The sequence below is a fragment of the bacterium genome (assembly GCA_030690305.1).
GTDB lineage: Bacteria > Patescibacteriota > Minisyncoccia > Phycocordibacterales > JAGLPS01 > JBBUCK01.
On record JAUYHB010000006.1, the window covers coordinates 1 to 57,671 of the forward strand.

Consider the following 57,671-nt stretch of genomic DNA (forward strand, 5'->3'; position numbering starts at 1 on the left):
TTCTCTTGAAGTCGGCCAACCAAGATGGCGGCTGTACCTGGTGTTCCAACGAAGACATCACCTTTACCAACAACATCGTGCGCAATGTGGAGCAGGGACTGACTATAAACGGCGCCGAAGGCCAACTTCCCTTGCCGAGGCAGTCCACCCGCATCAAGATCAAGAATAACCTTTTTGAGAACGTGAGCGCGCGACTTTTCCAAGTCTATAACGGCGCTACTCATATCCAGTTCGAGAACAATACCGGTTACTCCAAATACAGCATCCTCTTCGGTAATCCCGGCCCCAATGCGAATCTCGTATTCAGAAATAACATAGTCGAGCGCAGTACTTACGGCATCGGCACCGGCGCCGACGAAGGTAAAATTTATCTGGATAAATGGTTCAGTCCTTATGTCTTCGAAAACAACGTGGTGTTAAACGTCTCTCAAGGCACAAGCCAACAAGTAAGCGATGAGACTCTGTTGAAGAGATATCCGGCGGGCACCGAGGTCGTAACGGGCAGAAACCTGACCGGTATAGACAAAGGCATTGGCGCCGATATGGATGCGATTAATGAGGCGACCAGATGGGTGGCGACCGGCGCCGGCACCATTGCAAATTCCGCGCCGGTGCAAACAATTGTTACTCCACCAACTCCGGTCGTCTCAAATCCAATTCCGGCTCCTGTTACTGTCACACTTCCTGAACAGGCTGCCCCGCAAGCATCTTCTGGGTCATCTAATTCATCAGGACGAGGAGGAGGTGGAGGTGGTTCTAGCTCTTCTATATCAAATAGATCAAACGCACCAGCGGCAAACTCCGCAATCATTATGGCCATCCAAGTCCAACTGATCACTCTCATTCAGCAATTGATAGTGATGTTAAATCAGCAAATCCAGGCCATGCATGCAGGCAACAATTATTGAAGAAGAAATAGAAATCATAATTCTGAGAGGATAGAGGCGGCACTCCATGCCTGTTTCAGGCAAGCCTTCTGACCGGCAGAAGATAAATATTCGGAGAACTGGCCTTCTTTGAATACGAATAGTTCAATCGGTGTTTTGAAATGTCCCCATGATTGGGTCAAAGCTTTTCTCACCATCTCGGCCTCATTAAAGTAGCCGAAATTATTCAAACCTTCCGCAATAATGGCGCTATCGTGTGGCCAGATCGAGCCATTGTGGTAACTCATCGGATCGTAGTGGCTGGAGAGCTTTGAGAGTGTTCTCACCCCAGCATTAGGCTCGAAGAGGTCAGGAGAAAGCAGTAATCCGACAAGCTTCGGAATATAAACGCTATCAAGAATAGAATCTTTATTTAAAGATGCCCATAAAATGTGCCCGATACTCGAGCGCAGAGATTTCATAGGAAAGCCTTTTCCGTCGAGGGCGAAAGCGATAATGAACTCTCCCTCATTGATCACAAAGTACTTATTGAATCTCTCTTTCAATTTGTCTGCCTCATGATCGAGCCCCCACAGCCTCAGAGCACAATAAGCATAAGCTTGCACTTCCGCAGGAGCAATTGGATATGGAGTAAGAGTCCCATCTTCGTGGAAAATAGATTCGTATGAGTCCATCCAACTTTGGGTGACTAAACCACCGAACTTCCTGTCAGGGTGGAACTGGTAGCTTACGAATCCTCTCTCATCGGCCTCAAGGCATGAGCAGAGCCATTCGAGAGATAGTTCTACATATGGCTCGATCTCGCTTGCGAATTCTTTGTCAGCACTTATGTTAACATATTTTGATACGGCGATAAGAAACAAAGAAGTACTGTCCACACTGTCGTAATTTCTCATCGTATCATCCGAGTACAGATACCACGGTTTATCTGCACGGCCAGTTAAGTGCTCGTGATTATTTTCTCGGTATTCATGAATGATCTTGCCCAACTCTTCCCCTGATTCAATATTAGAAACTTGCCCTTGGAGCTTCGCGAGGTTGATTAAAATCTTCTTTACCAGAGATAAGAAATAAGTGTCCCCCGTCTTTTCATAGGTCTTAAGAAGCTTCAGTGAAGTGATGAGCGAATCTCTACCGAAGATACAGCCGTATATCTCCTCTTCCCCTGATGCTAGAATCCCCCTCTCGGTCTCGAGTTCTCTTATGGTATCAAGCCCTAATGTCCAAAGTTCTTCCTTCGTCATGTTAGCTATCATAGCAAAAAACTATAGGGCGGTATCAACTGTCACGAGCTTTAAGACGTTGTCAGATAAAAACTTGCGGGGCCGCTAGGGATTTTCTTATTTTGTTTGTACAATTGTAAGCGGACTTACTGATCTTCGTTTCAAAAAGGAAAAGAGGGATAAATGCTGTATTCGTTGATAATGTCTCTTTTGGCTGCCGCCGTTCTCATCCAGATCGCGGTGTTTAGCACCACGATCTTCCTCCATCGCACCGCGACACACCGGGCAATCGTCTTGCATCCGGCAGTGGCATGGGTGTTCAGGTTGATGCTCTGGGTGACGACCGGTATCTCCACGCGTCAGTGGGTGGCGGTGCACCGCAAGCACCACGCCTTCACCGACATTGAGGGCGACCCGCACAGCCCACTCATCGAAGGATTCTGGTCGGTGCAGTTGGGAAACGTCTTCCACTATGTTCGCGAAGCTCGCAATCCGGAGGTTATCGAGCGCTACGCGCGCCACATCAGGGAAGATACGTGGGATCGGACACTCTTCCGCTACGGTTGGATGGGTCCGGTCACCGGGACCGTCGGACTGTGCCTTGTCATGGGCCTGGGCTGGGGACTGTTGGCAGCGAGTGTTCACGCCTTCACCTACGTCTTCATGCTCTCCTCGTCCATCAACGGCCTGTGCCACCACAAGGGGTACAGGAACTTCGATAACACTGCGACGAACATTCGTCTGTTGGCGCTCATCACCGGTGGTGAAGGGTTGCACAACAACCACCACGAGTATCCGCGCAGTCCGAAGTTTAGCCTGAGATTGAGCGAGTTCGATCCGGCATGGATTGTCATTCGCATCTTGACGATCCTGCACCTCGCGAGACCGTACAAGACCATGGAAGATGTTGCATACGCGTGACGACTTCCCTCTTTTCTGTTTTCGGCCCCTCCCCCACATGCGCGCATGTGAGGGAGGGGCCTTTCGTTATGCACACCTCATCAACAGGATATCCCCGAAGTTATTCGAAAAATCAATTTGACATTTCCAAATGTTCAGAAGAAAATTATATCAGGTCAGCTTTAACCCCGCCTGAGCAAGACGGGGCAAGAGAGGAGCTTCCCTAACCAACATTAAAGGGATCTCAACCAATTGAGAGTTATGAGCCTCAAACAGAGATAACCCAAAAATAAGTTATGAGTGGAATTCTCCTCCGCACGGAGCAGACCGCGAAACAAAAATCCCCGATTCGGGGATTTTTGTTTTCTGTAGTAAAATTGGGTTATGAAAAAATTCTTTATCACTGTCGTTGTTCTAATCATCGGAGCTGCTGCTCTCTACTACGCTCTTTGGTTCTACGTCGTGCGTATCAATTTTCCAACAGACGATAACCGAACTTCGATAACGAACGAGGATGGTGACTTGCGCCCTGACCCATCAAATGCCACCTTCATTTTCGATGATGGCGTAATTACTCTTTCGCAAGGACGCAATGAAAGAGTAATTACGCCCGGCAGTGACTTTACAGAAGAAACGGCCCTCCTTGATAAATTAGCTTACGGAGACATAAACAATGATAAAAAAGAGGACGTTGCCGTTCTCCTGACACGTTACGGCGGCGGTTCCGGCACATTCATTTACCTGGCAGTCTTCGTCTCCGGACCAGTCACTTATCGGGGCTCGAATGCAATTTTCCTCGGAGACCGGATCTCTCCTCAATCTATTTCAATCAGTAATAGAGTAATCACTCTTGAATATTTAGACCGCAAATCCGACGAGCCTTTTGCTGCCGAGCCGACTGTTCTTGTTTCTAAACAATTTGTCTATTTGAACGGTGAACTCCGAGAGAGGTAATCTTGTGTTGGGTTAATTTTTATGCTTTAATTGGTTATCACCGCCGGGAGGCGGTTTCATTATGGAAATTCGTAATATCGCCATTATCGCTCACGTTGACCACGGCAAGACTACTCTGACCGATGCCCTTTTGCGTCAGAACGGCATGTTTGCCGAAGGTGAGAGCATGGACTCCAACGCTCTCGAGAAAGAGCGCGGCATTACCATTTACTCCAAGAATACTTCCCTCTTCTACCCTTCGAAGTCTTCAGGGCAAGTCCCCACGAAAATTAACATTGTAGATACCCCGGGTCACTCCGACTTCGGCTCCGAAGTAGAGCGCGTACTCAGATCTATCGACACTGTGCTTCTCATTGTTGATGCCCAGGAAGGCCCGATGCCTCAGACAAGATTTGTGCTCAAGAAATCACTCGAGCTCGGTCTGAAGCCTATCGTAGTTATCAATAAAATAGACAAGCCTGCCGCCCGACCCGAATGGGTTCATGAAGCCGTACTCGAACTCTTTCTCGAACTTGGCGCCAACAACGAGCAGATCGACTTCCCTACTGTTTACGCTATCGGACGTGAGGGCGTGGCCATGCGCAACTTGAATGATGAAAGGAAAGATCTCTCGCCCCTGCTCGACACGATTCTGGAACATGTCCCTCCCGCAAACAGTCCCGCGGAAAAAGGTTTTGCGGGAAAAGGTCTGACCTTGGGAAGCGAGACCTTGAGGGCCCAGCCATTTAACTTAGCTTACGACAACTTTCTCGGACGTCTCGCGATCGCCCGCATTTATGAAGGAGTGCTTAAAAGCGGCTCAGAAGTCTGGGTCAAAAAGTCTTTCGACTCCGCTCAAGATAAACCGGGAGAAGTTTACAAAGGTAAGATCACCAAGCTCTTCACTTTCGAAGGTATTAAGAGAAAGGAGTCCGAGGAAGCGGTCGCGGGTGACATAGTCATGCTAGCCGGTCTCCCTGAAATATTTATCGGTGACACTATTGCAGGGAGCGAAGGTGCTGAGGCATTACCTGCCATCAACATCGATGAGCCGACTATTTCTCTAAACTTCCTCGTCAACAATTCACCTTTCGCCGGACGTGAGGGTAAATTCGTCACCGGTCGCCAAATCCGCGAACGTCTCGAACGGGAACTCGAAGTCAACGTGGGCCTCAAAGTGGACTTCGGCACTAGCGACTACTATACCGTCTATGGTCGTGGCGAACTTCACATTGCCATCCTCTGCGAAAACATGCGGCGTGAAGGATTCGAACTCCAAGTTTCTCAGCCGAAAGTTATTATCAAAGAAAATAATGGCGAGAAAACTGAACCTTTCGAGGAAGTGCTCGTGGACGTGCCGGAAGAAATGAGCGGCACTGTCATCTCGGCTCTTACCTCGCGTAAAGCTCAACTAATGGATATGAAAACCGACCCCTCGACCGTGCTCGGGGTAAAGAAACAGACCCGCTTGATCTTCGAAGCGCCGACTCGTGGACTCTTGGGCTACCGCGGTGAGTTCGTAGTCGCAACCAAGGGATTAGGCATCCTCTCTTCCCGCTTCACCGCCTTCAAGAAATATGCAGGCGAAATAGATCATCACGATGTGGGCGCCATGATCTCCATGGAAGCCGGTAAGTGCCTGGCCTTCTCTCTCGACAATCTCCAACAGCGCGGGGTGTTATATGTCGAGCCGGGAGATGAGGTTTACGCCGGACAAGTGATCGGTAACTCTTCCAAGGGTGAAGATATGTATGTGAATCCCACTAAAGGCAAACAGCTTACCAACATGCGGGCTTCCGGCTCGGACGAAGGCATTTTCCTAGTACCTGCTTTCAAGCTCGACATCGAACGGGCTATGGAAATTATGAACGATGATGAATACATTGAGATTACACCTACCGCTGTCCGTCTGCGAAAAATTTTCCTCACCCAGCAAGCACGTTCAAAAGCTCAGAAAAAAGCTGTATAATGGCCCTATGTCAAAACTTGGAACCGACCCGTACAAGGGCGTGCAGGACTTCTATCCAGAAGATATGGCCGTTCAGAACTATATCTTTAACACATGGCGTAAAACTGTAGAAAGTAAAGGATACCTTGAATACAGTGCCTCTATTCTCGAGCCGGCTGAACTTTATAAAAGCAAAACCAGCGAGGAAATAGTAAACGAGCAGACTTTCACTTTCGTCGACCGAGGAGGCCGAGAAGTGGTCTTGCGCCCGGAGATGACTCCGACACTAGCTCGTATGGTCGCGGCACGTCGTAAGTCTCTTAAATTTCCCCTCCGTTGGTATTCCATACCGAATGTTTTCCGTTATGAACGCCCTCAGCGCGGGCGCAGGCGCGAACACTGGCAACTGAATTGTGACCTTATGGGAATTGCGGGAGTGGAGGCAGAGGTAGAAATCATTCTCTTGGCACACACGATAATGAAAGCATTCGGAGCGAAGGATGAGGACTTCGACATACGAATAAATAGCAGAAAGGCATTGCCGGAGGGCGCCAGTATGGAAACAGTGAGAAAAATCGATAAGGGAGAAGAAACAAACATAGAAATAAAAGAAACAGATGAAATACGTGTTCTCCTTGAAAAATTAGAAGAAGCCGGCATCAAGAATGCAAAGTTCGACCCTAAGATCGTGCGCGGATTTGATTACTACACCGGGATGGTATTCGAGGTCTTTGACACACACCAGGATAACAACCGCTCCCTTTTCGGAGGCGGGCGATATGATAACCTGCTTGAGGTATTCGGTGTCGATCCTGTTCCGACTGTCGGCTTTGGCATGGGAGACATTACTCTTCGAGACTTCTTGGAAACGCACGGCCTGCCTACACATGCGTAAAATAGTTTTCGATATAGAAACTAAGAACTTTTTCCAAGATGTCGGCAAGAACGATCCGGCGCTCTTGGATATTGCCTTGGTTGCCATTTATGACTCCGAGACTGATTCATATTCATCATACTTGGAAGACGAGTTGGTCAAACTCTGGCCGATCATCGAGCGCACCGACATGCTTATCGGCTTTACTTCAGACCACTTTGATATTCCACTCTTAAATAAATACTACCCCGGAGACCTGACGAAAATAAAAAGCCTTGATATTTTAAGAGAAATAAAAAATGTTTACGGCCGCCGAATGCGCCTTGACCAGCTGGCGGAAGGTACGTTGGGGAAAAATAAGTCGGGCCACGGCTCGAAAGTGATGGACTGGTGGAAAGCTGGCGAAATAGAGAAGATCAGGAGTTACTGCATCGATGACGTCAGATTGACCAAAGAGCTCTACGACTATGCCCGGACCCACAATAAGCTTATTTTCAAAGAAGGCAAGGCTCTCAATGAGATCAGACTGGACACCTCAGACTGGGAGACGCCAAATAACAATAAACTCACTTTCTCTCTGCCATTTTGAATGCTACAATAATTACCTAATCGTATGGAACAAAGTCCGTTAAACAAACATCTCATCCCGCTTGCGATCATTGTAGCCGGCGGGCTCGTGGCCGGCGCCATCTACTTCGGCGGAGGCTCACCGAGCAATCTGGCCCTTAACAACAGAAACCCATTGGACAGAAACGATGAGGTCGAAATTACTCCGGTAAAAGACACGGACCACATTCTCGGCTCAAGGAATGCCGCTCTGGTGATAGTCGAGTATTCGGATACCGAGTGCCCTTTCTGCAAAACTTTCCACAATACTATGAAAGAGGTGGTGAACTCTTACAGCGGACAAGTTGCCTGGGTTTACAGACATTTCCCTATCGCCCAACTGCATACCAAAGCAATTAAAGAAGCGGAAGCGACCGAATGCGCGGCAGAGCTCGGCGGCAACCAAGCTTTCTGGAGCTACCTCGACAAAATCTTCGAGACCACCAACTCCAATGATTCGCTTGATCTGGCTCAGTTGCCGAGACTCGCCACGGCAATCGGACTCAATGAAACCGACTTCAACGAATGCCTTTCAAGCGGCCGACACAACGCCGCCGTACTCCAAAGCGTGGAAGAAGCGGTTAAGGCTGGCGCCCGAGGCACACCTTACTCTGTCATCATTGCTAAGAATGGAGAGAAGGTGGTAATCAACGGCGCCGAACCACTTGTAAACATCAAAACGAAAATCGACGCGTTACTCAAATAAATTCTAGAAGGCGTTTATAAACGGCATACATGGCGTAGGTGTCGAGGGTGCAGTACTTGCGAAGATTGCCCATGATTTCATTTTTGGTTTCTGAATTTCTGCTTTTCAAAACAGTTTCCATCCAAACTCTTTGAGCCATGCCGCCGTGCGAGACTTCGAGTTCTTTATAACTTAATTCCGGAGCAAGGACGGGCAGAACGGCTTTAAGAGATGCCGAGCCGAAGAAATCTTTGTCGACAAACCAGCCCTTTGAGAAAGGAACCATCAGGTCAGCCATCCTGTCGTTTATGTCGTTGAGAAATGGAGCGAACTCCGGATGCATTAGGGCCATTTCTTCATTCCTCTTCATTTCAAATCTCTTGCTCCAGGAGATTACGGAACCGCGGCTCCCAAAGTCCTCTCGCATCTGTTTCAAAAGCGGCAAGACGGGGTTGGAATTCTCGGTATGCAAATATTCTTTGTGAGTAAGGCTTCCTCCGGGCTCGTTCTGGATATGAAGAGAGTACTGGAACGGCACTTGCTGATACGGCCGTGTACCATCAAAGACCGGTATCACTCCGGTCATTGATTCGTAATCGAAGAAATATAGCGGAAATTCGAAACTAGACAGGAATTCCCTGACCTCTTCCTTATCTATCTCTTGTTCTCCGGATCTCGTCGCCATGACTTGTCTCTCCTGACTTTCCGACAACTCAAAATCAAGGGGAATGTCGCTTATAAGTTCGATACCCATATCCTCGAGCATGCCAATCTTCTGCGGTGTAATTCTCGAGAGTTTGTAAATGCTATACCTGGGCAGATCTCCTTTGACCATGTTCAATATCTCAAGCCACTCTTCGAGGCTTCCCTGTTTCAAGTATCTCGGTGAGATATCGGGCATCTCTTTCTTCGAGAGAACGGCAAAAGCTTTTTCTATATTATCGAGCGTTTCAGGTATAGAAGCCCGTACATCACCGGTCACTTCGGTTTTCTTGGCAATTTTGGCCGGATCAATGTCTCCGTCTTTGACATATTCGTTGTTGACGTGCAGGACATACATGTTGCGGATAGAAAGTCCGGCCTTCTCAAGCACAATGGTCTGGAAGGCAAGGTCGGGAATGTGTTCGGGCTTTACGGACGTGGAAGACTTTATTTCATAAAGATCGAAAGTGTTTTCACCTACTTTCTCGAGCACGTCGAAAATAGAGGTAATATCACTTACTTCTAACCTCCCTTGCATGACCACTTTTGTCCCTTTTTCTATCTCGGCCTTAGTCAACTCCGGCAAGGCATAATATTTGTTGCCGCTGAACTCGCCCCCGTTTTTGTAGCCCAACTTCACTGCGTTCGGGAAAAGCTTTTCGGCATATTCTTCGAACAGTGTACCCTCGTCGAAGCGGGCTTGCAGGTCTTCGTCCGGTATAGGGATCTTGGACTTGTCGAATTTCTTAAGCCACAGCCACGCCGGATGCTTCAGAAACATCATGAATTCTGATTTGGAGATGACCATTCGTCCTAATGTATTGATTTTAATACCCTCTCAACCTATTAATCTTCTCATGTTGCCTAATCTTCTCGTGAGCCTTGGCTTCGATTTGGCGGATGCGTTCGCGGGTGACGCCGAAGACTTTACCCACTTCTTCAAGCGTATGAGTGTAACCATCCAAGAGGCCGTGGCGCATTTCCAAAATCTTTCGCTCCTTGGGAGGCAGATCACCTAAAATCTCTTTCACTTGGTCGGAGACAATGCGCCTTGAGGATTCCTGATCCGGAGAAAGAATTTTATCATCAGCGAGGAAGTCGCCCAGCTTGCTTTTATCATCAGACTCATCGCCGACTGGAGTCTCAAGAGAGACGGTAGACTGGTCGATTTTCTCGATTTGATAAATTTTATCGACATCGAGATTCATTTCGAGTGCGATCTCTTCTTGCAAGGGTTCGCGGCCAAGGTCCTGAGTCAGGCGACGGACCACTTGCTTGTACTTGGCAATAGTCTCGACCATGTGTACCGGCACACGAATCGTCCTAGACTGGTCAGCCAGAGCGCGGGTGATAGCCTGCCTGATCCACCAAGTGGCATAAGTAGAGAATTTAAAGCCTTTGGTCCAGTCGAATTTCTCCACCGCTTTATGTAGTCCAAGATTCCCTTCCTGAATCAGGTCAAGCAGAGTAAGGTCGGGGCTTCTATTGGCGTATTTCTTGGCGATAGAAACCACCAAGCGGAGATTGGCCTTCATAAGCAGATTTTTGGCGTCCATATCTCCGGCCTCAATCCTCTTGGCAAGCTCTTTTTCCATAGCGCCGGCAATGAGAGGATACTGACCGATTTCCCGCAGATACATTTGGATAGAATCGTAAGATGAATCCCCTCTTGAGTAGGCGTAGTGCTTACCGGTTTCTTCTTCCGGCATCTCTAAAAGGCCGCCTCCCTCGAGGATATCGACACCGAGAGTGTGAAGCTTCTCATAAAGCTCATCAAGGAAGACGATATTGGTCTCAATGGTCGGAAATTCTTTCAGAATCTCATCGTAAGTGACGAAGCCACGTCCTTTACCTCGAGAGATGAGACGCTCCATCTTGAGCACTTCGTCTACTTTCTTTTTAGTGATTCTTACCTTAGATCTAGCTTTTGAGACTTTCCTTGTTTTTCGTCCCGACGCTTTCCGTCGGGATCCTCGATTTGCTTTAGCAAATCGGGACTTTTTGGCAGTTTTTTTGGCTGGGCTATTCTTTTTCCGCCTTTTCGGCGGATCGCCGATGAGGCGATTTTGTTTTACTTTTTTCACGGTGTCTTATATTCTACAATATTTTTTTATTCTCTTCGACGACTCTCATACGATTATGCACTTCTTGAATCTCGCGAGTCAGGCTCTCAACAAGCTTGTCCTCCTTGGACGCTTCCGCGCGTGAGAGTTCTGCCCGCAACCGACCAAGGTCCTCACGCAAGGAAACAGTGGCCAAATTATGCGTGAGCTCGGATTCCTCTCTCCTTAGTAAAACGAATTCGGGGCGGGACTCTGGCAACTCTTTCTGCCAGAGCTTGATTTCTGCCAGGCGTTCCTCAATCTGTTCCCGCTGGGAGATAGACTCAACTTCACTCGAATCAAGGTCTGGCCTTTTTGAATCCCCAAGGTCTGACCTCTGGGAAACATCCGCTCTCGGTACTTTTTTCAGATCTTCCCAAAGCACCTCTTCTTTTATCCCCGTGCGCTTGGCTATCATGGAGATAAAGTGGGACTGCTCGATCGCGCTTCCTATAAGCTTCACCATCGGTAAGATCCTTTTTTCTATCTCTTTGCCAAGCTTTCGCGGATCCTTTTCCCTTTCTTCAGCTCTGTTGAAGAAAAACTCAACCGCTGGCAGTGAATGTCTCAGAATATCTTTCCATTTTTCTGGATCTTTTTTCGCCACTTCCGCCGGATCAAGGCCGGCCGGTAGGCCGGCCACTTTCACTTCGAACCCCATGGCGATCCCGAGCTCACTTGCCTTCTCTGAAGCCTTTTCTCCGGCAGGATCCCCGTCAAAAGCCAGAATGATCCGAGAGGACAGATGCCTTAAACGCTCCAGGTGGGCGCGGGTGAAGGCAGTGCCGGAAGAAGCCACACTGTTTCTAACCCCAGCCTGATGAGAGAGCACCAGATCCATCTGTCCCTCGACGAGCACGGCATAATTTTTCCTGCGGATATCTTCTTTAGCCTTATCGAGACCGTAGAGAACCTCACTTTTGGTAAATAGGATGGTATCGGGACTATTAAGATACTTGGGTTCTGTTTCCTTTGCTAAAGCTCGGCCGGAGAAAGCGATGATATGGCCGTTGGCATCCGCCAGAGGAAAGACTACCCTGTCGCGGAAAACATCGTAAGGCTCTTTACCCCGAGCGGGGTCGAGTGGTGACTTAATCAGGCCAGCTTTCAGAATAAGTGCGCGGTCGTAACCAACACTTCCTAAATACTGATAGAGCAAGCGCCACTCGGCCGGCGCATAACCGATGCGCCAATTTTTAGCAGTCTCGGCTGTTATCCCGCGGGAAGCGATGTATTTGCGGGCCGCCTTGCTCCCTTCCAACTCTTTTTCAAAGAACGTCGTTGCTGCTTCGAGCACATTGAGAATTTTATCTTTCTCCGTCTTCGATTCGCTTCTCCCGTATTCTATTTCCACTCCGGCTTTTTCCGCCAGAAGCTTCAGAGCGCCGCGGAAGTCGAGCCCTTCTACTTCTTCTATGAAGCTGAAGATGTCACCCTTAGCGCCACAGCCGAAGCAGTAGAAGCTTTGGCGCGCCGGTGAGACGAAGAAAGATGCCGTCTTTTCATTGTGGAAGGGACAACGCGCCTTATAACTCTGTCCCGCTTTCTCAAGTTTGATATAGCCGGAAACTACTTCGGTTATATCTAACCGTTCTTTGATTGTGTCGACATCGCCTCGCATATTAATTTTTCTTTGTAGCCATTTTTGAAACCGGTACCGGCTGGGATAAGGCGCCCGATGATGACATTCTCTTTCAGTCCGACCAGGTTGTCTTCGGCGCCGCGGATGGCAGCTTGGATCAGCACGCGAGGCGTGTGCTGGAATGAAGCGGCGGAGAGGAAGCTCGCGCGGGAGAGCGAGACTTCCGTAATACCCATCACTATGGCATCCGAAGTCGCCTCCTTCAAACCTTTTTCCTTCAACTGATTATTGGTCTCTATAAATTCGGAAACTTCAATCACATCCCCGCGAGTGAAACGGCTATCGCCCGCATCCTTGATCTTGCGGCGGCTAAACATTTGGCGAACAATCAGTTCGATGTGCTTATGAGATACTGCCGCGCCCTGAAGCTCATAGAGCTTCGAGACTTCGTGGATGATATATTTCTCGGTTTTTTCTCTCCCCGCATAGCGGAAGAGTTCGTCGAGATCTGCCGATCCTTCGGTCAGGACATCACCCTTTTTGACACTCTGGCCAATGCGCACTAAGCTCGTTCGGGAAACCGGCACGGTGTATTCATTATCGAGCTTCTTGCCATCTTTGGACTCGCCCAATTCCGGCGTGACGGTGATTAATTTATCGTGACCGACGACTTTGATCTCCGTAACTATGCCATCGAGATGGCTGATGACTGCCGGACTTTTTGGCTTGCGCTTTTCAAATATTTCTTCCACGCGCGGCAAACCGGCAGTGATGTCGCCGCTTGCCGAAGCTGTGCCACCGGCATGGAAGGTACGCATAGTCAGCTGCGTACCGGGTTCGCCGATAGCTTGTGCGGCCACGGTACCCACCGCTTCTCCGAGCTCAATCGTCTTGTTGTTGCCAAGGTCGACTCCATAACACTTCACGCAGAGGCCGTGTACAGACTGACAAGCCAGAGGCGAACGGACATGCGCGGATTCAACCGAAGCTTTGTCTATAGTTTCGGCATCCATTTTGGTAATAAGATGCCCGCGTTTGAAGAAGACCTTGCCCTCATTATCGAGAAGATCCGAGGCCAGGAATCTGCCTTTAATATTCTTCGATATCGGTATTTCTATGCCGGAAGCGGTTTTTTTGTGAATGGTGGTACCTCCCTTGGTATTGCAATCCTCCTCGGTCACAATCTCATCTTGCGCTACGTCGAAAAGGCGACGGGTCAGGTAGCCAGCCTTGGCAGTGTTGAGAGCTGTGTCGGTCAAACCTTTGCGGCTGCCGTGAGTAGTGATGAAGTATTCAAGCGGAGTCAGACCTTCTTTGTAACAAGAGAGAATCGGAAACTCGAGAGACTCGCCTGAAATAGAGGCGATAATACCCTTCATGCCGGCCATTTGGTTGAGATTACCAAGAGAACCGCGAGCTTCCGAATAAGTCATGTCGTAGACTGAATCTCTGATACCTAAAGTTCCAGGAATAAGCTTCTCGACTTCAGCCTTAACCCCCTGCCAGATTTCAACAGATTTGGCGATACGTTCCTGTTCGGAGAGAAGACCTTCCCGGTATTGGACAAGCACTTCGTTGACTGCCACGCGACCTTTATCTATCACCGCCTTCTTACCTCTAGGAATTTTGACATCCTCAAGCCCCCACGTCACTCCGGAGTGAGTGGCATAGCGGAAACCGAAAGTTTTGATCCTATCCATGATCGGCGGAATATTCTCAATACCGTAGCGTTCGATCAGATCGTCGACAAGTTCCGACATTTTCTTACGGCTCATTTCATGATTCAAGAAAGGATAATCTCTCGGCAAAATGCCGTTGAAGAGAAGTCTGCCAACCGTCGTTTCAAACATCTTGCCGCCAAAGACTTTGTACCTTTCCGTATCGGTCGGCATGACGGAGATCTTGGCGCGAAGGCTGACTACGCCGAATTCATAGGCGGTAATGGCGCTATTAGGATTGGCGTAATACCGGCCTTCACCTTTCTCGCCTGGCAAAATACGGGTCATCCAGTAAGTGCCGAGCACGATGTCTAACAATTTGGCCGAGACTACCGGCTCGCCGTTACCCGGTTTTAAGATATTTCTATCAGCCGCCATAATCAGACGGGCTTCAGCCTGAGCCTCTTCGGAGAGCGGCACGTGAACGGCCATCTGGTCGCCGTCGAAGTCAGCGTTGAAGGCGGTGCAGACCAGAGGATGAAGCTGAATGGCGTTGCCTTCGATTAGTACCGGCTGGAAAGCTTGGATACCGAGACGGTGGAGAGTGGGAGCGCGGTTAAGCAGTACATATTTGCCGCGGATAACTTCTTCGAGGATGGCCCAGACTTCCGGAATAGCATCTTCAATGAGACGGCGGGCTCCGGGAATGTTATAAGATAGTTCACGCTTCAGAAGTTCCGAGATAATGAACGGTTTAAAGAGTTCAAGAGCCATGTGTTTCGGCAGACCGCACTGATGGAGCTTCAATTCCGGACCGACTACGATAACCGAGCGGCCAGAGTAGTCAACGCGCTTGCCCAAAAGGTTCTGCCTGAAGAGACCGCGCTTGCCCTTAAGATTGTCCGACAACGATTTGAGCGGTCGGCGCTGGGACTGATTGCCGGAGACGCTTGAGTGCCTGATGGTATTGTCTATGAGAGCATCGACGGCTTCTTGAAGAATTCTTTTTTCGTTGCGCAAAATGACATCCGGAGCATCTATTTCTTTAAGTTTTTTGAGACGATTGTTGCGGTTGATGACTCGGCGATAAAGATCGTTGACGTCTGAAGTGGCATAGCGCCCGCCGTCAAGAGGCACCATCGGGCGAATGGCCGGAGGGATGACCGGCACCCGGGTCAGAAACATCCATTCCGGCCGAGAACCTGCATTGATCATCCATTGGATAGTCGAGAGACGCTTATTGAGACGGGAGATTTCCGTTGCTGGAACGTTTCCAACTTCCGCTTCAAGTTCTTTAAGCAATTTATTAAGATCAATGCCCTTTAAGATATTGTAGATCGCTTCAGCGCCGATACCCGCTTCAAAGATAGTTGGGTATTTGATGCTTGAGCGGTGATACTCGATCTCATTGAGCACGCGTCCGGGCACAAGCGACTCGATATCGCGCTTCGTCGCGAGGGCGAGCTCTTTGAGAGCCGTTTTACTCTTCTCGTCCTGGAGAGTTTTAACCTTGGCCTTAAATTCAGATTCCAAGTCCTTGAGTACCCGGGTTTTCTCCGTTTCAGAAACGCTTGTGACGATATAGCCGGCGAAGTAAACAACCTTCTCAAGATCCGACACTGGAACACCCATGACAAGCGAGATGCGCGAAGGCACGTTTTTCAAAAACCAGATGTGGGCGACGGGGCTCGCAAGCTCGATATGACCCATGCGCTCTCGGCGGACGATGGAGCGCGTGATTTCAACACCACACTTCTCACAGACAATGCCCTTATACCGGATGCCTCGGTACTTGCCGCAATAACATTCGAAGTCCTTGTCCGGTCCGAAAATCTTTTCGTCGAAAAGGCCGTTGCGCTCGCTTCTTTGAGTGCGGTAATTGATAGTTTCCGGCTTGGTAACCTCGCCATAAGACCACTCCTTGATGCGTTCAGGTGAAGCGAGTTTAATTGAGATGGCATCGAACTGGTCAAGTGCCCCTGATTTCATTTTGTAATCATTCATTGTTGTTTTGAGAATTATCCATCTTCTTCCCACCCTCTTTTGATGACTTCAAATCCACGTCAAGCGAGAGACCGCGCAAGTTGTTGAGAAGAACGTTGAAGGAGGCTGGCAGGTGCGGATCGGGAATCTTCTCACCTTTGACGATAGCGTCGAAAGCGGCCGAGCGACCGAGAATATCATCAGATTTTATCGTCAGCATTTCTCGCAAAGTGTAACCGGCGCCATGGCCAAGAAGCGCCCAAACTTCCATTTCTCCGAAACGCTGGCCTCCGCTTTGTGCTTTTCCTCCCAGAGGCTGCTGGGTAATAAGGGAGTACGGACCGATTGCGCGCATGTGGATTTTGTCTTCAACCATGTGATGAAGTTTCATAATGTACATAAAGCCCACGGCGATATCCTGACCGAATGTTTCTCCCGTGCGTCCGTCAAAAAGAGGCATTTTGCCGTTTTCTTTAAAGCCTGCGGTTTTCAATTCTTCCTTAATTTCTTCCGATGTGGCGCCTGCAAACGGAGGAACGATGGCTTGATAGTTGAGCGTATGCGCCGCAAGACCCAAATGCATTTCAAGGATCTGTCCAAGGTTCATACGGGAAGGCACACCAAGAGGAGTGAGAATAACGTCAATCGGAGTACCGTCGGCCATGTATGGCATATCTTCTTCGGGAAGAATTTTTGAAATAACGCCTTTATTTCCGTGTCGGCCGGCAAGCTTGTCACCGACTGACACGTTTCTCAACTGTGCGACTTCAATGTGAATTCTTTTTATGATTCCCGATTCAAGCTTGTCTCCTTTTTCGCGGGAGAACACTTGCACTTTGATAATGCGGCCGCGCTTCCCTCCTTCCACTCTCATTGAGGTATCTTTAACATCGCGCGCCTTTTCACCAAACAGGGACCGTAGGAGTCTTTCTTCGGGAGTAAGCTGGGTTTCGCCTTTTGGCGTAATCTTTCCCACCAATATGTCACCGGGATGGACTTCCGCTCCAACGCGGATAATGCCGTCCTCGGCAAGGTTTTTAAGTTTTGATTCACCGACGTTGGGGATATCGCATGTCGTTACTTCGGGACCGAGTTTCGTATCGCGAACGTTAACGACAAATTCTTCTATATGAATGCTTGAAAATTTACTGTTGCGGACAAGTCGTTCGGAAATAATAATGGCATCTTCGTAGTTTGCCCCTGACCAGGACATGAAAGCGACAAGTACATTCTGGCCGAGTGCCAATTGTCCGCGGTCGGACGTCGATGTGTCCGCCAAAATATCACCCTTTTTCACCTTATCTCCCAAATTAACGTTTGGTCGCTGGTGGAATGCGGTAAAACCGTTTGTTCGGGCGAAGTTGATGAGTGTGTATTCGGTTTCTTTTCCTTTGCTGTTTTTTACGGAAATTTTTCTTCCGCCTACATGAGTTACGGTTCCGTCTTCCTTGGCGATAATCACGCGGCCAGTATCAAGAACAGCTTTTCCTTCAACTCCAGTGGCAACAAGCGGAGCCTCCGGAACGATACAAGGCGTTGCTTGCTTCTGCATGTTTGAACCCATGAGAGAACGGTTTGCGTCGTCGTGTTCAAGAAAAGGAATACAGGATGTCGCCACGGAAAACGCTTGGTTTGTCGCGACGTCAATAAATGCCACCTTATCTTTTGAGGCAAGGTCAGGCTGACCGTTGAGGCGCACTTCAATTTGGTCTTCAGTAAGATTACCGTTCTCGTCGTGTTTTGCCGCGGCATGGGCAATCGGATATTGTTCTTCCTCCAAAGCGTTAAGATAAACGATTTCTCCGGTAATTTTCCCGTCTTTAACTCTCACATACGGAGTTTCAATCATTCCGAATTCGTTCAAGCGTGCGTACATTGAGAGACGCAAAATAAGACCGATGTTCGGACCTTCAGGGGTATGAATCGGACACAAGCGGCCATAGTGGGACGGATGAACGTCGCGCACCTCAAAGCCGGCGCGGGCACGGGACAGTCCTCCGGGGCCCAGGGCCGAAAGCGTGCGAAGATGTTCGATTTCGGTAAGCGCGTTTTCCTGTTGCATGAATTGCGACAGCTGGTTCGTAGTGAAAAATTCTTTGATGCGCGCCTGCAAAGGTTTGGGACTGATGAATTGTATCGGCAACGTTACATCGGTTTCAATCGTCGACATTCTGTTTTGAATGTTTCGCTTTATCTGCGACATACCGACGCGGATTTTTTGCTGTAACAATTCTCCGACGTATCGGACACGGCGGGAACCGAGGTGGTCAATATCGTCTTCCGTCGCCTCGGGAGTGTTGTTGAGGGTAATGATTTGCCTGAGAATAGTCGTGATATCGTCGAGAGAAACCGTACGTCTGTTGAGTTGCTTTTCTTCAAGGCCTTTATTAAAACGCTGGTTGAAACGGAAGCGTCCGACGCGGGAAAGGTCGTAGCGCTCGTCGTTGAATATCGAATCAATGAATTCCTTGGCATTTTCGGCAGTGGCCAGGTCTCCGTCACGCAAACGCTTGTGCATTTCAATATAGGCGTCGTTTGCCGTCTTTGCGTGGTCTTTGGCGAGAGTTTTTTCAAGCACTTCTCTTTGCTCGTCGTTTTCGGCAAGAGCAAGAATATCTTTATCCGTAGCGGCACCCAATATACGCAAGAACGAGGTGGCCGGAAATTTTCTTTTTCTGTCGATGCGGATGTGCAAGACGCCGTCGGCATCGGATTCGATTTCAATCCACGCTCCACGGGAAGGGATGACTTTTGCACCAAATAATTTTCGTCCGCGAAGTTCTGCAGCGGTGAAAAAGACACCGAAAGAACGCGCGAGCTGGGGAACAATAACGCGTTCAATACCTGTGATGACAAACGTCCCGTGAGAAGTCATCAACGGAAAATCCGCCATAAAAATTTCCTGCTCGCGGGTAGAACCGAGGATTTTGTTCGTGAGTTTTACTCTCGCCTTGAGGGGGGCTTCATAGGAGAGTTTCTGGTCTTTTGCATAATATTCGTCATATTTCGGAGCTCCGAGCTCAAATCCGGTAAAATCAAGCTGGAATTTCTTTTCGGAATAGTCCCGGATGGACGAAAACTCTTTAAAAACCTCTTTGAGGCCTTCTTTGACAAGCCAGTCAAACGACTGAACTTGCGACTCCACCAAATTGGGTGCTTCCGCAAGCGGAGCACTGAAACGGCTGAAGTATTTTTTCTTTTTTCCGGCGCCGGTAACGGCACTGGAAGAAGAAAGAAGCGGTACACGCGTGTTTTCTTGCATAGACATTAATAAGTGACCTTACCAATTATTAAAATGCGAACAAAACCTCTCTCCCAAAAACAAAAAATGGCCTTTCTGTAAAGAAAGGTCTTATGTTTTTTGTTTATTTATGAATATAGATGAGGCAAGATTATTTTCTCCCGAAAACCCTCTCCCGCGAGTCGACGGCGCGAAAAGAAGCATCTCAAAGAAAAAACTAAGTTTCTAAGCCACTCTCTTTAGCCACAACCCAATCTTGCGAGTGTCAAGGGTAGAGTATATAGGAATATAAAAAAGAGTCAAGGAAGTTATGAACAGGTATCTGTTAGTCTCTTAAGAGGCATCTTAGACACAGTCTTTGGTACTTCCTTGTTTTGATATATTTGTTCCCGCATTCGCACACCAAAATAGCCGTAGTCGAGGGTTTTTCCACCCAATGTCCGTCCACTTGGTACGTTTTTTTGCTCCTCTGGAGCAATTTTTTTGAATTACTTCTTAAAATTTCTTTTTTCATGATTTCCTTCAACAAAAGTAAGGGCTTTGCCACGCTTGCCCGCTCTGCCTGTTCTGCCGATACGATGAACGTAATCGTCGTACGTTGCGGGCACATCAAAATTAATGACATGACTTACGCCTTCAATATCGATTCCTCTGGCCGCAACGTCGGTTGCGACAAGCACTTGCACATGGTCACGTTTGAATAAATCGAGCGCTTTTTGGCGTCTTGTTTGATTTTTATTTCCGTGAATTGATTCTGCTTTGAATCCCCTTTCGACAAGAGTCTTGGCAAGTTTTTCAACACCGTGTTTTGTTTTCCCAAATACGAGCACCTTGTTGAATCCTTTTTGAACCAAAAGTTCCTGGAGAATTTCAATCTTGTTTCTTCCGCCGATGCTTACAATGTCCTGCTCGACGCTTTCGGGTGTTTCTTTTGTTTTTACGGAAATAGTTACGGGCTCTTTGAGAAATTCCTTGATAAGTTTCTTGATTTCTTCCGAAATAGTTGCCGAAAAGAAAAGCGTGTGACGAGTTGCGGGCATCCGGGAGAGCATATATCTCATGTCATTGATAAAGCCCATATCGAGCATTCGGTCAGCCTCGTCGAGAACAACGGTATCAAACAGCGCAAGTTTGATATTTCCTCTTTCTACAAGGTCTTTGAGACGTCCGGGCGTTCCAATGACGAAATTATTTTTGAGCCGAAGCTGACCCATTTGACGGCCGATGTTTGAGCCTCCGATGCATGATACGGAGTAAATACCCAAACCTCTGGCAAAGTCCTTGAACTCCTGTTCTATCTGGAGAGCAAGTTCGCGTGTAGGAACAATGACAAGTACGTTCTCTTTCGGATTAAGAGATATTTTGTTGATAAGCGGGATGAGAAAAGCGGCGGTTTTGCCCGTTCCGGTGTTTGCAATACCGACAACATCTTCCCTTCTTAGGATATGCGGGATAATTCTGTCTTGAATAGGAGTAGGTAGAACGTATCCTTTGGCGATAATATTTCCTTTTAGTTTTTCTCCCACAGCAAAATCCGCGAATTTGTGTTCGGGTACAAAATGAGGCGCGTCTTCGGTAATAACCGCTTTATTGATAAAACGCGAGATGTCTATGTTCTGTCCGTGTGACGCAAAACCTCCGCGTCGGGGACCTCGAGAGGCTCCTCTGAAACGGGGTCTGAAGGCACTTCGTCCACCAAAAGACTTTCTAGGGAAATTTCCTTTATACATATTTCGTATCATTGCTCCCGCTGTCAGTATTTCAAAAGGAAATTCCTCCTAAAACAAAAAACTAGTGAGAATAGTGACAGTCAGTATTCTATATAAAAAAACACATTTTGTCAAATCACGAGCGGAGATGTTATGGAACAGACATTTCCGATACTGGACACTGAAAATCTGGTCCTGTATAGTCCCCTACAGAAGCACGTTCCAAAAACATAACAAAGGAGGTGAATATGCGTTTTGCGTATGGCTGGAGCCGATGGGTGTTTCTTGTCGGCAATGTTGCAATAAAAATACCGCGTTTAAGACCGCTTCATTGGATTTCCCGTTTCTTTTTCTGGAAATCTCAGGGAAAATTCACAGAACGGTTTGAGACGCACTTCAAGTGTAATCCCGTTGTAGGAGTATGGAGATACCTGTGCAACGGTATCATCGCAAACATTGTTGAGCACAGGATTTATCAAAAGCATCCTGACTTACCCATCGCCCCCACGCTCTTTTCTTTTCTCGGTCTTGTAAATATTCAAGTCCGGGGAAAACCGCTAGCGGAAAGTTCTCTTCCCAATTGTCCGTTCAGAACCATCGCAAAATTGCATCCCCAATTTGTTGACTTGGCGGATATAAGAAATTTTGCGGAGATAAACGGTAAAATTGTCCTTGTAGACTGCGGACCCCAGCACGGATTTCCAACTTTTGAGCAGATACTCCTGACATATAAGGAACAGGCGCCCGTTTTGTTTTTATCCGGGATAGAACTCCAAAAAAGCCCGCTGTTTTAAACAACGGGCTTTTTTTGTGCGTAATTCGGCTATCTGATGTTACCGATAGAGTTTTTTGCCGTATCGTGCTTTGTTTTCAAAACATTACTTATCGTCTGAAACTTTCCGGCCTGTACCTGAATGGAATTTTCCGCGGTTACTTCAATACTTTCTTGCAAGTCGGCTTCGATTGATAACTCAGTGAGTTCCTCGGGAACATAGAAAAAGACGCGATACCAGGGGAATTTCACTTTCACTTTCGCATCGCTTGAAACGGACACGTTGGTTTTGATTGTTGTGGCAAAAATTCCCAAGAATTTTACAGGTTGTCTGTACTCAACTTCTATGTTGTCTTCGCTTACAGTTGCAGATTCCATATTTTCATCCTGAAGAAGCACTCCGCGGGCAAAGTTTTCAAGGTCTTGGCCCGAAGTCAGTTCCACCCTTTCCTTGAGCTGTAAAAGAAATTCCTCTTTTTGCTTGGGGTCCCATCCTCGGACTTCTATGGCTCGCACACCGACTGATACTGACGTGGTGGATTGATTTGATGAACGCGACGCAAAATCAATGTCACTTTCATTGTTTTGAAATACCGAGTCGTCGTTTGATTTTTCGGATTCCGTTTCTGTTTCGTTTTCAAACTCCGATTTGCTGGAGACGGAGGTATTGGCGGATGCTCCGGCACCTGCTCCCGTGTTTGAGGTTTTGACTTGGACCGAACCTGTGCTTGAAACATCAAGCGTCTCCGCTTCCTTTGCCCCGACGGCACCGGTAAAAGCGACCAGAGATACGATTCCCAAAAATGCGACTAAGTTTTTCATATTGTCCTTATATTATTTTTAAATTAATTTCTTTTAAAATCCCCCCAAAGAAAAACAGAACCGATCGCGACCCAGAAAGCGACCATGAGCCAGTTTTGGGTCTGGACTGCTTGCACGGCTGCTACTCCGAAAAACAGAACGAAGATGGTGAAGTTGGTTCCTAATTTTAAGTTTTTCATATCTTTTTATTTTAACATTTCTAAACAATGATGAGTACGACGAATCGTCTACGGATATTTGCCCAAAATTGTTTTCCCTAGCATACTGTTTCCAACTGCTATGTTTGAATTCAAAATTCTTAAACGTTCCAAGAAGTCCCGCGCACGGCTCGGCGTCATCAAAACCCCTCACGGAGAAATAGAAACTCCGGCTTTTATTCCCGTGGCAACGCGCGCGACAGTGCGCACTCTTTCAAGCGACGAAGTGGAAGCGGTGCAATCCCCCGCTCTCATTTGCAATACATACCACCTCCACACAACTCCAGGAGAAAAAATCGTCAAAAAAGCGGGCGGACTGCATAAGTTCATGAATTGGAACAAACCTTTAATGACGGATTCGGGAGGTTTCCAGGTATTTAGCCTTGGTTTCGGTTCCGACCACGGAATGGGGAAAATACTCAAGAACAAGCAAGATAAAACCCTTGCGGAAGGAACTCAGCCTCAGAAAGTGAAAATTACCGAGGACGGCGTGCACTTTCAATCATTTGTCGACGGAAGCTGGCTTTTCTTGGGACCTAAAGAATCCGTAAAAATCCAGGAAGCGCTTGGCGCGGACATTATGTTCGCGTTCGACGAATGCCCTTCCCCGCTCGCAGACGAAAAATATATGCTCGAGTCGCTTGAAAAAACACATCGATGGGCACGAGTCTGCCTTGATGCGCGAACTTCCAAACAGGCACTGTACGGCATTGTGCAAGGCGGGGCGTTCAAGCACTTGCGCACCAAAAGCGCGCGTCTTATCGGCGCTCTGCCATTCGAGGGTTTCGGCATCGGAGGCGAGTTCGGCTATAACAAGCAATCACTGAAGCGAATGATAAGCCAGGTTACTGACGAGCTTCCCGAGAACAAACCCAAACACGTCCTCGGCGTTGGACATCCCGAAGATTTTGAAATTGTGGCACTTGCGGGAGGAGACACGTTTGATTGCATTGCGCCCACTCACTACGCCCGCCGCGGTACGGTGTTTACATCTCAAGGAAAGCTGAATTTGAATAAAAAAACTCTCGCATTGCTCGACAAACCCCTTGACCCGAAATGCAAATGCGATGTCTGTGTTTCTTACTCGCGCGGTTATATTTCACACCTTATTCGCTCACAGGAAATAACCGGCATGAAACTCGCCTCATACCATAACCTTTATTTCTTCAACAACCTCGCAAAAGAAGTCCGAAGACGTATCAAGAATGACGAATTGTAGAACAAGAGTTACCCGATTCGTTTCCCGTAAAAATACACTGACACGGCATTCCCGAATATTTTTGAAAAAACCATCTCTTTTTGGCTTGAGAGCAACGTAAATCCTTGTTTAGTGAAAAAATCTCCCGCTTTGGCAGACATCGTCCGCAGATGCACGCCTTGTACTTTTTCCTTGGAAAGATAATCCAGGTAAGCGGCCATCAGTTTTGTTCCTGCGTCCCCTCCCCTAAAATTTTTATCAATATTTATGTGGAGCACTGCGGGATAGTCGGACAAGTTGGGAGCGCTATACCCGCCTTTGAGAGACACCAGGAGTGAAAGCCAAATGAAAGAAGAGTTTTTCTTTTTAAAAAATGTTCCTCGTACGAGTGCTTGCATAAACAGCCGAGGGAAAATCCGCAGAAGGAGCGCCGTTTTCATAGCCGCGGTATCTTTCGCGCCCAAAAGATAGCCAATAACTTCTCCCTTATGCTCCGCTACGAAACAAGACTGCGGTTCATAGTCGGTAAAATAACGGCTCAAAAAATCGGCAAGAACTCCCCTGTCTTCAAAAAATAATTCCGCCGGTTCTCCGATTGCCGCCGTATCGCACACAATACGCCGCACGGAAGGACGGTCTTCCTTTTTGTATTTCCTGACAACAACTCCTTCCATACAAACTATCGAAGAGTGGAAAGCAAAAGTATGGCAATAAAGGCAGCCACGAAACAAGCAAAGAAACCGATGGTTTTTATAAGAAAAAGCAGTGCTTCTTTCTTTTGACTTTCAAAATAGAGACGGAGCGGCTCGTAAGCGAACAAGAGTCCCATAACGGCAACCGAGAGAACAAGGAGACTGAGCATAATCATGGGAATAAGAACACTTTCTTTCCCCCCATCAAACGGCGCGATTGCTCTGATAGTAAAAACGATAAGAATAATGTACAAGGCCGCAAGAGCGGCATTTTTAAACGGGTGCATGGTCATGGTTACATTTTATAATATTGTGTCTGTAAACAAAACCCGCCAGGTACGAAGTTTCGGCACGGGATGCTATGATAAGATTTCGACTGATACGCACCTAAATTATGATTAAATCGAGAAATGAGGGGGTGATAATAGAAAAATCCGACCTGGCCTTCGAACGCCAGGCTGTTCTTAACCCGGCCTATATTGAGGTTGACGGAGTAGGACATCTCTTTTACAGAGCCGTCAGCGACGAGAATGTTTCAACGATAGGTTATTGCCAGCTCAAAGGGAACAAGGTGGTCAAACGCCTTACCCATCCCCTGCTTGTCCCCGAACATGACTATGAAAAGCAAGGCTTGGAAGACCCGAGAATCGTCTGCCTTGGCGGAACCTATTACCTTTTCTATACGGCTTTTGACGGCAAGAATGCCGTGGTTGCGTATGCCACAAGTACCGACTTGGTCAGTTTTGAAAAACATGGCGTCATTTCACCGCGCATAAATTACCAGGAAGTTATGAATTCCCTGCATGATTTTGAAAAAAGAGCACTATATCGGTCGTTTGCTGAAAGCACGGCCCAGATGCGGGGAACGGATGTTTTTTTGTGGGAAAAAGACAGCTTCATTTTTCCCAAAAAAATAGGTGGGAGATATGCCCTCGTTCACCGTGTCCTCCCCGGAATTCAGATAATTTACTTTGATAATTTTTCCGACTTGGTCGACAAATACTGGCAAGATTATTTCCCCAGTTTCAGCAAATCAATTCTCCTTGAGCCGGAACAGGAAGATGAAATTTTTATCGGTGGCGGTTGCCCCCCGATTGAAACACCCGACGGCTGGCTTCTCATTTATCACACCGTAACAAAAAAGAACGGGGAGAAAGTTTATAGTGCTTCGGCCGCTTTGCTTGATCTTAATGACCCGCACAAAGTTTTAGGCCGCCTTAATGACCCGCTTTTTTCGCCCGAAGAGACATGGGAGCTCGTCGGAATGGTAAACAACGTCGTCTTTCCTACCGGAGCGACAGTGAGGAACGGCCGTCTGTATATTTTCTACGGTGCAGCCGATCAGGTTATCGCCTCCCGGTCCTTTGATTTGGCCGAACTCATCACCGAGTTGAAAAAACGCTGAGAACAAAGAGATTGCAAGATTTTTATGCAAAAAATCAAACCGGATAAAAAGAAAAATTGGATAGTATATGTGTCGACTTTCCCGCCGCGTGAATGCGGCATCGCCACATTCACCGATGATTTGTCGCGCGCGTTCGGCGAACTTTTCTCCCCCGGAATAGAGTCGAAGGTGGTGGCACTAAACGTCAATGAGGTCAGCCATTTAAACTACCCGCCGAAAGTTATCGCGCAAATAAGCCAGGACAAAGCAAGCGACTACCTTCGGGTTGCCAAAGAATTAAACAACTTACCGCAAGTCAAACTGGTAAGTGTTCAGCACGAATTTGGCATTTTCGGCGGCCTGTGGGGTTCGTATCTGTTGGCCTTTTTGGAAACGATAAAAAAACCGGTAGTTGTCACTTTTCACAGCGTTTTGCCCGCTCCGGACGACAAACTGAAAGTGCTCGTTAAGGCAATCGCCGACAATTCTTTCGGCATCGTGGTAATGACCAGGCGTTCGAAAGAAATTCTTGAAAAGGATTACGGCATCGTCAAGAAAAAAATCCAGGTCGTACCGCATGGCATCCACCCTATGACATTTCAGAGTTCGGAAAAATCAAAGCGCCCGCTTGGCCTTTCAAAAAAAATCGTTTTGTCGACGTTCGGACTTTTAAGCAAAGACAAAGGAATAGAGTATGTCATTGAAAGTTTGCCGGAAGTGGTAAAAAAACATCCCGAGGTTGTTTACCTCGTTATCGGAGCCACCCACCCGACAGTCATACAGCGCGAGGGCGAAAAATACAGAAATACATTGATAAAAAAAGTTGACGCGCTTGGTCTCTCCGGCCATGTAAAATTCTATAACCGCTACATGGCTCTTCATGAACTTCTCGCTTTTCTCGATGCTACAGACATATACATTTCCCCTTCCCTTAACCCAAACCAGGCTGTTTCCGGCACGCTTACATACGCTATGGGAGCGGGACGTCCGGTAATCTCCACGGCATTTGCTCAGGCCAAAGAAGACGTACCTGCAAGCGTCGGCATGCTTGTGGATTTCAAGAAACCTCTGGAGTACCGCGATGCGATTTTGCATCTCCTCGCGGACACGAAGCGTCGGGAAAAGATGGGAGAGGTGGCGTACTTTATTACCCGCAACATGACATGGCCGAACGTTGCCATTGCTTACATGAAAGTCTTCAGCCGCGCCGTTCCGTCGTTTTCGTTTCAGGAAAAAAATCTGCCAAGAATAAAGATGGCTCACATTCTCAAACTGACGGACGATTTTGGGATATTTCAGTTCGCAAAATTGACCGAAGTGGATAAATTCTTCGGCTATACGACCGATGACAATGCAAGAGCACTCATCGCCGCGTGTCTGCACTTCGAAAAATTCAAATCCCACACTTCCCTTAATCTGATGTTGAATTACTTGAATTTTCTGGAGTATACCGTGCGTCCTGACGGCTATTTCAACAATTACGTGAACCAAGACAGGACGTTGAACTCAAAAGCAAACAACGTAGAAAGCATGGAAGACCCGACCGGACGCGCGATTCAAGCCCTGGCAAAAGTAGCAGCGTCGGAATCGGTGCCCTACCCTCTGAGAGAAAAAAGCCGTCAGTTGCTATTCCGAAGTTTGGACCAAAATCTGAAATTTACCCATCTTCGGGCAATGGCTTTTTTTATAAAAGGTTTGTGCACCTGGCTTTCGGGCGCCGAACACAATGGGTCCGTGTATGACCGACTTGAAGCAGTCATGGTGGCCTATTGCGACCAGTTGGTTTCCGCTTTCAAGAAAAATGAAAATGAAAATTGGAAATGGTTTGAACCGCATCTCACCTACGCCAACGCCATCTTGCCTGACGCTTTGTTTTCGGGCTACTTGGTCAGGCGCGGACAGAACATTGAGTGGCTGGAGGTGGGAACATCGGCGCTTGAGTTTTTAATATCAAAAACTTTTATCAAAAACGTGTATGTGCCGATAGGCCAGAGAGGTTGGCACCGCCAGGGCGGCCATCGGGCCCTCTACGACCAACAACCGGAAGAACCGGCGGCAATGGTAAAAGCTCTTGGAACCGCGTACATGGCAACCAAAAATGATAAATATCGGAAGCTTATGCATCGTACGTTCTACTGGTTTCTCGGCGATAATTTGGCCGACCGGATTATGTACGATGCCTCGACCGGCGGCTGTTACGACGGCTTGGCAAGACAGCACGTTAATCTCAATCAGGGAGCGGAATCTACCCTCTCCTATCTCATCGCCAGACTGATTTTGTGAAGTTTCAATCCAAAATCGGCAATTTAGATTGTGAAATAAAAAATCACCACAGTGTGGTAATTTTTTATTTAATGTATGAAAAAATATCTTTTTTTAGAGTTATATCTCCTTTTCGGAAAGGAAGGGTATGCCTTCTCCTTCTACCACAGTAAATGTCGTCCGCCCAATAAGAGTGCCTCGATGGGTCTCAACGGAGCAGCGGTAGCGGCCGAAAAGAAGATTTGTTTTTTGAGTATACCCTCGATATCCTTCCAAACGCCCTCCCGCAATCGGAAAAGGAATACGCGCCACTGTCTCCCAGTTTCCAGTCTTTTCATTAAAATGCTCCCATCGATGGTAGATGTTTGTTGAAATCCTCACGGGCGCAAATACGGAACTGAAACAATATGCGCTGTCTCCCTCTACATACGTGAATATGTCATCTGTACTTCGAAGGAATTCGTACCATGAGGGCTTTTCGTATACGACTTGATAGTTTCCGTTTGGTAAACGCGCGACACTGTGATACACGCCAATCTCGCGGATTGACAAAGGAACCGGTGGGATAATATTTAAAAAGTAAAAAGAGTTAAAAAGAATAAATATCGTGCCAATGGAAAAAATGCTGCTTTTGAGAGCCCCCGTAACGCGCTCGGGCGACGTCATATACAGAAGAGACAAAAAAACAAAAACAATAAGGAGACTGATTATCGTACTTGCAAAAAAGATACCGTCCCCTATCTGCCGTACGATAATCGGAAAAATAAGGGCGCAATAAGAAACAAAAAGAAAATACCACGCCGAAATATGAAAATTCAGGCGCGCGTAGTGCGTGCGCAAAAACTCATTGCCGACAAGAAATGCGCCAAATATCAAAAAGAAAAGAAAACTTCCAACGAGAGTGCCGCTTCGCGCATACAACACGATAAAGCCCCCCGCGAGGTTACCGAAAGCGAATTGCACTATGGCAAGAAGAATAGTCGGTGTAAAATCGCCTTTCTTGCCATATATCGTCAGAAGGAGAATTCCGCAGGCAGAAACCAAGATGTACCACAATAAAACAATATTCGTGTACAACTGGTCGGGACGGACAAGCGTGAATGAATCCCAGATAAATCCGGTAAAAATGGAAATCGTCCCCACATGCCGTTCGTGTTTTTTTACAAATTCCCGAACGGGAGCAGGAACAAGTGCAAACGGGTTAGTTATCATGGAAATAGAAAGTCTTTTGAATCTCCCAATGATTATCCTGATGCACAAAAAGTGTCAGGTTATTGAATTGTAGGTCAAAATGCGGCGCGGGTAGAGAAGAAACATAATCCCACACGTTTTGTGATTGCTCCGGTGACAAGTAACGGGCAATGGAGGCGTGCAGTTTGAGGGGCAACGGTATAGGTTTTTGATAATTACCAAAGCCGGAAAGAAGATGGAGAAGTTTTTCGGCTTTTTCCTGCACACGCACGTTGTCTTTGATGCCAAGAAAGATTGTTCTAGATTGGGAGCCAAATCGTTCAAAGCCGTCGATAACCAAAGGAGATGTTTCTTCCTTCACTGCTGTGTCTTCAAGGACTTTTTCGATTACAGAAATATCTCCGGTTTCAAAAGGTGCTTTAAGTGTCAGGTGCAGGGGTATGTATTCGCTTAAATTTTTAATGCCAAAACGTTCCGACAAATCAGCAGTGATTTTTTTGTAGTATTCACCCGCCTCTCCCTCTATTAAATATCCGATGAAATATCTCATTTTTATTTAAACTCGATATACAGTTACATAAATTAAATAGTATATTTTTTGTGCCAAGAGACAGGAAGCCCGCTTTTTAAGGCTTTATCGATTGTGTCTTGAGTGCCTGTACTGTTATTTACCTGAAAGGCATACACTTCGTCCGAGATTTTGATTTCTTCGTCGTGACGAAGATTGTAATGCTCTTGGGTAATGGTGTCATATGGCATTTCTATAAGAGCGCTAGGATTAACATCTTTTATTTTCTGCAGAAGTCTTTCGAGATTATCTATAGTTTCCTCTGTTACGGGTTCTTGGCACCAGTTCGTGTGATAATCGTGTATATAACTTTTCAAGACAGCGGGAATAACTACCTTCAAGCGTGAAGCGTCAGGGAAAAGTGCCATTGCTTCGTCCATAGCAAAATAATCAACTCCCGTCGTTCCACCCGTCACAATTCCATCTCCACGGGAAAGCACTTCGCAAACAGCTGTCCGCACATCGTTTTCTACGATGTCATTCGTCAGCCTCCATGTTCCTGTAAACAAAATCCATTTCACCACAGTAGTAGCCAGCATCAAAATTCTTGCTTAATTGAGATTAATGAACACTAATAACCCTTTTTCTTCCTTCTTGTATTATAGAAATCTTCCCTCTGTTCTTTTGTAATAAAACCATTTTTCTCAAGATTTTTTATAATAAAAGGTATTTCTTCTACTTCTTTTTTCCAAGTTTTATACAAATCCAAGACTTCAGCATACATAGAGTTTCCCGACTGTATATCACGCATAAAAAGTAATGCTAAGGCATTGTATTCTACCATTTCCACAAAAGCATAATGGATCGACTTAAGAGCAGAACTTTCTTTTGTTTGGAGATGTATAACTTTTAGTGCGAGTTCTTCTAACATATTTAATAAAAAAACCTGTTGATTTAAAATGTCTATTTCAAAATAAACATCAGGGTATTTCTTTGAAACATCAATAAGAATTGATTGTTGACGTTTAAAATTTTCTGAATACTTATCCCTAAGATAGTTAATATCAGGGTTTATTAAGTCAATTTTTGAAAAAACAAAATCTGGGTACGCTTTCATAATAGCTTTTTTAACTTCATTAGAATAAGGAATTATTTTTTCCCGAAAAAAAACTATTTGATCTATTGTTGCTGATAACTCATCTTGTCTTTTTTTGTAAAAATAGGTAACCAAGGCTACCCCTAAAGAAAGCGAGCCAACTATACTGGATATTTTTTGGAGTGTATCCAGACTATAATTTACAACAATCGAGGAAGCGACCAAAAGAGCACTAAAGATTATAGAGACTGTTAGAAGATTTTTATTTAGATAATTTTTCATTTGCAAACCAATTTAATGTGACAGTTTTTGATTCAAAATACTTTTATTTACCCTTTCTCCACTTCTCTATCTCCCCATGATGTCCTGAAACAAGCACTTTCGGCACACTGTATTTTTTCTTTTTGTAGACAAGGGTTTCAGGGCGGGTGTACGTTTCCCCCGAGGCAACACGGCTTTCTTCAACCGAGGATTGATTTCCAAGCACGCCGGGAATGTGGCGGGAAATCGCGTCAATCAAAACCATGGCGGGCAACTCCCCTCCCGTGAGCGTATAGGGGCCAACAGAAATCTCCTCTGCTTTCAGAATTTTTTTGACACGGGCATCAATGCCTTCGTATCGTCCTGAAATCAAAACAATATCGCCTTTGAAAGATGAGAGTTTCTGCGCATCCGCATTTGTAAATTGTTTGCCTCGTGGAGAAAGGATTATGACTTTGGCTTTTTTAGCTTTCACTTTCTCCACCGCTTTCAAAATCGGCAACGCCTGCATGACCATGCCAGGGCCTCCGCCATACGGCTTATCATCCACTCGTCGGTGCTTATCTTCGGTAAAATCACGCGGATTATAGAGTTTTATTTTTATTTTTTTCTTTTCCTGTGCGCGCTTAATGATGGACTCATTGAGGTATGAATCAAAAGCGTCGGGAAATAATGTGACTATATGGAATTGCATAAGTAAGAAAACGATACAATATTTTCCCTGTTTTGTAAAAGAAAAGCCCGGGCGAAATTCGCTCGGGCTTTAATCTTAAAAGGACTGTATTAAAGGAATTAGAACGAATATCCGACGTTGAGCATTACTTCCCAGCCTGCCAAATTGTTTTCAGGTTGAGCATACGGCCCGCGTATCTCCCAATTGCCGAATGTGGAGCGAACAGCCGCATCAATGTTCAAGGAATTCGCGACGTGCTTCCTGTATGAGAAACCTGCAACTCCGCCAGGCTGCGCGGGCATAGTGAGACGATTGCCTAAATCGTTCTTGGCATCATCTGTGCACCGAAAGAAAGTGACTGCGGGCCCGATATCCAACCAGAAGTCATTGAATAGGTTGTAGCCGAAAAGTGCCATGTACCTGACCATATCAATGTCGGTGTTCGTCTGGAAATCTTCTCCATATATTCTCTGTTGCATATAGAGAACCGCCAGGCCCAATGAACCTTTCCCCTCCCGATGTCTTACCCCGACCTCATAGGCAACCGGGTCTGATGCATATTTCATATTGGAGTGGTGATACCCGGTTCCGGCATATACTTCCCATTTTTCCTCGGCGCTTTCCGCAAATGCAGAGGGAGCGCGGACGAACAGTACTGCAACAACACACACGATGAAAGCGATTGTTCTCATCTTACAGACCTCCTTTCTAGGAACATGTTTCCCGCCACACTACAGCAAATTCCCCTTAAGTCAATGAATGTGAGAGCCTCGTTGTAAAATAAAAAAAAGACCTACTTACCATTATGGTTTTCGGTCTTTTGGAAAAAATCTTAAACCGGTTGCGGTTCCCGCAATGCTTTAAGAGGACGCAACTCCTTGTACTTGCAAAACTCTGCAAGGGACACTTCTTTGACAACGTGGCTTTTTTCGAGATGGTTGAAACCACCGCTTAGTCCACTGAACCCACTTGCATGTTCTTCGAGTGCGCAACAAAGGCAAATTCGTTTGGGCAGATGGCTCTTAGACTCATCACTCCCTTGAATCGGGGTTTCCACCACCTCTTCATGCGGACATTTTTTCCTCAGCGAGCGCATGAGGTCATTTATCCGATTACAGACGAGGTCACGTTTTTTGACTTGAGAAATAATTTTATTTCTTAAGCCATCGAGATGTATGTGGTTTGACGGCATTTTCGGCCTCCTTTCTTTTGGTTTAGAGATTTATCAAAGACAGATATCTGAAAGTAACCCTATACCAGCAGAAGAAAAAGTAAAGAACCCTTAAAGTGTAAGAAAAAAGGGTCGTCAGTAAATTACTGAGCGACCCTTATTATGTCCTCTTCAGACAGAAACTCGAGCAAGATAGGATTACGCTCCTCTTTCTCCTTTCGCTTTGTCCGTGCCTTTTCTCTTTGCTGAACAATTTTTATCATATCTTCCCGCCCGGATATCCGACGCTCACTGCATTTCAGCACCTCTTCCTTAAGAGACGCGAGAGCAGTTCTTACAGTCGGTTCAAAACCATTAATTGAACATTGCCCTTTCGCGCATGTCAGCCGTAAACATGGAATATGCGGTGAGATTGTCCATCCCAAACGGAGTTCTCGCTTGTTCCACATGCCATAGTACGACAATTCCTTAATCCCCAGAATCCATGAAATATTTCCTTCTTTGGTTACAGAGTGAATGTGGTGTATTACCTTCAGACGAACGTCAGAAATTGGCATCACGACCTCCTTTCATATAAAGAACATTATTTTAAGCAAGATTAACAGTAAGCCCGAGAAAAAGCAAAAATGGAAAAGAAAAGAGAGCTCGGGCGGAGCTCTCTTTTTTGTTGCAAAAGTCAGACTTTTGCCGTTTCCTGTTTATTCGGAAACTTTTTCATTTTTTTGAGGTATATATATTCCACCCGGGCAAAAAGACTGTTGAGGGACGGGTCGGTCGAAGCATTATACGTTTCCGTCTTGCCATCGGGAAAAAAGATGCGCAGATACAAATACCCGCGTTCCTCCCCCATCTCAAGTTCAAGCTTCGCGCTTTCCCGCCTCCAGTAGGCGAGAAAGAAACATTTACCCGGCTTGTGGCGGGAGACGTCCGCTTTCCAACGAATTTTCCGACGCTTCATGTCCTGTTCTATTTCGGCAATGCGTACCGCCCCCTTCCCAAATTCGGGCTTTTCAAAGATAATTTCATCTTTTTTCATTTGCATCCTCCATTTTTCTCGCATTAATGTTGAAAAATAGAGCGAGTTTTTCATCCCAACGGGGTGGCGTATGATTTGAGATTTCCCCCCAGAGTTCTATGAATTCTTCGGAAGACTCAAGGTACCCCCCTTCCATGGATAGCGAATATCCGAACCGAAGTGATATCCTCTGCACTTGGATGTAAAAGCCCGTCCAGAAAGAATGGCCGATAAGAACAACATCATCCTCATAGAACGCAAGGAAATATCTGTCGAATATTCCCCGCACATTCCATTTCAGATTTCTGTCTCTCGTCTCAATGAGCAACGTTCTGATGATTGCGTCTTTTTCCTCCGTGGAAAATAGCATAAAACCTCCTTTGTTATATAAAGAAACTTTTCTGCCCTGAATCTACAATAAAAACGAGGTAAAAGCAAAACCCGCCTTTCGGCGGGTTTTGCAAAAAATCTAAAGAAATATTAGAGCTTGAGGTCTTCCATTACTTGGTCAACCGTCTTTGAAGCGCTCATTACGGGAGCTTCGCGCTTTCCTCCTTCCGGTTCGTTGATTTTGAGGTTAACGCGGGCATTGTTTTTCATGCCAACGACTCTCAAAAGGGTTCGGATGGCTTTGGCGGTATTTCCGCTTCTGCCGATAACCTTGCCCATATCCTCCGGTCCGACGTCGAGTGTCAAAAGAACACCCATTTCATCAACCTTGCGGTTGATTTTCACCGCGTCCGGATTATCAACGAGAGCCTTTATGACATACTCAAGAAACTGTGCGTCTCGTTCCATGCTAGTTCAGAAAAATTAACTTATGTTCAGAATTCGACCGTTTTACAAACCACGCGGGACAATAAAATCACCCGCGGTATTGCTGTTTTCAGAGTAGCAATTTTTGAGATGGACGTCAAAAAGACATCCACAAAGAAAGAAACCAAAAGAAAAAGAGGCCTATTTCGCGGCCCCTTCTTTGGTTTCTTCTTTTTCTTCTTTGGGAGTTTCCGCGGGGGCCTCGGCAGGAGCTTCAGCTTTAGGAGCGGCTTCTTCGGCTTTCGCTTCTTCTTTAAGAATCGGGCTTTTCTTGGGAAGAACGTTTATCTTTTTGCCTTTTACGATTTTGAGGTCAACAAGCATATTGTGGACCGTACCCGACATTTGAGCGCCTTTTGAAATCCAGTGTGTGATGCGTTCCGTTTTGAAATCATTTGAGGGGCGGCGCATATCGTGTGAGCCCAAGATTTCAAGGAAACGTCCGCTTTTTGTGGAGTTTTTTGAATCAGTCAAAACGAGCCGAAAAACCGGTTCGTGCTTGCGTCCAACTCTCTGCAATCTGATTTTTAACATGAAGGGTATATTAACAGAAGAATACATGACGGTCAACAAGGACAAAATGGCGAGACAACCGCATGTTTGCTATAGTGTCTAAGTATTACATCTATGAAACACAAATCAGGCAAGAGCGAAACGGAAGCGCGAATAGTGGGACAGATAAGCATCAATAGTAAAGGTGTCGGATTCGTCTCATTTCCCGGGCTCTCGGAAGACGTCGAAATACCCGAGAGTTCCCTTAAAACAGCTCTCAATAAAGACACGGTGGAAGTGCTCCTCCATCCCGCTTTTGCAAAAAAACGCAGAAGCGGAGAAGTCATAAAAATCGTAGCGCGGGCAAAAACCCGCTTTGTCGGCATAGTCAAAAAACAAAATGACTTATGGATTCTTGTGCCCGATGACAGACGAGTCTACCGTGACATCATCATCTCCGAAAAAGATTCTCCACTTACGGAAGGGGTCAAAGTCGTGGTTGAAATGACCGAGTGGCGACACCACAAAGAAAATCCGCAGGGAAAAGTTGTTGCCGTGCTCGGCGCCCCCGGAGAACACAACGTGGAGATGGAATCCATTGTCCTTGAAAAAGGCTTTGACCTGCGTTTTCCGAAGGAAGTTGAGGAAGCCGCGGAACAGGTAAAAAAAGACACATATCCCATACGCCCCGAGGAATTGGCGAAACGCCGTGACATCCGGGAAATTACGACATTCACAATCGACCCCGCCGATGCCAAGGACTTTGACGACGCCCTCTCATTCCGCACAATTGGCGACAATCTTTATGAAATCGGAGTGCATATCGCCGACGTGTCCCACTACGTAACCGAGGGAAGCGCCATAGACAAAGAAGCAAAAAAACGCGGCACATCCATTTATCTTGTGGACCGCACAGTGCCTATGTTGCCCCCCGTACTTTCAAACGACCTGTGCAGTCTAAACCCCAATGAAGACAAGTGTTCTTTTTCGGCCATCTTTGAAATGACCGGAGAAGGAAAGGTACAAAAACGCTGGTTCGGAAAAACAGTTATGAATTCCGACAAACGTTTTGACTACGAAGAGGCCCAGGGAATTATTGAGAAAGGCGGAATATTTGAAAATGAGCTTCGCACATTGAATGCCATAGCAAAAAAACTTACGGAAAAAAGATTCAGAGAAGGTTCGATTGATTTTGAAACTGTTGAAGTTAAATTCAAACTCGATGAAAACGGTGTTCCGTTGAGCGTGTACAAAAAACCTCGTTTGGATACCAACCGTCTCATTGAGGAATTCATGCTGCTTGCAAACCGCGAGGTCGCGGAATTCATGTACCGCGCTCAAAAATCGCAAGGAAACAAGATCGGCTCTTTTATTTTCCGCATTCACGATGTGCCGGACAAAGAAAGAATCGAATCGCTTGCGGTGTTCGCACGGGCGCTCGGATACGTACTTCCCATCAAAAACGGGAAGGTGACATCAAAAGATATGAATGCGCTCCTCAAAAAAATAGAAGGAAAAACGGAAGAGTCTTTGATAAGCACCGCCGCTGTCCGCTCGATGGCCAAGGCGGTATATTCCACCAAAAATATCGGCCATTTCGGACTGGCGTTCAATTACTACACGCACTTCACCTCCCCTATCCGCCGCTATCCTGACCTTATCGTTCACCGCCTTCTCGAACAATATCTTCAGAACAAAGCAATTCCCCTCAATGAATACGCCAAATACGAAAAGATAGCCGAGGAGGCGTCGGCACGGGAAAAAAGCGCGGCGGAAGCGGAGCGTGATTCCGTCAAATACAAGCAGGTTGAGTATATGACTAAATTTGTCGGCAAAGACTTTAAGGGAATCATTTCCGGCGTAACCGAATGGGGCATCTACATTGAGGAAATGGAGACCCGTTCCGAAGGGATGGCGAAATTGCGCGATATGAATGACGATTTCTATACTCTCGACGAAAAAACATATTCTCTTGTCGGAAGAAGAACAGGAAAACGGTTTAGCCTGGGCGAAGAGGTGTCCTTCCGCGTTGCGGGCACCGACCTTGAAAAGAAAACGATTGATTACAGACTCTTATAAGTTGTGCTAGACAAAAAAGAGCCGCTGTAAGAAATTACAGCGGCTCCGGAGTATAGCATTACCATTGCAAAGTGAGTGTGGCTTTTCCTGCCACCGTTTCATTGTCGCCAACAGCAACGGAACCGCCGGCTTGCAATGAATCGTTGAAACGCATGGCGAATCCGAGACCGCCCGCTTGACCATCCCGAAGAAAACCACCGCTTAAAGAGGTGGCGAATTTTTTGTCGAAATCGACATGAGGAACATCAAGCGCGGCAACAGTCGCGAGACCTTTCTCGAGTTTCTCCGAGTCGTAATCCTGACCGGGAGTCCCTTGGGGACCCTGTATGCTTTGGCCGTCCTTGCCGTCCTTTCCGTCGGCACCCTGGACAATAATGACCGTCTTTTGGTCATGGTTGTTGTGCCCGTAATTTTTGTCGTTGTGACTGTTTTTGTTTTCATGGGAATTGTAGTGCGAATTCCCCCCTTTGAAATTTCCGCCCGGCGCAGAATTGCCGCCGGCAAATGCGGGATTCCCGACACACAACGCGACTGCAAGAGCAAAAGCGAAAACAACGGATACCTTCTTCATACCTTCCCCCTTTTTGGTATTGGTTTTTTCAATCGTGCGAATGCCTCCTTCATCCGACACGCGGTAAGCGACTCCTGTCGCATGTGAATGTACAAAAAGCTTCCTGCTATTGATAGCATAGTAAGTGTCTTTGTCAATAAAATCGCGGAGATTCTATTTCGCTACCACGACCGCCTCGTCGAATTTTACCGAAAGGAGTTTTGACATTCCTCCGGAATCCATTGTCACGCCATAGAGAACGCCGGCACGAGACATTGTCTCGCGGTTATGCGTGATTAAAATCAGCTGGCTTTTCTTTGAAAGATTTTCAATCATATCGCCGTATTTTCTCGAGTTCGCTTCGTCAAGTGCGGCATCGGTCTCGTCGAGAATGACAAAAGGTGGCGGATTAACCTGAGAAACGGCAAAAAGAAGGGCGATTGAGGTAAGCGCGCGCTCCCCGCCCGAGAGCATCATAAGACCTTTGATTTTCTTCCGCGGAAGAGAAACGGAAATTTCTATTCCTTCCTCAATTTCTTCTTCCACGGACATTGAGGATTCTTCGTCCTCGGACAATATGATATCGGTATCGGATCGTTTTCGTTTTTTCTCTTCGACAACGGAAAGCGAGGCGGTGCCTCCGCCAAACATCAAAGTGAAAAAATCTTTAAACTGATGATTGATCCGGGAAACGCCGTCTTTGAATTCCACATTCAATTTTTCTTCCAATTCTTCAATAAGCGTTTTGAGGTCCATCGCGGACTTTTCCAAGTCCGTTAATTCCCGCGCCAAAAATTCATCGCGCTCGCTTGTCTCTTTGAATTCTTTCAGCGTTTCCTCACCTCCTCCGCCCATGTCTTCAAGGCGAATTTTCAGTTTTTCGATTGCACGACGCCTGTCTTCCTGGATATCGCGCGGTTCTTCCATCACCGTCTTTGCGGCGATTTCTTTCCCGTCTTCGTCCTTTAAAACAAAGGTCTTGTATTCCAGGATGGCGGCACCGATAAGCACTCCCGCTTCGGTAAGTTCGCGTTTAAAATCCTCATCCGCGCGTCGAAACGTCATTTCATCGTTTGAAACCATTGTAAGCTCGGAGCGCACCTCTCTTTCTTGGGCCATTATCCTGAACACTTCTTTCTCCGCATCGCGGCTCGTATCTTTTTCTTTTTCGATTCCTTCTTTGAGTATTCGGTATTCTTTTTCAAACCCTTCTTCGTTATTTTTCAGAGAAACAATTCGTTTTTCTATTTCCCTTTTCTTGTCATTAAGCAATTCGATTTCCTTTTGCGAATCGGAAACAATGGGAGATACCGTTTGCCTGTGCGAAGAAATAAAATCACGGACGGAATGGAGAATAGTTTTAATGATTTCCCTCAGAGAAGCGGGGTCCGAGGAAGCCGTTTCCGCCTTCGATTCAAGGTCTCCCGCAAGTACTTCAACGTCGCGCAGCGAAACGCTTCCCTCTCCTTTCTCACGTTCAATGGTTTTTTGTCTCTCAATAACACGCTCGTTGGAAGCAATTTCCCCTTCTATACGGCCAAGGTCGCGCGTGAGGGCATCTTTTTCTTCCCGGGTTTTCTTTATATTTTGTTCAAGCGAAAAAATGCGTTCGGTTTTTTCGTCCCGCGAGTGCGAGCCTTCGAGAATTTTCTTGGCTTTCACGAGTTCCCCTTCAAGCCGTTTCAAATCGTTTTCCGGCCCGCGGCGTCTGTCTTCAAGTTCTTTTCTGGTTATTGAGAGATATGTGTGCTCGCGGTTGAGGTAGCGCAAGTAGAGCACGCGCAATTCTTCCTTCGTTGAACGTGCTTTCTCGATTTTTTCAATTTGTTTTTTCAGAAAACGCAGATGTGGGGCAATTTCCCTTCGCAGGGATTCTACGGATTTTATATTTTCCTGCGTTTTTTCAAGTTTTCGTTCGCTTTCAAGCCGTTTATATTGATAGATTTTAAGTCCCAAAGCGTCCTCTATCATCTCTTTACGCTCTTTGGGATTCGTATTTAAAATTTTGTCAGCTTCGCCTTGGGAAATAATGTGGTGGCCCGATGCGCCAATGTGAGCGGAGGCAAGCAGCTCCAAAATATCCTTTAGGCGCACACGGCTGCCGTTTAGAAAATATTCGTTTACGGAATCACGGTAGACGGTGCGTTCAAGAATAACCTCTTCAAAATCAATCGGAAGAGCCCGCCCTCGATTATCAAACGTCACCTTAACCGAAGCACGGCTTGCTCTTGGCACGGTTTGAGAGCCGTTCCAAATAAGGTCTTCACCCCGTTTGCCGCGCATTGATTTGATGGACTGTTCGCCCAATACAAACCGAAATGCCTCGGCGATATTTGATTTCCCCGAGCCGTTTGGGCCTACAATAGCCGTTATCGGTGAAGAAAATTCAAGAGAATCTTTTTTTCCGAACGATTTGAAACCGGAAATTTCGAGGTTTTTCAAATACATGTTTACCATCTTAACACGTTTACTTATCTGGCTAAAAATGGTTGACTGGATGACAGATAGAAGCACTCTCAAAACAAAAAGGAGGCGATATTTATGGCTATTATATCGTTGGTACTCAGTACGCTTATGTTCGTCAGTCCACTTGTAGAAAACAGACCCAAGCACCTTCTCGTCAAAGAGAGACAAGAGATTGGGTACAAACTGGTAGTCTCAGAACCTTTTCAGTCTGGAATGAAAAATGTATGGTGCATTAAATTTATTCTTGCAGGAGAAAAAAACGAGACAGGTGAGGTGGGCGTATACGAAAAGGTCAAGAACGGTACGGGAGAAGTAAGTGTTTTTAAAGCGTTGAGTACTCAAGAAATAGAGCAGTACACGCGGGTAGCCTTTTATAGCGAAAAGGAAACACGTGAGTCGATTATAGAATCGATTAACGGCGGGAAAATTTTTATTACAGCCGTTCACCTTGTCTATATTGAGAATGGTAAAGAGGCGCTTCTGTACATTGCGCACACAAACTAAAAAGACCCTCATATATTTTATTGTTGAGGGTCTTTTTCTATTTCCAGCCGCTTTTTTGGAGAGCGTTCTTGGCAGCCTCCTGCTCGGCGATTTGTTTTGAGCTTCCTTCGCCAGAAGCAATCATGGTTTCATTTAAAAATACTCCGACGACAAACTGTTTGTCGTGGTCCGGGCCGGTTTCTCTCAATATTTGATATGCCGGCGTAATTCCTTTTTGTTCCTGGGCGCGTTCCTGGAATAAGCTTTTCGCGTCAATAAGAGCGCCACTTTCAATAATTGCGTCAATCAAAGGCCTGACGTGTTTGAGGACAAACATTTTTGCCGACTCGTAACCTTGGTCAAGATATATCGCACCGATAATCGCTTCAACCGCGTTTGCGATAATGAACTGCCGCGCGCGTCCAACGTCTTTCGCTTCTCCCTTGGATAACAAAAGGAAATCATTGATTCCGACATCGATACCGACTTGGGAGAGACTGTTTGCATTTACAAGCGCCGCTCTGTAAGCGGTAAGGTCGCCCTCGGTCTTCTCCGGATACTCTTCAAAAAGATAATGGGTGATAGCGAGCTCAAGCACCGCGTCACCCAAAAACTCGAGGCGTTCGTTATGGGCCAAGGAAAGGTCGCGGTGCTCGTTGATGAAGGAACGGTGAATAAAGGCCTGCTTGAGAAGGTCCTTGTTTTTAAAGGTTATTCCTATTTTTTGTTCAAAATTTGAAAAATCCGTCATTTGTTCTATTTCTTCTGCTGTGGATGCTTTTGCAAGAGTATGTTAATCGCTTTTGTGACCAATGGCAAGATGTCGTTGTAAAAATTGAGTGTGATAATGTCGCTCAGTTTAAACCACTTTACGTCATCAAGGCCCCCCTCTTTCATAAGTTTTACATCGTCAAAAGGAGACGACGCAAGAAAATATACGACTTGTTTTTTTATTTTACCCTTTTCCGGGTCAAAGGTCGTGTATGAATTTTCACCCAATTTTTCTTCCGGAGAGATGGTAAGGCCGATTTCCTCTTTGATAACGCGTACAACACCCTCCTCTTCCGATTCTTTCTCGTTGAGGTGACCTTTGGAGAGGGTCCAGTACCCGAATACGTCATGCACAAGCGCGAGGTAAATTTGTTTCTTTTCAACGGCATAGACAATGGCACCCGCGAGCCGTTCCACCGGCAATTGGCTGTCAGGCACATCGGGTGAAAACTTTTTACGTTTGGAAATCTCGTCTTTCCCCGGTTCCCCCATTTCTTTGTACACGGCGCCAAGTACCCCGTTTATAAATTTTCCGCTCGTTTCTCCTCCAAACGTTTTCGCCAGTTCAATCGCTTCGTTAATGGCGACTTTGGGTGGCACTTCTTTTCTGTCCGAGAAAAGCAATTCCGAAAGTCCGATGCGTAAAATATTCCGGTCGATGATTGAGATACGGTCAATCGGCCAGTCGGGAGCGGCTTTCTCGATAATGCGGTCAAGGTCCTTTGACTTCTTGATAACCGTGTCCAGGAGTCCCTCCATAAACGAAAAATCTCCCATGCCGGGAGCAAATTCCTCTACATTCCTCTTAAGGATTTCTTTGACCTCACTGCTATTTTTGGACGCAAAATCCCACTCGAATAGGGTTTGCATCACAATTGATCGTGAAAGGTGCCGATTAGCCATATTTTACAACGTGCATATGTAACTTCTCATCCTCAATCTTATCAAAAAACAAAACCTGCTACAAACTTCTTTTATTGCCTGGCACAACGAGAGGGTTCCGCCTCTTATTTCTTCTCCGTTTCTTTTTTCTCTTCGGTCTTTTTAAGTTTTTTGGCCTTTTTTTCTATAGCCGCGGACACGTTAACAATTTTCCTGCCGCGGTATTCTCCACAATTTTTACATACGGTGTGGCGTGATACGGGAGATTTGCAATTCGGGCATATAGACAAAGCCTCCGCCTTAAGGGCGTGGTGAGAACGGCGGTTCGCCGTGTGGGATCTCGTGTGTCGCATTCGTACAACCATATCTGGGCAAGTATAAAACATTTTAAAGAAAAAGCAAGAAAAAACCCGCAACATTGCGTTGCGGGTTTTTGAAAAACTTAAGGAAGATTATCCGTTGCAGCATGCCTGCATACCAAAGAATCCTCTGAACGTTTTCACAAAAGGAATGTTCTTGTGAGAACGAACCATCGTGAGACGATCAAAAGAAAGGAACTTCCGGTAAGAAGGCTTTAATCTTTGGATGATTGGAAGTGACAAGGTGAGAAACGCCTTATGCGTAGGAAAAAGATTTTCCATCGCGAAACACAGCGGTACCCACTCAGGCGCTTTCCATTCTTCCTTCCGCACCTTCCCCCCGACTGATTCGGTGAAGGTTCGCATTTCCTTTCTCAAAAACAATTCTCTGCCTGTAGCGTCAACGAAAAAAATCTTCTGCGAGTAACCAAACATTGTACCAATGTCTTGAAGCTGCTCGCATTCGTTCGGTTTAAGCGTGACGCCAATTTTTTCTCTGCATGCGCGACACAGGGTTGATACGGGTTCCTCACCCGACAATTGCCTGCTTCCCGGAAGACGAAACATCCACTTCCCTGACCCCCTTCTTGCCGAATACGCAAGAATGTAGGGTATCTCGTTCACTTCTTTGCTAATGATGCCCAGAGCATAATGTTCGCTTCTGTAGCCCACTATCTTTCGAATTGAAGAGCGATACGGAAAAAGTGAACTGCGTTTTTCCATAGATATCACCATCCTTTTTGTTTTTCGGTTGTAAAGAACTTTACACTGACAAACTGGGCAAACAATAACAAAAATTGGGTAGTTTGTCAATTATCTGTTCACACAGTTTTTGGCTTATTACAAAGAAAAAGCCCCGTTCACTTGAAAGTGAACGGGGCGGAAGCGGGTTTTGCTTACTCTTACGAGGAGGCAAAACAATTGCAAGTGAGGCGGCGGAAGAAGGCGATAGTTACAAGAAAACCGAGAAAAACAATCGCCGCAACCAACAACAGGCCTCCCGCAGTCATGCCTGGAGGCAACAGAGACAGCGTACAGGCCGTATCACATCCCCCAGGACCGGCTTTGTGGAGAATTCCTGTCAGATTCCCCCACTGGTGCACAATTGCCGGCCACAGCGTTCTGAGAATCTGCCAGAATATATACACATAGGCAAACAGTACAACTAAAAAGATACCGTAGGCGGTTTTATCCAAACCCTTTTCCGTCTTAGTCATTTCTCCTCCTTTTTGTTTGAAAGAACCTATATTTACTTTTCTTAATCATAACAAAAAAAAGAGGTTCTGTCAAATAAAAACCCGCGCCTTTCGCAAAGCGCGGGTTAAGATGTTCTTACAGTTCATCCAGTCTGTTATTTAAAAAAAGGTACAAAAACCTACCGACCGCATAGGCACACGTGAGACAGAAGCCCAATAGCGAAAGGAGTCCTACCCCCATCATCAAACCTTCAGCGGTTGCTAGGTTAACTCCCCAACCGCGCGACACGTTAATTGAAAACGTGATATGGGTTCCAAAAAGCCGGCTCAGGCAGAAATAGGAACCCCAGAGAAACAAAATGACAACAACCAGGCACAGAGAGACGAAAATATTCTGTATAAACCTGATACGCTGTCTTTCTGCCCATTCTTTGTCGTCCAGTATATATTTGGTTATCACACAACCCTCCTTTTTGAATTTTTAAAATACGGGAATCTGGTGAAAATTATCAACATAAAAATCTTTCTGTCAAATAATATTTTTTAGAAAACTTCTTCGGTGCAATAAAGAAGGTCCGTGTTTTTTGATGCGCTTTATGTGAAGAGAAGTTCCATAACCTTTATGGATTTCGAAAGAGTAATTCGGGTATAGTTTTGCATAACGCACCATCCTGCGGTCGCGCAGGACTTTCGCGATAATTGATGCAAGACTGATAATCGGTTCTTTTTCGTCTCCTCCGATAATCGTTTTTTGAAAAGAAAATGATGGGGGCGCTTTCAGGCTTCCATCAAGAAGCACAAGTGAGCGTTTTGGATTAACTTTTAATCGTTTCAGAAGACGTGCAATGCATAACCTCACTGCCTTTGCTATCCCTTTTTTGTCTATGGTAACCGATGATGAAAAAGACACACTGTATAAAATTTTTTGTTTTTTGAGTTTAGAGAACCATTCTTCCCGTTTGGCCAAAGAAAGCGCCTTTGAGTTGCGGATATGTTTAAAAAAGGCTTTGGGAAATCCGACAGGAACAACAACCGCTCCCACGGAAACAGGACCGGCAAGCGGTCCTCTTCCTGCTTCGTCGATACCGACAATATATTGGATTTCTTTTCTCATACGCCCATCGTATCACGAACCCGCCGACGGTCTGATATAATTTCCTCAATGTCATCTTTCGTCCATCTCCACACGCACAGCCATTACAGCCTTCTCACCGGTTTGCCCAAGATTAAAAACCTTGTTTCGGAGACAAAAAAGCTTGGGATGGATGCCATCGCCCTGACGGATAACGGAAACCTATACGGAGCGGTTGAGTTTTACAAGGAATGCAAAAAAGCGGGAATAAAACCGATTATCGGAGTTGACACCTACGTTGCGGCGAGAAGCCGTCACGACAAGGAAGCAACTCTGGATTCGGTGCGGACACGCATCGTGCTTCTTGCAAAAAATCTTACCGGATACAAAAATCTTCTTAAACTCGTCACTCTTTCCTACCTTGAAGGTTTTTATTACAAGCCTCGTCTCGACAGAGAATTGATGGAGCGGTATGCGGAAGGCCTTATCTGCATTTCTCCTTCTTTCAGAGGAGATATCGCTCTTTCCGCAATTTCAAAAAATTTCGACAAAGCCAAGAAAAGCGCGGCATGGCATATAAAAACATTCGGAAAAGAAAACTTTTTTATAGAAATCACTCACCATCCTGAGATTGATGGGCACGCGGAAAAAATGAAATTTCTTCAGATATTCGCGAAAGAATTGGGTATACCCCTCGTGGCCGCCCACGATGTTTATTACCTCAAAGCTCAGGATAAAAAAGTGCGTGATACGATGATGTCGATTCAGATGAATAAGGAAACGCACTTCAACGATGTTGAAGATTTTTCCCTTATCGATTCCGATACCGCGGCACGATACTTTGCGGACATTCCTGAGGCGGTCATCAACACGAAAAAAATAAGCGAGATGTGCAATCTTGAACTTGAGCTCGGGAAATGGGTGTTTCCCGCGGTACAACTCCCCGAGGGAAAAACTCACGATGATATGCTCCGCGATATTGTGGTAGAAGGACTTGAGCGGAAAAAAATGGAGAAAACGAAAGAGGTTGAAGAAAGAATCGAGTATGAGCTCGGAATTATTAGAAAAAAAGGTTACGCGCCGTATTTTCTTGTCGTCTGGGACCTGATGGAATATGCGCACGAAAAAAATATCCTTACCACCATCAGAGGTTCCGTCGCGGGGTCTTTGGTAACGTTTCTTGCAGGAATTACAAACGTCAATCCTCTTGAATACAAACTTCCGTTTGAACGTTTCCTCAATCCGGAGCGTCCGTCCCCGCCCGATATCGACATGGATTTCGCCGACAACCGGCGTGATGAGATGATTGATTACGCGAGACGCAAATATGGCGAGGATAAAGTGGCGCAGATAGGTACGTTTGGAACAATGATGGCCAGAGCCGCCGTCCGCGATGTAGCGCGTGCCTTGGGCTACTCATACGGCGTCGGAGACCGTATCGCTAAACTTATTCCGTTCGGCTCGCAAGGTTTTCCCATGACCATAGACCACGCCCTTGAGATTACGCCGGAACTCAAATCCTCATACGGCAACGATGCCGACACAAGAACCATTTTGGACATGGCGCGCGCGATTGAAGGATGCGCACGGCACATTTCCGTTCATGCCGCGGGCGTTGTTATTTCCCCCACTCCGCTTACCGACTTCGTGCCGCTCCAGTTTGACCCCAAAGGAGGAAAGCTGATCACCCAGTACGACATGCATTCCGTTGAAGACGCGGGACTTTTGAAATTCGATTTTCTCGGCATCAGAAACCTGTCCATTCTTGCGTACGCGGTTGAACTCGTGGCGGAGCTTAAGGGTGTGAAAGTCGATATTGAAAATATTCCCCTTGATGACAAAAAAACTTTTGAAATGCTTGCGCGCGGAGAAACCATCGGCCTGTTCCAGCTCAACGGCGCCGGAATGACGCGTTATCTAAAAGAGCTCAGGGCAACGACAATTCACGATATAAACGCCATGGTTGCCTTGTATCGCCCCGGACCCCTTGAATCCATTCCGCTTTATATTGAGCGCAAACACAACTCAAAACTGGTTTCGTATCTGGACCCGCGCCTTAAGGATATCCTTTCCCAGTCGCACGGAGTTATTACGTATCAGGACGACGTTTTGTTGATTGCCATCAATCTCGCCGGGTACTCTTGGCTTGAAGCGGATAAATTGCGCAAAGCGATGGGAAAGAAAATTCCGGCAGAAATGGAGGCGCAAAAAGAAAAATTACTTTCGGGCTTTATCAAAAACGGCATGACCAAGGAAAAAGCCGAGAAGCTTTGGAAACTTATTGAGCCATTTGCCGCGTACGGGTTCAACAAAGCTCACGCGGCAAGTTACGGAAAAGTCGCGTATCAGACTTCGTATATGAAGGCCAACTTCCCTGTCATTTATATGGCGGCGGTGCTCACCGCGGACGCGGGAGATGTGGAAAAAATCGCCGAAACCATCAACGAATGCAAGCGGATGGGCCTTGCCGTGCTTCCGCCGGACATCAACGAAAGTTTTAGAGACTTCACCGTTGTCGGAGGCGGCACGGAAAATGAAAAAATACGTTTCGGCCTTTTGACTATCAAAAACCTCGGCGAAGGCGTGGCGCACAGTATCATTGACGAAAGAAAAGCGAACGGAAAATACACGTCGCTTAAAAATTTTCTTGACCGTATTACAGACAGGAATTTGAATAAAAAATCACTTGAGGCGCTTATCAAATCCGGTGCCCTTGATGAATTCGGGGAACGCGGGGAACTTATTCATAATCTCGAAAATATTCTTGAATATAACAAGCAGAAAAACCACGGGCCCAAAAACCAGGATTCTTTGTTCGGAAGCGTTCACGAAGAAAGCGCACCTCTTACGCTTGAAAAAGCAGGCGCCGCGGGGACGGAAGAAAAATTGACGTGGGAAAAAGAACTGCTCGGTTTATACGTTTCGGGACATCCATTGGATAAATTCAGAGAAAAACTTGAAAGCAGAGATTTCCCGATTTCAAAAATTAAGGACGGAATGAAAGAAGGTATGGAAGCGGTTGCGGCGGGGATTATTGAGGAAGCAAAAAGTATTCTTACCAAGCGCGGAGAACGGATGATGTTTCTTAAAATTACCGATTTTACGGGAAGCATCGAGGCTGTTGTCTTTCCCCGCGTATATGAGGAATACAAAGACATTCTTGTGCTTGATAAATGCGTCGCCCTGAAGGGAAAAATATCGAAACGCGACGGAGAGTCTAGTCTCGTCGTTGAGAAGGCAAAAATCTTGTAAGAAGTGGATATAAAAAAGAAGCGAGTTTAAATCTCGCTTCTTTTTAGTTGATCTTGCTCGTGCCTATGCTTCCAATATTGCACAAGGTGCAAGAGTTTCCTTGTTAAGAAATGTCACAGAGACCTTTCTTCCTTTTCCGCTCAGAAGGAGGGCCGACTGGAATCTTTCATTATCTATCAAAGGTTTAAAGTTAAGATAACGAGAGTATGGACTAAGATACGAGCGTAGTTCATTTTCGTGCTCTTTCATGAAAGAAACTAATTTTTCCATCGCCTTTCTATCTTCATGTAAAGGACGCAAATTGAAGGCAAAACTGATTATGGCATGAGCAACTTCCCTTTGAAGGAAAAGGTGCTGGGATACAAGGTCATCCTTTTCTTTATCGAGTCGAAACCTAAAAGGATACCCCCGCCACCAAATCAAAAATCTGTTCAACACGTTTAAAATCATAAAGAACCTCCTTTCCGTTTAAGATTATTTAAAAGTAAATTGGTACAAAAGTCAAGATTCCCTACAAAACAATGCATGGATATTTCTTGTAATAATTGCTAGTATTTTCAACATGGACTCGAAAAAACTAGAACACCTGCGACACTCTCTTGCCCATCTCTTGGCAGCAGCAGTCCTGAAGTTATACCCCGATGCAAAGCCTACCCTCGGGCCCGCCATTGATAACGGTTTTTATTACGACTTTGACTTTCCCACCCCGGTTGCGGAAACCGACCTTCCGAAAATTCAAAATGTAATGCGGGAGATTTTAAAAACGTGGGATTCTTTCGAAGGAGAAGAGGTTCCTCCGGAAGAAGCAAGAAAACGATTTCAACACAATCCGTACAAACTTGAACTTATAGATGAAATAGTCGGGAAAAAAGAACCCCTGACTTTGTATACATCGGGAACATTCACCGATTTGTGCCGCGGTGGGCACGTTGAAGACATAAAAGAAATAAAGCCCGACGCATTCGAGCTTTCTCGCCTTGCCGGAGCATATTGGCGTGGTGATGAAAAAAATAAAATGCTTACTCGTATTTATGGCCTTGCGTTTCCAGATAAAAAGGAACTCGAAGAATACAAAAAAATGATGGCGGAGGCGGAAAAACGCGACCATCGAAAATTGGGCAAGGATCTGAAGTTTTTTACTTTTGACGATGATGTTGGTCCGGGACTTCCGCTGTGGTTACCGAATGGCACGGTGGTGATTGAGGAATTAGAAAAATTAGCAAAAAAAACCGAGAAGGATGCCGGCTATAAACAGGTACGTACCCCGCATATTGCCAAAGAGTCCATGTATAAGAAAAGCGGACATCTTCCCTATTACGAGGAAACCATGTTCCCTCCGATGGAGTATGAGGGCGGAAGATATTACTTGAGAGCGATGAATTGCCCTCATCACCACAAGATTTTCGCGTCAGAAAAACGCAGTTATAAAGATTTGCCATTGCGCCTGTCGGAATATGGCACGGTATACCGTCACGAAAAATCCGGGGAATTGTTCGGCCTTATGAGAGTGCGTATGCTTCAGATGAACGACGCACATATTTACTGCAGCGAGGAACAGTTCGCCGATGAATTCAGGAAAGTGAATGACATGTATCTTCATTATTTTAAAATTTTCGGTTTGGGAAAATATGTGATGCGTTTTTCCACGCATGACCCAAAAAAACTCGGGGAGAAGTATGTTGATGAGCCGGAATTGTGGGAAAAAACCGAGAATATGGTGCGAAATGTTCTTGTTGAATCAAAGATTCCCTACGTGGAAGTTCCCAATGAAGCGGCTTTTTACGGACCCAAAATCGACGTGCAAGTATGGAGCGCGATTGGCAGAGAATTTACCCTTGCTACGAATCAAGTTGATTTTGCCGTACCAAAACGATTCAACCTTACGTACACCACAAAGGAGGGACGGGAAGAAACTCCTTTATGTATCCATCGTGCACCGCTTGGAACTCATGAACGTTTCATCGGCTTTCTAATTGAGCACTACGCCGGAGCATTCCCCTACTGGCTTTCTCCCGTGCAGGTAAAAGTGCTTTCTATAGGAGAAAATCACAAGAAATTCTCCAAAAAAGTTTCCGAATTTCTGAATGAAAATAATGTGCGCGTAGAGCTTGATGACACTGATGAGGGACTCGGCAAAAAAATACGCGCTGCAAAAGTAAGCAAGGTTCCGTATATTTTTGTCATTGGAGATAAAGAAGTTGAAGCGGAAAGCGTCACTATTGAAAGCAGGGACAAGGGAAACATCGGCGTTCACCCACTTGATAAGATAATTCCGGAACTCAAATAAAAAACCCGCTTCAAGCGGATTTTTTATTTGAGTTCTTGTTTTCTCTTCACGTTAGAGTGAAAATTTATTTTTGCCAAACCTTGCGGAGTCCGAAGAGGGCGTGAGAAAGAGAATACTTGAAGCTTCCGCAAGACCTTGTGAGGTTTTTTCTTAAAAACCCACAAGGTGTACAGCTCCTGTAAGGAGCAGAGAAAAATTCAGCAGAATTTTATCGTGTTTGGGAAAAATAAATTGGAACGGGTTTTTAAATGTCGAGGTTGGCTTTATGGGCGTTGGATTGGATAAATGATTTTCGGGAAGCCACATCGTCGCCCATGAGAATTTCAAATATTTTATCCGCCTCGCGGGCATCGTCAATTGTCACCTGTTTTAAAATGCGTCTTTTGGGATCCATAGTCGTTTCCCACAATTCTTCGGCGTTCATTTCTCCGAGACCTTTGTAGCGCTGAATATTTACTTTAGGAACTCTTTTTGCCTTCTCCTCTTCAACTTCCACAGTTTCGGGCTCGGCGCCTTCTTCCTGCACCTCTTCAACTTCTTCCGCTTCTTTGGCGTCTACACCAAGGTCTTTGAGAGACTTGAGTTTTTCATTATCGGAATATGCATAGCGGACTTCTTTGCCTTTGGAAATCTTGTACAACGGGGGCTGGGCAATATAAATAAATCCGCCGTCAAGAAGACCTCGCAGAAAACGATAAAACATAGTAAGAAGAAGCGTTCTGATATGCGCACCGTCAACATCGGCATCTGTTGCGATAATGACTTTGTGGTAACGAAGATTGGTAATATCAAAACTGTCACCGATTGACGCTCCGAGAGCAACGACGAGATTTTTGATTTGTTCGGATGCAAGCGCTTTGTCCAAACGGGCACGTTCAATATTTAAAATTTTTCCACGAAGCGGCAAAATTGCCTGAATACGGCGGTCACGTCCGCTTTTCGCCGTTCCTCCGGCGGAATCCCCCTCGACAATAAACAGTTCGGATTCTTCCGCGGACTTGCTTTGGCAGTCGGCAAGTTTCCCTGGAAGCATCATTCCCTCAAGCGCTCCCTTGCGCAAAACGCTGTCCTTGGCCGCTTTTGCGGCTTTTCGCGCCTTAAGAGCAAGAAGCACTTTGTTTATGATTGAACGTGCTTCGTCCGGATGTTCTTCCAAAAAAGCGGTAAATCCTTCAGAAAAAACGCTTTCAACCATTCCGCGCGCTTCAAGACTCCCCAACTTTGCTTTTGTCTGTCCTTCGAACTGGATTTCACGCAGTTTAACCGCCACAACCGCGGTAAGGCCTTCCAAGACGTCTTCTCCTGTCAGGCTTTCTTCTTTTTCTTTAATCAGATTATTGTTGCGGGCGTAGTTGTTTATGGTGCGGGTAAGAGCGGTTTTAAAACCGGTAACGTGCATACCGCCTTCCGAGTTATAAATGTTGTTTGCGAACGGTAATACACGGGAAGAAATATCATCCACATACTGAAGAGCGATTTCAACACTTTCGTATTCATTCGTATGTTTTTCGGTATAAAAAATATTTTTGTGAATCGGTTTGAAAAATTTGTTGTAAAAACTTACAAGCGACACAAGGCCGCCTTCAAAACAGAAGGTGTACGAAGGGGCTTCAAGATGAATGTCTTCAAGGAAAAATATTTCAGAATCGTCAATTTCTTTTTCCCCACGGGCATCAATAACAACAATACGCAGACCACGCACAAGATACGCCTGCTGACGCATATGGTCCATAACTTTATTCAAATCAAAAGAAATTTCTTTGAAAATTTCTTCATCGGGTTCAAAGGTGACGATAGTTCCCGTCATTTTTGATGAACCGATTTTTTTGACCGCGTGCTTTTTCTTTCCTTTAGCATATTCCTGAACATATTGCCCTCCGTCACGATGCACCGAAACTTTCATGTGTATAGACAAGGCGTTGACTACCGAACCCCCGACACCGTGAAGACCTCCGGAAACTTTGTATCCTTCCCCGCCGAATTTTCCTCCGGCGTGCAACGTGGTCATTATTGTTTCAAGCGCGGAGACTTTCGTTTGTTTGTGAACGTCAACCGGAATCCCGCGGCCATTATCCGCTACGCGTACGCGATTCCCGGACAATAACGCCACTTCAATACGATTGGAAAAACCGCCCATCGCTTCATCCCGCGAGTTATCAAAAATTTCCCAAATAAGGTGGTGAAGCCCCTCGGAACTTGTGGTCCCGATATACATTCCCGGACGTCTTCTTACAGGCTCAAGACCCTCCAGAACGGTAATATCCTGGGCGCTGTAACTTCCCTTTTTGGAAGCTGGTTTTTCCTTTTTTTCCTCCTCTTTTTTCGGCATAAAGAAAAATACTTTGTTGCTGTCTCTCGCTCGGAAAAGGGAGAAAATGCTCTCCCTTTTCACTCGCTCGTTGAGCAGTAAAAACAAAAAAACGAACTGATTTCGTACCCTCTATTATACCAAAAAACGGCCTCAAAATAAAGCTGTTTTGGACATTTGAACATGTTTTTCCCCTCCCTCGGGAAAAACGATAAAAACTGAAAATTACCCTAAGAATATGGCTAATTTACGCCATTTTTTTAGAAAGTCTGGCAAAGTCATCTTTTGAAATGAGGAACCTCCGTCTTTTGTGTCAGGGTCATGAAAAATAATATGGGTAGGGCTTGCTGTTTCCCCCTCAAAACCCACAGCTAAAATGGCATGGAAAGAATCATTCGGCTTGGTAACTGACAGAAGAACCGGACGGTTTTCAGCAAGTTTTTTTATTATTTTACTAAGCCCAACTGTTTCCAGTCTCTCTTTAAACAAATCACTCGCGGAACGGAACTCCTCTTTGTATGAGGGAACTCCATGATTGTGGGCGAGAAAAACAAGTGAGTCGTGAGACCACCCATGTGGAGTATAACCACTTATGGAAACTCCTTCTTCAATAAGAGAATCAATTGAAGGAATATCCGAGGATAGAAAATCCAGACCCATCTTCAGACATGTAACGGCACAGGCCTTTGAACGCCATGACTCATCGGTCACATTGTCGTACTGAGAATAAAAAGGTGCATCAAGAGTCATCGTATTATCTTACTTTCCAATTTTTTTCTTTTTCCAGAGCATCGGACACGCGTTTCATAACGACATTAATTTCTTCGTCGGAAAGAGTCTTTTCAAAGGATTGGAATACGAGGCGAAAGGCATATGAAGTTTGTTTGCCACCTTCGGCATTTGTTTTTTCGAACACGTCAAACAGCCTGCTTTGGACAAGAAGGTCTCCCGCCTCTTTTGCAATAACGGAAAGAACAGTGTACGAGGTAATGCCGGATGGAACAAAAAGCGAAATGTCGCGAAGCATGAATGGATATGCAGAAATTTTCTCTACTTGTTTGGGGTGCTCATTGATACTTTCTTTTTCATAGGCTTTCGGTTCGGGAAGGGAGTCTATGATGTCGCCAAGGTCGATTTCATAACAAGTTTCGGAAACGGGAGGCAACTGCACGCCAAGATGTTTCCCAAGATTTTCAACTGTCTCTGCCAGTTCCTCTATTTCCTTTTTCTCTTTTGATTTTTGTCCTTTTAACGCAAGAGTGAAAGAAAGTATTTCTCCTTTCATGGAAAAAACCGTCCCGATTTCAAAAATTTTAACCGCATCCAATCCAAGTAGGTCCGCATTTCGAAGATTTTCTTCAAGCGCTTTTTTGACCCCTCCTTGCAAATTTGGTCTCAAAAAATTTTTGTCCTCGGCAAGCGGATTGGCAATTTCAATGTCTCCGTGAGAAATAAGTGAATATGTGTACGTTTCGGAAAAGCCTTTCTCTATAAGGAAATGCCGAATGACACTCGTGTAATAAAAACGTTTGTGCACGGGCGGTTTGGAGGCCTTAGGAGGCATCACTGAGGCAATTTTGGAATATCCATAGACCCGTCCGATTTCCTCAGCAAGGTCTTCCTTGATACGGACATCAAGGCGTGTAAAAGGCACAGTAACAACAAAGCGTTCTTCCTCGGAGGGTATGTGGCGGCGGTAGCCGGCAATGTGCTTAAATCTGTCGCTTTCTTTTATTTTTTCAATCACAACCTTTCCCGCTTTCTGCGTAGCGTGGGCGACTTCTCCGTCGCCAATATATACTCCACAATGGTCAACTCCTTCAGGGACCTTTGTCCCTTTTAAAAATTCTTTTGTTTCGTAGTGAACGCCATGCTCTCCAACTCCGGTATTTGCGTAAATAACATCCCCCGGTTTGGTTTCTTTCTCGGAAACCGGAGAACCCCACACATATTGGTCAACGGAAATACGTGGAATGCCTACACCGGCGCTAACGTAAAGATATGCAACAAAAGAGGAACAATCAAAGGCCTGTCCACCTTCCCTGCCAACACTTGCTCCGCGTTTGTATGGGGTACCGATATACTTTTTCGCGTCTTCAACTATTTTTTTTCTCGGAGAAACTATTTCATAAGAAAAACCCGCGCGGGTTAAGATATTTTCGATGTCTTTTTTCTGAAGTGCAATGCCCAGTATTTGTTCAATTTCATTTTTTGAAATTCCCACTTTGTATTGAACCTCATGATTCGGATATATATCAACAACGCCCTCCACGCTTGTTTTGTCTCCATGGGCTATGTCGAGAATGAGGGTGACAACCGATTGCATCGCTTCCATAGCGAGAGTGGCGGAAATTTCGTTTTCAAAACGAAGTGACGCATCGGTACGCAGGTTGAGATCTTTGGAAAATTTTCTTACAAGAATCGGGTCGAAATTTGCGGCTTCAAGAACAATATTTTTTGTCTGAGAAGAAATTTCTGCTGCCCTGCCGCCCTTAATGCCCGCTATGCCGAGAATTGCACCTGAGTTTCCGTCCCGTATCAACGGAGTGCCCTGGGGAAGGTCGTATGTTTTTTCATCAAGTGCTTCCATCTTCTCTCCTTTCTTGGAGATATCAAGACTGATAGAAATTTTATCCGCCTTCTTTTCGAATTTGTCGGCATCAAAAGCATGAAGGGGCTGACCCAAAGAAAACATAACGTAGTTTGTTGCGTCAACAATATTATTGATTGAACGCTGGCCGATTGCTTCAAGACGCTTTTTAAGCCACTCGGGGCTTTGACCCACTTTTATATCCCTGACCAAAGCTCCGACATATCGTCTGCAAAACGGATGCGCGAGAGAAATGGAAAGAGTTTTCGAGATGGGATATTTTTCAGTTTTTTCTTCTTTTTTAAGTGGAAGGTTCAGAAGCAGCGCCGCCTCCCGCGCAATTCCGCGATGTGAAAGACAGTCGTGATTCCTGTTTGGCAGAACGGCAAGATCAAAAATCACATCCTCCCCTTTCTCCTCAACCGATTCAACTTCAAAAGCCGACATTTCAATCGCTTCCGTGAACACGTCGGGCTTGGGAAGACTCCCCAAAATATAATCTGCAAGCCAGTGGTAACTTATTTTCATAATTAAAACTGATTGATAAGGCGCATGTCTCCGTTATACAAAAGCCGCACATCGGGAATACCGTATTTAAGCATTGCAAGACGGTCAAGCCCGCCCCCAAATGCAAAACCACTCCATTGCCCGGGGTGAATACCCGCCGCTTGAAGTGCGTGTGGGTGAACCATGCCCGCGCCCATGACTTCAAGCCATTTACCTTGAAACTCAATATCTATTTCAACTCCCGGTTCAACAAACGGAAAATAACTCGGACGGAAACGGATTATTATATCTTTTGAAAGAATTTTTCTGAAATACGCTTCAAGAATTGCCTTGAGATGTGCAAGAGAAACGTTCCGGTCTATCATCAGGCCCTCAAGTTGGTAAAACTGCGATTCGTGGGTCGCATCCGTTGCCTCGTGACGGAAAACCTTTCCTGGTGAAATAATCCGCAACGGCGGCGTATGCGTTTCCATGTAGCGAATCTGCACCGGAGAAGTGTGCGTGCGGAGCAATTTTCTGTCTTCAAGCGGCTTAAGCCAGAACGTGTCCCACATGTCACGGGAAGGATGGTGGGCGGGAATGTTAAGTGCGTCAAAGTTGTAACGCTCGGTTTCTATCTCCGGACCGGTCGCTACGGCAAAACCAAGCTCGTTGAAAATCGCATTGGATTCTTCAATAAGAATGCTGATAGGATGCAGATGTCCTTTGCCCGGTTCCATACCCGCCATTATATAGAAAAGAAGGCTTTATTGTAAGCGCTTAGAACGCCCCCCGCCTTAGGCGGGTGGATGAATGAGCGCATAAAGTTATGGGCGAGCGGTGGCTCGCACTTTAACAACAAAAAACCCACGGTCTCGTGCCAACACCCTGTGCTCTTGGCAGGAGGTTTTTTATTTCAAAGTTTTTTCCCGAAGAAAATTTGTAAAATAGCCAAAGAGGGGTATAATCAGGGAAAATTGAGAGATGAATGACGCACAGACGGTGGTAATTTATATGCTTCTTTTTGTTTCCCTCTATTTTGAGGTTTTTTTGCTTGTAACGTATCTCGAAAAAAGAATTCAGATTAAATACGAGACGTCGCGTAAAAACACTTTTTTCCCTTCGGTTTCAATCATTGTTCCCTGTTTTAACGAGGAACACACCGTGGTAAAAACCATTCAATCACTTCTGCGTCTCGATTATCCGGAAGAAAAAATTGAAATTATTGTCGTGAATGACGGAAGCCGCGATAAAACAGCGCAAATACTGAAGGAAAATTTTTCAACCGAAAAAAGAATCACCGTGCT

Annotated in this window: 52 protein-coding genes (1 of these 52 running past the window's edge); 16 read left to right on the forward strand and 36 right to left on the reverse strand. The window is 46.0% G+C overall.

The window, feature by feature from the left end:
* Window positions 1–908 (forward strand): hypothetical protein (locus Q8O71_00040; GenBank protein MDP2704783.1); only part of this gene is annotated, 908 nt, incomplete at its 5' end.
* A gap of 14 nt (window positions 909–922) precedes the next feature.
* Here the strand turns inward: Q8O71_00040 and Q8O71_00045 are convergent.
* Window positions 923–2,131: an amylo-alpha-1,6-glucosidase gene (locus Q8O71_00045; GenBank protein MDP2704784.1), complete on the reverse strand. Its 1,209-nt coding sequence runs from the start codon at window positions 2,129–2,131 to the stop codon at window positions 923–925.
* 180 nt (window positions 2,132–2,311) lie between these two features.
* Between Q8O71_00045 and Q8O71_00050 the strand changes: the two genes are divergently transcribed.
* The 6 genes from Q8O71_00050 (at window position 2,312) to Q8O71_00075 (ending at window position 8,077) form a co-directional block, all read left to right on the forward strand.
* The gene (locus tag Q8O71_00050; GenBank protein ID MDP2704785.1) at window positions 2,312–3,031 is read left to right on the forward strand and encodes a fatty acid desaturase; all 720 of its coding nucleotides are present in this window, start codon (window positions 2,312–2,314) and stop codon (window positions 3,029–3,031) included.
* Window positions 3,032–3,394: 363 nt separating this feature from the next.
* Window positions 3,395–3,964 (forward strand): hypothetical protein, encoded by a 570-nt coding sequence (locus Q8O71_00055; GenBank protein MDP2704786.1) that lies wholly within the window; start codon window positions 3,395–3,397, stop codon window positions 3,962–3,964.
* A 61-nt stretch (window positions 3,965–4,025) separates the two neighbouring features.
* A complete protein-coding gene (gene typA / locus Q8O71_00060) occupies window positions 4,026–5,912 on the forward strand; it encodes a translational GTPase TypA (GenBank protein MDP2704787.1) in 1,887 nt (628 codons plus the stop codon).
* A gap of 7 nt (window positions 5,913–5,919) precedes the next feature.
* A complete protein-coding gene (locus Q8O71_00065; GenBank protein MDP2704788.1) occupies window positions 5,920–6,786 on the forward strand; it encodes an ATP phosphoribosyltransferase regulatory subunit in 867 nt (288 codons plus the stop codon).
* The gene (locus Q8O71_00070) at window positions 6,779–7,354 is read left to right on the forward strand and encodes a ribonuclease H-like domain-containing protein (protein MDP2704789.1); all 576 of its coding nucleotides are present in this window, start codon (window positions 6,779–6,781) and stop codon (window positions 7,352–7,354) included. The genes Q8O71_00065 and Q8O71_00070 overlap by 8 nt, the downstream gene beginning before the upstream one ends.
* Before the next feature lie 24 nt (window positions 7,355–7,378).
* The gene (locus Q8O71_00075; GenBank protein MDP2704790.1) at window positions 7,379–8,077 is read left to right on the forward strand and encodes a thioredoxin domain-containing protein; all 699 of its coding nucleotides are present in this window, start codon (window positions 7,379–7,381) and stop codon (window positions 8,075–8,077) included.
* Here the strand turns inward: Q8O71_00075 and Q8O71_00080 are convergent.
* The 6 genes from Q8O71_00080 to Q8O71_00105 all read right to left on the reverse strand — a co-directional run bounded on the left by Q8O71_00080 (window position 8,070) and on the right by Q8O71_00105 (window position 21,054).
* A complete protein-coding gene (locus tag Q8O71_00080; protein MDP2704791.1) occupies window positions 8,070–9,566 on the reverse strand; it encodes a DUF2779 domain-containing protein in 1,497 nt (498 codons plus the stop codon). The genes Q8O71_00075 and Q8O71_00080 overlap by 8 nt on opposite strands.
* A 19-nt stretch (window positions 9,567–9,585) precedes the next feature.
* Window positions 9,586–10,632 carry a sigma-70 family RNA polymerase sigma factor gene (locus Q8O71_00085; protein MDP2704792.1) on the reverse strand — a complete coding sequence of 349 codons (1,047 nt, stop codon included), beginning with the start codon at window positions 10,630–10,632 and terminating at the stop codon, window positions 9,586–9,588.
* A gap of 223 nt (window positions 10,633–10,855) precedes the next feature.
* Window positions 10,856–12,481, reverse strand: a complete 1,626-nt coding sequence (dnaG, locus tag Q8O71_00090; GenBank protein MDP2704793.1) for a DNA primase — start codon at window positions 12,479–12,481, stop codon at window positions 10,856–10,858.
* Window positions 12,445–16,089 carry a DNA-directed RNA polymerase subunit beta' gene (gene rpoC, locus Q8O71_00095; GenBank protein MDP2704794.1) on the reverse strand — a complete coding sequence of 1,215 codons (3,645 nt, stop codon included), beginning with the start codon at window positions 16,087–16,089 and terminating at the stop codon, window positions 12,445–12,447. The genes dnaG and rpoC overlap by 37 nt, the downstream gene beginning before the upstream one ends.
* Window positions 16,090–16,096: 7 nt before the next feature.
* Window positions 16,097–19,345: a DNA-directed RNA polymerase subunit beta gene (locus Q8O71_00100; protein MDP2704795.1), complete on the reverse strand. Its 3,249-nt coding sequence runs from the start codon at window positions 19,343–19,345 to the stop codon at window positions 16,097–16,099.
* A 467-nt stretch (window positions 19,346–19,812) separates the two neighbouring features.
* Complete coding sequence (locus Q8O71_00105; protein ID MDP2704796.1) at window positions 19,813–21,054, reverse strand: DEAD/DEAH box helicase; 1,242 nt, start codon at window positions 21,052–21,054, stop codon at window positions 19,813–19,815.
* A gap of 227 nt (window positions 21,055–21,281) precedes the next feature.
* Between Q8O71_00105 and Q8O71_00110 the strand changes: the two genes are divergently transcribed.
* The gene (locus Q8O71_00110) at window positions 21,282–21,827 is read left to right on the forward strand and encodes a hypothetical protein (protein MDP2704797.1); all 546 of its coding nucleotides are present in this window, start codon (window positions 21,282–21,284) and stop codon (window positions 21,825–21,827) included.
* Window positions 21,828–21,856: 29 nt separating this feature from the next.
* Here Q8O71_00110 and Q8O71_00115 read toward each other — a convergent pair whose 3' ends face one another.
* Both Q8O71_00115 and Q8O71_00120 read right to left on the reverse strand, forming a co-directional pair.
* Window positions 21,857–22,627, reverse strand: a complete 771-nt coding sequence (locus Q8O71_00115; protein ID MDP2704798.1) for a hypothetical protein — start codon at window positions 22,625–22,627, stop codon at window positions 21,857–21,859.
* Between the two features lie 23 nt (window positions 22,628–22,650).
* Entirely contained in the window at window positions 22,651–22,806 is a 156-nt protein-coding gene (locus Q8O71_00120) for a hypothetical protein (protein ID MDP2704799.1), read from the reverse strand.
* Window positions 22,807–22,906: 100 nt separating this feature from the next.
* Here Q8O71_00120 and tgt point away from each other — a divergent pair, with 100 nt between their 5' ends.
* Complete coding sequence (gene tgt / locus Q8O71_00125; protein ID MDP2704800.1) at window positions 22,907–24,043, forward strand: tRNA guanosine(34) transglycosylase Tgt; 1,137 nt, start codon at window positions 22,907–22,909, stop codon at window positions 24,041–24,043.
* Window positions 24,044–24,051: 8 nt separating this feature from the next.
* Here tgt and Q8O71_00130 read toward each other — a convergent pair whose 3' ends face one another.
* Complete coding sequence (locus Q8O71_00130; protein MDP2704801.1) at window positions 24,052–24,696, reverse strand: GNAT family N-acetyltransferase; 645 nt, start codon at window positions 24,694–24,696, stop codon at window positions 24,052–24,054.
* A gap of 5 nt (window positions 24,697–24,701) precedes the next feature.
* Complete coding sequence (locus Q8O71_00135; GenBank protein MDP2704802.1) at window positions 24,702–25,001, reverse strand: hypothetical protein; 300 nt, start codon at window positions 24,999–25,001, stop codon at window positions 24,702–24,704.
* A 107-nt stretch (window positions 25,002–25,108) separates the two neighbouring features.
* Here Q8O71_00135 and Q8O71_00140 point away from each other — a divergent pair, with 107 nt between their 5' ends.
* The gene (locus Q8O71_00140) at window positions 25,109–26,119 is read left to right on the forward strand and encodes a pesticidal protein Cry7Aa (protein MDP2704803.1); all 1,011 of its coding nucleotides are present in this window, start codon (window positions 25,109–25,111) and stop codon (window positions 26,117–26,119) included.
* Window positions 26,120–26,143: 24 nt separating this feature from the next.
* Window positions 26,144–28,381: a glycosyltransferase gene (locus Q8O71_00145; protein ID MDP2704804.1), complete on the forward strand. Its 2,238-nt coding sequence runs from the start codon at window positions 26,144–26,146 to the stop codon at window positions 28,379–28,381.
* Between the two features lie 99 nt (window positions 28,382–28,480).
* Here Q8O71_00145 and Q8O71_00150 read toward each other — a convergent pair whose 3' ends face one another.
* The 12 genes from Q8O71_00150 to rpsP all read right to left on the reverse strand — a co-directional run bounded on the left by Q8O71_00150 (window position 28,481) and on the right by rpsP (window position 35,625).
* Entirely contained in the window at window positions 28,481–29,572 is a 1,092-nt protein-coding gene (locus Q8O71_00150; GenBank protein MDP2704805.1) for a DUF2914 domain-containing protein, read from the reverse strand.
* Window positions 29,562–30,101 carry a 2'-5' RNA ligase family protein gene (locus Q8O71_00155; GenBank protein MDP2704806.1) on the reverse strand — a complete coding sequence of 180 codons (540 nt, stop codon included), beginning with the start codon at window positions 30,099–30,101 and terminating at the stop codon, window positions 29,562–29,564. Before Q8O71_00155 ends, Q8O71_00150 begins: the two co-directional genes overlap by 11 nt.
* Window positions 30,102–30,133: 32 nt before the next feature.
* Window positions 30,134–30,658, reverse strand: coding sequence for a hypothetical protein (locus Q8O71_00160; protein ID MDP2704807.1), 525 nt, complete (start codon window positions 30,656–30,658; stop codon window positions 30,134–30,136).
* A gap of 32 nt (window positions 30,659–30,690) precedes the next feature.
* Entirely contained in the window at window positions 30,691–31,437 is a 747-nt protein-coding gene (locus Q8O71_00165; GenBank protein MDP2704808.1) for a hypothetical protein, read from the reverse strand.
* Between the two features lie 43 nt (window positions 31,438–31,480).
* Entirely contained in the window at window positions 31,481–32,110 is a 630-nt protein-coding gene (trmD, locus tag Q8O71_00170; GenBank protein MDP2704809.1) for a tRNA (guanosine(37)-N1)-methyltransferase TrmD, read from the reverse strand.
* Window positions 32,111–32,208: 98 nt separating this feature from the next.
* The gene (locus Q8O71_00175) at window positions 32,209–32,781 is read right to left on the reverse strand and encodes a hypothetical protein (GenBank protein ID MDP2704810.1); all 573 of its coding nucleotides are present in this window, start codon (window positions 32,779–32,781) and stop codon (window positions 32,209–32,211) included.
* A gap of 140 nt (window positions 32,782–32,921) precedes the next feature.
* Complete coding sequence (locus Q8O71_00180) at window positions 32,922–33,281, reverse strand: hypothetical protein (protein MDP2704811.1); 360 nt, start codon at window positions 33,279–33,281, stop codon at window positions 32,922–32,924.
* A gap of 122 nt (window positions 33,282–33,403) precedes the next feature.
* Window positions 33,404–33,817 (reverse strand): hypothetical protein, encoded by a 414-nt coding sequence (locus tag Q8O71_00185; GenBank protein ID MDP2704812.1) that lies wholly within the window; start codon window positions 33,815–33,817, stop codon window positions 33,404–33,406.
* 119 nt (window positions 33,818–33,936) lie between these two features.
* Window positions 33,937–34,296: a hypothetical protein gene (locus Q8O71_00190; protein ID MDP2704813.1), complete on the reverse strand. Its 360-nt coding sequence runs from the start codon at window positions 34,294–34,296 to the stop codon at window positions 33,937–33,939.
* Complete coding sequence (locus Q8O71_00195; GenBank protein MDP2704814.1) at window positions 34,283–34,645, reverse strand: hypothetical protein; 363 nt, start codon at window positions 34,643–34,645, stop codon at window positions 34,283–34,285. Before Q8O71_00195 ends, Q8O71_00190 begins: the two co-directional genes overlap by 14 nt.
* Before the next feature lie 110 nt (window positions 34,646–34,755).
* Window positions 34,756–35,073, reverse strand: coding sequence for a KH domain-containing protein (locus Q8O71_00200; protein ID MDP2704815.1), 318 nt, complete (start codon window positions 35,071–35,073; stop codon window positions 34,756–34,758).
* Window positions 35,074–35,232: 159 nt separating this feature from the next.
* Window positions 35,233–35,625: a 30S ribosomal protein S16 gene (rpsP, locus tag Q8O71_00205; GenBank protein MDP2704816.1), complete on the reverse strand. Its 393-nt coding sequence runs from the start codon at window positions 35,623–35,625 to the stop codon at window positions 35,233–35,235.
* A 93-nt stretch (window positions 35,626–35,718) separates the two neighbouring features.
* On the opposite strand from rpsP, the gene rnr reads away from it, so the two are divergent.
* Window positions 35,719–37,662: a ribonuclease R gene (gene rnr, locus Q8O71_00210; GenBank protein MDP2704817.1), complete on the forward strand. Its 1,944-nt coding sequence runs from the start codon at window positions 35,719–35,721 to the stop codon at window positions 37,660–37,662.
* A gap of 58 nt (window positions 37,663–37,720) precedes the next feature.
* Here the strand turns inward: rnr and Q8O71_00215 are convergent, their stop codons facing one another.
* A complete protein-coding gene (locus Q8O71_00215) occupies window positions 37,721–38,293 on the reverse strand; it encodes a YadA-like family protein (protein ID MDP2704818.1) in 573 nt (190 codons plus the stop codon).
* Window positions 38,294–38,386: 93 nt separating this feature from the next.
* Window positions 38,387–40,660, reverse strand: a complete 2,274-nt coding sequence (locus tag Q8O71_00220) for an AAA family ATPase (GenBank protein MDP2704819.1) — start codon at window positions 40,658–40,660, stop codon at window positions 38,387–38,389.
* Between the two features lie 93 nt (window positions 40,661–40,753).
* On the opposite strand from Q8O71_00220, the gene Q8O71_00225 reads away from it, so the two are divergent.
* Complete coding sequence (locus Q8O71_00225; GenBank protein ID MDP2704820.1) at window positions 40,754–41,182, forward strand: hypothetical protein; 429 nt, start codon at window positions 40,754–40,756, stop codon at window positions 41,180–41,182.
* Between the two features lie 37 nt (window positions 41,183–41,219).
* On the opposite strand, the gene rnc is transcribed toward Q8O71_00225, so the two are convergent.
* From rnc to Q8O71_00255, 6 genes are all read right to left on the reverse strand, one after another.
* Window positions 41,220–41,912, reverse strand: coding sequence for a ribonuclease III (gene rnc, locus Q8O71_00230; GenBank protein MDP2704821.1), 693 nt, complete (start codon window positions 41,910–41,912; stop codon window positions 41,220–41,222).
* A gap of 5 nt (window positions 41,913–41,917) precedes the next feature.
* On the reverse strand, window positions 41,918–42,835 hold the full coding sequence (gene nusB, locus Q8O71_00235) for a transcription antitermination factor NusB (protein MDP2704822.1): 918 nt from the start codon (window positions 42,833–42,835) through the stop codon (window positions 41,918–41,920).
* Between the two features lie 104 nt (window positions 42,836–42,939).
* Window positions 42,940–43,167: a 50S ribosomal protein L32 gene (rpmF, locus tag Q8O71_00240; protein ID MDP2704823.1), complete on the reverse strand. Its 228-nt coding sequence runs from the start codon at window positions 43,165–43,167 to the stop codon at window positions 42,940–42,942.
* Between the two features lie 99 nt (window positions 43,168–43,266).
* Window positions 43,267–43,896 carry a hypothetical protein gene (locus Q8O71_00245; protein ID MDP2704824.1) on the reverse strand — a complete coding sequence of 210 codons (630 nt, stop codon included), beginning with the start codon at window positions 43,894–43,896 and terminating at the stop codon, window positions 43,267–43,269.
* A 179-nt stretch (window positions 43,897–44,075) separates the two neighbouring features.
* Window positions 44,076–44,390 carry a hypothetical protein gene (locus tag Q8O71_00250; protein ID MDP2704825.1) on the reverse strand — a complete coding sequence of 105 codons (315 nt, stop codon included), beginning with the start codon at window positions 44,388–44,390 and terminating at the stop codon, window positions 44,076–44,078.
* Window positions 44,391–44,898: 508 nt separating this feature from the next.
* The gene (locus Q8O71_00255; protein ID MDP2704826.1) at window positions 44,899–45,483 is read right to left on the reverse strand and encodes a ribonuclease HII; all 585 of its coding nucleotides are present in this window, start codon (window positions 45,481–45,483) and stop codon (window positions 44,899–44,901) included.
* Window positions 45,484–45,531: 48 nt separating this feature from the next.
* On the opposite strand from Q8O71_00255, the gene dnaE reads away from it, so the two are divergent.
* The gene (gene dnaE / locus Q8O71_00260; protein ID MDP2704827.1) at window positions 45,532–48,693 is read left to right on the forward strand and encodes a DNA polymerase III subunit alpha; all 3,162 of its coding nucleotides are present in this window, start codon (window positions 45,532–45,534) and stop codon (window positions 48,691–48,693) included.
* A gap of 63 nt (window positions 48,694–48,756) precedes the next feature.
* Here the strand turns inward: dnaE and Q8O71_00265 are convergent, their stop codons facing one another.
* On the reverse strand, window positions 48,757–49,143 hold the full coding sequence (locus Q8O71_00265) for a hypothetical protein (protein MDP2704828.1): 387 nt from the start codon (window positions 49,141–49,143) through the stop codon (window positions 48,757–48,759).
* Between the two features lie 112 nt (window positions 49,144–49,255).
* Between Q8O71_00265 and thrS the strand changes: the two genes are divergently transcribed.
* The gene (thrS, locus tag Q8O71_00270; protein MDP2704829.1) at window positions 49,256–50,980 is read left to right on the forward strand and encodes a threonine--tRNA ligase; all 1,725 of its coding nucleotides are present in this window, start codon (window positions 49,256–49,258) and stop codon (window positions 50,978–50,980) included.
* Between the two features lie 244 nt (window positions 50,981–51,224).
* On the opposite strand, the gene Q8O71_00275 is transcribed toward thrS, so the two are convergent.
* From Q8O71_00275 to pheS, 4 genes are all read right to left on the reverse strand, one after another.
* Window positions 51,225–53,309, reverse strand: a complete 2,085-nt coding sequence (locus Q8O71_00275) for a DNA gyrase subunit B (protein ID MDP2704830.1) — start codon at window positions 53,307–53,309, stop codon at window positions 51,225–51,227.
* 204 nt (window positions 53,310–53,513) lie between these two features.
* Complete coding sequence (locus Q8O71_00280) at window positions 53,514–54,038, reverse strand: C39 family peptidase (GenBank protein MDP2704831.1); 525 nt, start codon at window positions 54,036–54,038, stop codon at window positions 53,514–53,516.
* A 4-nt stretch (window positions 54,039–54,042) separates the two neighbouring features.
* Window positions 54,043–56,406 carry a phenylalanine--tRNA ligase beta subunit-related protein gene (locus Q8O71_00285; GenBank protein MDP2704832.1) on the reverse strand — a complete coding sequence of 788 codons (2,364 nt, stop codon included), beginning with the start codon at window positions 56,404–56,406 and terminating at the stop codon, window positions 54,043–54,045.
* A gap of 2 nt (window positions 56,407–56,408) precedes the next feature.
* Entirely contained in the window at window positions 56,409–57,104 is a 696-nt protein-coding gene (gene pheS / locus Q8O71_00290; GenBank protein ID MDP2704833.1) for a phenylalanine--tRNA ligase subunit alpha, read from the reverse strand.
* 244 nt (window positions 57,105–57,348) lie between these two features.
* Between pheS and Q8O71_00295 the strand changes: the two genes are divergently transcribed.
* Window positions 57,349–57,671, forward strand: the 5' end (the start) of a protein-coding gene (locus Q8O71_00295) for a glycosyltransferase family 2 protein (protein MDP2704834.1). Its footprint extends 919 nt past the window's final position; the window shows 323 of its 1,242 coding nt (coding positions 1–323); it begins with the start codon at window positions 57,349–57,351; its stop codon lies off the right edge, out of view.

Coding starts and splice junctions, on each gene's coding strand:
- Q8O71_00045 (MDP2704784.1), bottom strand. CDS start 2,131: ATGACGAAGGAAGAACTTTGGACATTAGGGCTTGATACCATAAGAGAA.
- Q8O71_00050 (MDP2704785.1), top strand. CDS start 2,312: ATGTCTCTTTTGGCTGCCGCCGTTCTCATCCAGATCGCGGTGTTTAGC.
- Q8O71_00055 (MDP2704786.1), top strand. CDS start 3,395: ATGAAAAAATTCTTTATCACTGTCGTTGTTCTAATCATCGGAGCTGCT.
- typA (MDP2704787.1), top strand. CDS start 4,026: ATGGAAATTCGTAATATCGCCATTATCGCTCACGTTGACCACGGCAAG.
- Q8O71_00065 (MDP2704788.1), top strand. CDS start 5,920: ATGTCAAAACTTGGAACCGACCCGTACAAGGGCGTGCAGGACTTCTAT.
- Q8O71_00070 (MDP2704789.1), top strand. CDS start 6,779: ATGCGTAAAATAGTTTTCGATATAGAAACTAAGAACTTTTTCCAAGAT.
- Q8O71_00075 (MDP2704790.1), top strand. CDS start 7,379: ATGGAACAAAGTCCGTTAAACAAACATCTCATCCCGCTTGCGATCATT.
- Q8O71_00080 (MDP2704791.1), bottom strand. CDS start 9,566: ATGGTCATCTCCAAATCAGAATTCATGATGTTTCTGAAGCATCCGGCG.
- Q8O71_00085 (MDP2704792.1), bottom strand. CDS start 10,632: ATGGAGCGTCTCATCTCTCGAGGTAAAGGACGTGGCTTCGTCACTTAC.
- dnaG (MDP2704793.1), bottom strand. CDS start 12,481: ATGCGAGGCGATGTCGACACAATCAAAGAACGGTTAGATATAACCGAA.
- rpoC (MDP2704794.1), bottom strand. CDS start 16,089: ATGAAATCAGGGGCACTTGACCAGTTCGATGCCATCTCAATTAAACTC.
- Q8O71_00100 (MDP2704795.1), bottom strand. CDS start 19,345: ATGCAAGAAAACACGCGTGTACCGCTTCTTTCTTCTTCCAGTGCCGTT.
- Q8O71_00105 (MDP2704796.1), bottom strand. CDS start 21,054: ATGTATAAAGGAAATTTCCCTAGAAAGTCTTTTGGTGGACGAAGTGCC.
- Q8O71_00110 (MDP2704797.1), top strand. CDS start 21,282: ATGCGTTTTGCGTATGGCTGGAGCCGATGGGTGTTTCTTGTCGGCAAT.
- Q8O71_00115 (MDP2704798.1), bottom strand. CDS start 22,627: ATGAAAAACTTAGTCGCATTTTTGGGAATCGTATCTCTGGTCGCTTTT.
- Q8O71_00120 (MDP2704799.1), bottom strand. CDS start 22,806: ATGAAAAACTTAAAATTAGGAACCAACTTCACCATCTTCGTTCTGTTT.
- tgt (MDP2704800.1), top strand. CDS start 22,907: ATGTTTGAATTCAAAATTCTTAAACGTTCCAAGAAGTCCCGCGCACGG.
- Q8O71_00130 (MDP2704801.1), bottom strand. CDS start 24,696: ATGGAAGGAGTTGTTGTCAGGAAATACAAAAAGGAAGACCGTCCTTCC.
- Q8O71_00135 (MDP2704802.1), bottom strand. CDS start 25,001: ATGCACCCGTTTAAAAATGCCGCTCTTGCGGCCTTGTACATTATTCTT.
- Q8O71_00140 (MDP2704803.1), top strand. CDS start 25,109: ATGATTAAATCGAGAAATGAGGGGGTGATAATAGAAAAATCCGACCTG.
- Q8O71_00145 (MDP2704804.1), top strand. CDS start 26,144: ATGCAAAAAATCAAACCGGATAAAAAGAAAAATTGGATAGTATATGTG.
- Q8O71_00150 (MDP2704805.1), bottom strand. CDS start 29,572: ATGATAACTAACCCGTTTGCACTTGTTCCTGCTCCCGTTCGGGAATTT.
- Q8O71_00155 (MDP2704806.1), bottom strand. CDS start 30,101: ATGAGATATTTCATCGGATATTTAATAGAGGGAGAGGCGGGTGAATAC.
- Q8O71_00160 (MDP2704807.1), bottom strand. CDS start 30,658: ATGCTGGCTACTACTGTGGTGAAATGGATTTTGTTTACAGGAACATGG.
- Q8O71_00165 (MDP2704808.1), bottom strand. CDS start 31,437: ATGAAAAATTATCTAAATAAAAATCTTCTAACAGTCTCTATAATCTTT.
- trmD (MDP2704809.1), bottom strand. CDS start 32,110: ATGCAATTCCATATAGTCACATTATTTCCCGACGCTTTTGATTCATAC.
- Q8O71_00175 (MDP2704810.1), bottom strand. CDS start 32,781: ATGAGAACAATCGCTTTCATCGTGTGTGTTGTTGCAGTACTGTTCGTC.
- Q8O71_00180 (MDP2704811.1), bottom strand. CDS start 33,281: ATGCCGTCAAACCACATACATCTCGATGGCTTAAGAAATAAAATTATT.
- Q8O71_00185 (MDP2704812.1), bottom strand. CDS start 33,817: ATGCCAATTTCTGACGTTCGTCTGAAGGTAATACACCACATTCACTCT.
- Q8O71_00190 (MDP2704813.1), bottom strand. CDS start 34,296: ATGAAAAAAGATGAAATTATCTTTGAAAAGCCCGAATTTGGGAAGGGG.
- Q8O71_00195 (MDP2704814.1), bottom strand. CDS start 34,645: ATGCTATTTTCCACGGAGGAAAAAGACGCAATCATCAGAACGTTGCTC.
- Q8O71_00200 (MDP2704815.1), bottom strand. CDS start 35,073: ATGGAACGAGACGCACAGTTTCTTGAGTATGTCATAAAGGCTCTCGTT.
- rpsP (MDP2704816.1), bottom strand. CDS start 35,625: ATGTTAAAAATCAGATTGCAGAGAGTTGGACGCAAGCACGAACCGGTT.
- rnr (MDP2704817.1), top strand. CDS start 35,719: ATGAAACACAAATCAGGCAAGAGCGAAACGGAAGCGCGAATAGTGGGA.
- Q8O71_00220 (MDP2704819.1), bottom strand. CDS start 40,660: ATGTATTTGAAAAACCTCGAAATTTCCGGTTTCAAATCGTTCGGAAAA.
- Q8O71_00225 (MDP2704820.1), top strand. CDS start 40,754: ATGGCTATTATATCGTTGGTACTCAGTACGCTTATGTTCGTCAGTCCA.
- rnc (MDP2704821.1), bottom strand. CDS start 41,912: ATGACGGATTTTTCAAATTTTGAACAAAAAATAGGAATAACCTTTAAA.
- nusB (MDP2704822.1), bottom strand. CDS start 42,835: ATGGCTAATCGGCACCTTTCACGATCAATTGTGATGCAAACCCTATTC.
- rpmF (MDP2704823.1), bottom strand. CDS start 43,167: ATGCGACACACGAGATCCCACACGGCGAACCGCCGTTCTCACCACGCC.
- Q8O71_00245 (MDP2704824.1), bottom strand. CDS start 43,896: ATGGAAAAACGCAGTTCACTTTTTCCGTATCGCTCTTCAATTCGAAAG.
- Q8O71_00250 (MDP2704825.1), bottom strand. CDS start 44,390: ATGACTAAGACGGAAAAGGGTTTGGATAAAACCGCCTACGGTATCTTT.
- Q8O71_00255 (MDP2704826.1), bottom strand. CDS start 45,483: ATGAGAAAAGAAATCCAATATATTGTCGGTATCGACGAAGCAGGAAGA.
- dnaE (MDP2704827.1), top strand. CDS start 45,532: ATGTCATCTTTCGTCCATCTCCACACGCACAGCCATTACAGCCTTCTC.
- Q8O71_00265 (MDP2704828.1), bottom strand. CDS start 49,143: ATGATTTTAAACGTGTTGAACAGATTTTTGATTTGGTGGCGGGGGTAT.
- thrS (MDP2704829.1), top strand. CDS start 49,256: ATGGACTCGAAAAAACTAGAACACCTGCGACACTCTCTTGCCCATCTC.
- Q8O71_00275 (MDP2704830.1), bottom strand. CDS start 53,309: ATGCCGAAAAAAGAGGAGGAAAAAAAGGAAAAACCAGCTTCCAAAAAG.
- Q8O71_00280 (MDP2704831.1), bottom strand. CDS start 54,038: ATGACTCTTGATGCACCTTTTTATTCTCAGTACGACAATGTGACCGAT.
- Q8O71_00285 (MDP2704832.1), bottom strand. CDS start 56,406: ATGAAAATAAGTTACCACTGGCTTGCAGATTATATTTTGGGGAGTCTT.
- pheS (MDP2704833.1), bottom strand. CDS start 57,104: ATGGAACCGGGCAAAGGACATCTGCATCCTATCAGCATTCTTATTGAA.